General features: G+C 63.3%; 53 protein-coding genes (2 of these 53 only partly in view). 18 read left to right on the forward strand and 35 right to left on the reverse strand.

Translation table 11 applies throughout. The annotated features are described in order from the left end of the window. On the reverse strand, window positions 1–305 hold the beginning of the coding sequence (locus LCM24_RS08695; protein ID WP_224803671.1) for a CPBP family intramembrane glutamic endopeptidase. Its footprint begins 478 nt before the window's first position; the window shows 305 of its 783 coding nt (coding positions 1–305); the start codon lies at window positions 303–305; the stop codon falls past the left edge of the window. A 113-nt stretch (window positions 306–418) separates the two neighbouring features. Then, window positions 419–1,075 carry a PspA/IM30 family protein gene (locus tag LCM24_RS08700; RefSeq protein WP_224803672.1) on the reverse strand — a complete coding sequence of 219 codons (657 nt, stop codon included), beginning with the start codon at window positions 1,073–1,075 and terminating at the stop codon, window positions 419–421. Window positions 1,076–1,518: 443 nt separating this feature from the next. Here LCM24_RS08700 and rplK point away from each other — a divergent pair, with 443 nt between their 5' ends. Both rplK and rplA read left to right on the forward strand, forming a co-directional pair. Further along, complete coding sequence (gene rplK, locus LCM24_RS08705; RefSeq protein ID WP_090477950.1) at window positions 1,519–1,950, forward strand: 50S ribosomal protein L11; 432 nt, start codon at window positions 1,519–1,521, stop codon at window positions 1,948–1,950. A gap of 4 nt (window positions 1,951–1,954) precedes the next feature. Beyond that, a complete protein-coding gene (gene rplA, locus LCM24_RS08710) occupies window positions 1,955–2,647 on the forward strand; it encodes a 50S ribosomal protein L1 (RefSeq protein ID WP_224803673.1) in 693 nt (230 codons plus the stop codon). A gap of 116 nt (window positions 2,648–2,763) precedes the next feature. Here the strand turns inward: rplA and LCM24_RS08715 are convergent, their stop codons facing one another. The 6 genes from LCM24_RS08715 to LCM24_RS08740 form a co-directional block, all read right to left on the reverse strand. Further along, a complete protein-coding gene (locus LCM24_RS08715) occupies window positions 2,764–5,691 on the reverse strand; it encodes a DUF2339 domain-containing protein (RefSeq protein ID WP_224803674.1) in 2,928 nt (975 codons plus the stop codon). 56 nt (window positions 5,692–5,747) lie between these two features. Further along, entirely contained in the window at window positions 5,748–6,503 is a 756-nt protein-coding gene (locus LCM24_RS08720; RefSeq protein ID WP_160594256.1) for a competence/damage-inducible protein A, read from the reverse strand. 33 nt (window positions 6,504–6,536) lie between these two features. Continuing rightward, window positions 6,537–8,039 (reverse strand): flavin-containing monooxygenase, encoded by a 1,503-nt coding sequence (locus LCM24_RS08725; protein WP_224803675.1) that lies wholly within the window; start codon window positions 8,037–8,039, stop codon window positions 6,537–6,539. A gap of 86 nt (window positions 8,040–8,125) precedes the next feature. Continuing rightward, window positions 8,126–9,544 (reverse strand): hypothetical protein, encoded by a 1,419-nt coding sequence (locus LCM24_RS08730; protein WP_224803676.1) that lies wholly within the window; start codon window positions 9,542–9,544, stop codon window positions 8,126–8,128. A 44-nt stretch (window positions 9,545–9,588) separates the two neighbouring features. Then, window positions 9,589–10,938: a hypothetical protein gene (locus LCM24_RS08735; protein ID WP_224803677.1), complete on the reverse strand. Its 1,350-nt coding sequence runs from the start codon at window positions 10,936–10,938 to the stop codon at window positions 9,589–9,591. A gap of 96 nt (window positions 10,939–11,034) precedes the next feature. After that, a complete protein-coding gene (locus LCM24_RS08740; RefSeq protein WP_224803678.1) occupies window positions 11,035–11,334 on the reverse strand; it encodes a PilZ domain-containing protein in 300 nt (99 codons plus the stop codon). Window positions 11,335–11,459: 125 nt separating this feature from the next. Here LCM24_RS08740 and LCM24_RS08745 point away from each other — a divergent pair, with 125 nt between their 5' ends. Continuing rightward, a complete protein-coding gene (locus LCM24_RS08745) occupies window positions 11,460–12,479 on the forward strand; it encodes a LacI family DNA-binding transcriptional regulator (protein ID WP_224803679.1) in 1,020 nt (339 codons plus the stop codon). An 85-nt stretch (window positions 12,480–12,564) separates the two neighbouring features. Beyond that, the gene (locus LCM24_RS08750) at window positions 12,565–15,894 is read left to right on the forward strand and encodes an amidohydrolase family protein (protein ID WP_224803680.1); all 3,330 of its coding nucleotides are present in this window, start codon (window positions 12,565–12,567) and stop codon (window positions 15,892–15,894) included. Between the two features lie 33 nt (window positions 15,895–15,927). On the opposite strand, the gene LCM24_RS08755 is transcribed toward LCM24_RS08750, so the two are convergent. The 8 genes from LCM24_RS08755 to LCM24_RS08790 form a co-directional block, all read right to left on the reverse strand. Next, window positions 15,928–17,274 carry a methyl-accepting chemotaxis protein gene (locus LCM24_RS08755; RefSeq protein ID WP_224803681.1) on the reverse strand — a complete coding sequence of 449 codons (1,347 nt, stop codon included), beginning with the start codon at window positions 17,272–17,274 and terminating at the stop codon, window positions 15,928–15,930. Window positions 17,275–17,381: 107 nt separating this feature from the next. After that, the gene (locus LCM24_RS08760) at window positions 17,382–18,947 is read right to left on the reverse strand and encodes a putative bifunctional diguanylate cyclase/phosphodiesterase (RefSeq protein WP_224803682.1); all 1,566 of its coding nucleotides are present in this window, start codon (window positions 18,945–18,947) and stop codon (window positions 17,382–17,384) included. A 96-nt stretch (window positions 18,948–19,043) separates the two neighbouring features. Beyond that, complete coding sequence (locus tag LCM24_RS08765; protein ID WP_224803683.1) at window positions 19,044–19,922, reverse strand: CheR family methyltransferase; 879 nt, start codon at window positions 19,920–19,922, stop codon at window positions 19,044–19,046. Further along, window positions 19,913–21,004, reverse strand: a complete 1,092-nt coding sequence (gene cheB / locus LCM24_RS08770) for a chemotaxis-specific protein-glutamate methyltransferase CheB (RefSeq protein WP_224803684.1) — start codon at window positions 21,002–21,004, stop codon at window positions 19,913–19,915. Before cheB ends, LCM24_RS08765 begins: the two co-directional genes overlap by 10 nt. Before the next feature lie 15 nt (window positions 21,005–21,019). Continuing rightward, window positions 21,020–21,385, reverse strand: coding sequence for a response regulator (locus tag LCM24_RS08775; protein ID WP_090477983.1), 366 nt, complete (start codon window positions 21,383–21,385; stop codon window positions 21,020–21,022). Window positions 21,386–21,440: 55 nt separating this feature from the next. Beyond that, window positions 21,441–21,875, reverse strand: a complete 435-nt coding sequence (locus tag LCM24_RS08780) for a chemotaxis protein CheW (protein ID WP_090477987.1) — start codon at window positions 21,873–21,875, stop codon at window positions 21,441–21,443. Beyond that, window positions 21,872–24,244, reverse strand: a complete 2,373-nt coding sequence (locus LCM24_RS08785) for a chemotaxis protein CheA (RefSeq protein WP_224803685.1) — start codon at window positions 24,242–24,244, stop codon at window positions 21,872–21,874. The genes LCM24_RS08780 and LCM24_RS08785 overlap by 4 nt, the downstream gene beginning before the upstream one ends. Window positions 24,245–24,316: 72 nt before the next feature. Further along, window positions 24,317–25,660 carry an MATE family efflux transporter gene (locus LCM24_RS08790; RefSeq protein WP_224803686.1) on the reverse strand — a complete coding sequence of 448 codons (1,344 nt, stop codon included), beginning with the start codon at window positions 25,658–25,660 and terminating at the stop codon, window positions 24,317–24,319. 122 nt (window positions 25,661–25,782) lie between these two features. Here LCM24_RS08790 and LCM24_RS08795 point away from each other — a divergent pair, with 122 nt between their 5' ends. From LCM24_RS08795 to LCM24_RS08805, 3 genes are read left to right on the forward strand one after another with little or no spacing between them, the layout of a single operon-like run. Continuing rightward, window positions 25,783–26,547 carry a class II aldolase/adducin family protein gene (locus tag LCM24_RS08795; protein ID WP_160594268.1) on the forward strand — a complete coding sequence of 255 codons (765 nt, stop codon included), beginning with the start codon at window positions 25,783–25,785 and terminating at the stop codon, window positions 26,545–26,547. After that, the gene (locus LCM24_RS08800) at window positions 26,547–26,759 is read left to right on the forward strand and encodes a hypothetical protein (protein WP_224803687.1); all 213 of its coding nucleotides are present in this window, start codon (window positions 26,547–26,549) and stop codon (window positions 26,757–26,759) included. The genes LCM24_RS08795 and LCM24_RS08800 overlap by 1 nt, the downstream gene beginning before the upstream one ends. Before the next feature lie 12 nt (window positions 26,760–26,771). Further along, the gene (locus tag LCM24_RS08805) at window positions 26,772–27,344 is read left to right on the forward strand and encodes a (2Fe-2S)-binding protein (protein ID WP_224803688.1); all 573 of its coding nucleotides are present in this window, start codon (window positions 26,772–26,774) and stop codon (window positions 27,342–27,344) included. A 194-nt stretch (window positions 27,345–27,538) separates the two neighbouring features. Here LCM24_RS08805 and LCM24_RS08810 read toward each other — a convergent pair whose 3' ends face one another. Next, the gene (locus tag LCM24_RS08810) at window positions 27,539–29,653 is read right to left on the reverse strand and encodes a TonB-dependent receptor (RefSeq protein WP_224803689.1); all 2,115 of its coding nucleotides are present in this window, start codon (window positions 29,651–29,653) and stop codon (window positions 27,539–27,541) included. Between the two features lie 173 nt (window positions 29,654–29,826). Between LCM24_RS08810 and arsC the strand changes: the two genes are divergently transcribed. Continuing rightward, window positions 29,827–30,171 carry an arsenate reductase (glutaredoxin) gene (gene arsC, locus LCM24_RS08815; protein WP_090478008.1) on the forward strand — a complete coding sequence of 115 codons (345 nt, stop codon included), beginning with the start codon at window positions 29,827–29,829 and terminating at the stop codon, window positions 30,169–30,171. Here arsC and LCM24_RS08820 read toward each other — a convergent pair. After that, complete coding sequence (locus tag LCM24_RS08820) at window positions 30,168–31,517, reverse strand: MFS transporter (protein WP_224803690.1); 1,350 nt, start codon at window positions 31,515–31,517, stop codon at window positions 30,168–30,170. The genes arsC and LCM24_RS08820 overlap by 4 nt on opposite strands. Before the next feature lie 97 nt (window positions 31,518–31,614). On the opposite strand from LCM24_RS08820, the gene LCM24_RS08825 reads away from it, so the two are divergent. Then, the gene (locus LCM24_RS08825; RefSeq protein WP_224803691.1) at window positions 31,615–32,250 is read left to right on the forward strand and encodes a class I SAM-dependent methyltransferase; all 636 of its coding nucleotides are present in this window, start codon (window positions 31,615–31,617) and stop codon (window positions 32,248–32,250) included. Here LCM24_RS08825 and LCM24_RS08830 read toward each other — a convergent pair. Next, complete coding sequence (locus LCM24_RS08830) at window positions 32,247–33,074, reverse strand: glycerophosphoryl diester phosphodiesterase membrane domain-containing protein (protein WP_224803692.1); 828 nt, start codon at window positions 33,072–33,074, stop codon at window positions 32,247–32,249. The genes LCM24_RS08825 and LCM24_RS08830 overlap by 4 nt on opposite strands. Before the next feature lie 57 nt (window positions 33,075–33,131). Between LCM24_RS08830 and lipB the strand changes: the two genes are divergently transcribed. Both lipB and LCM24_RS08840 read left to right on the forward strand, forming a co-directional pair. After that, window positions 33,132–33,803, forward strand: a complete 672-nt coding sequence (gene lipB / locus LCM24_RS08835) for a lipoyl(octanoyl) transferase LipB (protein WP_224803693.1) — start codon at window positions 33,132–33,134, stop codon at window positions 33,801–33,803. Beyond that, the gene (locus LCM24_RS08840; RefSeq protein ID WP_224803694.1) at window positions 33,800–34,126 is read left to right on the forward strand and encodes a hypothetical protein; all 327 of its coding nucleotides are present in this window, start codon (window positions 33,800–33,802) and stop codon (window positions 34,124–34,126) included. Before lipB ends, LCM24_RS08840 begins: the two co-directional genes overlap by 4 nt. On the opposite strand, the gene LCM24_RS08845 is transcribed toward LCM24_RS08840, so the two are convergent. Next, window positions 34,123–34,998 carry an HpcH/HpaI aldolase/citrate lyase family protein gene (locus LCM24_RS08845; protein WP_224803695.1) on the reverse strand — a complete coding sequence of 292 codons (876 nt, stop codon included), beginning with the start codon at window positions 34,996–34,998 and terminating at the stop codon, window positions 34,123–34,125. The genes LCM24_RS08840 and LCM24_RS08845 overlap by 4 nt on opposite strands. A gap of 44 nt (window positions 34,999–35,042) precedes the next feature. Next, on the reverse strand, window positions 35,043–36,155 hold the full coding sequence (locus LCM24_RS08850) for an alkene reductase (RefSeq protein WP_224803696.1): 1,113 nt from the start codon (window positions 36,153–36,155) through the stop codon (window positions 35,043–35,045). A gap of 56 nt (window positions 36,156–36,211) precedes the next feature. Between LCM24_RS08850 and LCM24_RS08855 the strand changes: the two genes are divergently transcribed. Next, entirely contained in the window at window positions 36,212–37,129 is a 918-nt protein-coding gene (locus LCM24_RS08855; protein ID WP_224803697.1) for a DMT family transporter, read from the forward strand. Window positions 37,130–37,132: 3 nt separating this feature from the next. Here LCM24_RS08855 and LCM24_RS08860 read toward each other — a convergent pair whose 3' ends face one another. The 5 genes from LCM24_RS08860 to LCM24_RS08880 form a co-directional block, all read right to left on the reverse strand. Continuing rightward, entirely contained in the window at window positions 37,133–38,449 is a 1,317-nt protein-coding gene (locus tag LCM24_RS08860; RefSeq protein WP_224803698.1) for a DUF2254 domain-containing protein, read from the reverse strand. Between the two features lie 34 nt (window positions 38,450–38,483). Next, window positions 38,484–39,470, reverse strand: a complete 987-nt coding sequence (gene nadA / locus LCM24_RS08865) for a quinolinate synthase NadA (protein WP_224803699.1) — start codon at window positions 39,468–39,470, stop codon at window positions 38,484–38,486. Between the two features lie 74 nt (window positions 39,471–39,544). Then, window positions 39,545–40,324: a hypothetical protein gene (locus tag LCM24_RS08870; RefSeq protein ID WP_224803700.1), complete on the reverse strand. Its 780-nt coding sequence runs from the start codon at window positions 40,322–40,324 to the stop codon at window positions 39,545–39,547. A gap of 85 nt (window positions 40,325–40,409) precedes the next feature. Beyond that, entirely contained in the window at window positions 40,410–41,105 is a 696-nt protein-coding gene (locus LCM24_RS08875) for a DUF4230 domain-containing protein (RefSeq protein WP_224803701.1), read from the reverse strand. Then, a complete protein-coding gene (locus LCM24_RS08880) occupies window positions 41,072–41,962 on the reverse strand; it encodes an MBL fold metallo-hydrolase (RefSeq protein ID WP_224803702.1) in 891 nt (296 codons plus the stop codon). The genes LCM24_RS08875 and LCM24_RS08880 overlap by 34 nt, the downstream gene beginning before the upstream one ends. A 62-nt stretch (window positions 41,963–42,024) precedes the next feature. Between LCM24_RS08880 and LCM24_RS08885 the strand changes: the two genes are divergently transcribed. Further along, on the forward strand, window positions 42,025–43,488 hold the full coding sequence (locus LCM24_RS08885) for a glycerol kinase (protein WP_224804925.1): 1,464 nt from the start codon (window positions 42,025–42,027) through the stop codon (window positions 43,486–43,488). Here the strand turns inward: LCM24_RS08885 and LCM24_RS08890 are convergent, their stop codons facing one another. Together LCM24_RS08890 and LCM24_RS08895 are read right to left on the reverse strand one after the other, a co-directional pair. After that, the gene (locus tag LCM24_RS08890) at window positions 43,489–43,950 is read right to left on the reverse strand and encodes a DUF1465 family protein (RefSeq protein ID WP_224803703.1); all 462 of its coding nucleotides are present in this window, start codon (window positions 43,948–43,950) and stop codon (window positions 43,489–43,491) included. A 77-nt stretch (window positions 43,951–44,027) separates the two neighbouring features. Then, a complete protein-coding gene (locus tag LCM24_RS08895) occupies window positions 44,028–44,237 on the reverse strand; it encodes a YdcH family protein (RefSeq protein ID WP_090478056.1) in 210 nt (69 codons plus the stop codon). A gap of 152 nt (window positions 44,238–44,389) precedes the next feature. On the opposite strand from LCM24_RS08895, the gene LCM24_RS08900 reads away from it, so the two are divergent. From LCM24_RS08900 to tilS, 5 genes are all read left to right on the forward strand, one after another. Next, window positions 44,390–44,545 carry a YdcH family protein gene (locus tag LCM24_RS08900; RefSeq protein WP_160594286.1) on the forward strand — a complete coding sequence of 52 codons (156 nt, stop codon included), beginning with the start codon at window positions 44,390–44,392 and terminating at the stop codon, window positions 44,543–44,545. An 82-nt stretch (window positions 44,546–44,627) separates the two neighbouring features. Next, window positions 44,628–46,898: a phosphoenolpyruvate--protein phosphotransferase gene (gene ptsP / locus LCM24_RS08905; protein WP_224803704.1), complete on the forward strand. Its 2,271-nt coding sequence runs from the start codon at window positions 44,628–44,630 to the stop codon at window positions 46,896–46,898. Window positions 46,899–47,036: 138 nt separating this feature from the next. Then, window positions 47,037–47,885, forward strand: a complete 849-nt coding sequence (locus LCM24_RS08910) for a helix-turn-helix domain-containing protein (protein ID WP_224803705.1) — start codon at window positions 47,037–47,039, stop codon at window positions 47,883–47,885. A gap of 156 nt (window positions 47,886–48,041) precedes the next feature. Beyond that, window positions 48,042–48,908 carry a tetratricopeptide repeat protein gene (locus LCM24_RS08915; RefSeq protein ID WP_224804926.1) on the forward strand — a complete coding sequence of 289 codons (867 nt, stop codon included), beginning with the start codon at window positions 48,042–48,044 and terminating at the stop codon, window positions 48,906–48,908. Between the two features lies 1 nt (window position 48,909). Further along, window positions 48,910–49,854 (forward strand): tRNA lysidine(34) synthetase TilS, encoded by a 945-nt coding sequence (gene tilS, locus LCM24_RS08920; protein WP_224803706.1) that lies wholly within the window; start codon window positions 48,910–48,912, stop codon window positions 49,852–49,854. Here the strand turns inward: tilS and LCM24_RS08925 are convergent. The 7 genes from LCM24_RS08925 to LCM24_RS08955 all read right to left on the reverse strand — a co-directional run. Then, on the reverse strand, window positions 49,851–50,498 hold the full coding sequence (locus LCM24_RS08925) for a L,D-transpeptidase family protein (RefSeq protein WP_224803707.1): 648 nt from the start codon (window positions 50,496–50,498) through the stop codon (window positions 49,851–49,853). The two genes, tilS and LCM24_RS08925, sit on opposite strands and share 4 nt — an antisense overlap. 85 nt (window positions 50,499–50,583) lie before the next feature. After that, window positions 50,584–51,195, reverse strand: coding sequence for a bifunctional 4-hydroxy-2-oxoglutarate aldolase/2-dehydro-3-deoxy-phosphogluconate aldolase (gene eda / locus LCM24_RS08930; protein ID WP_224803708.1), 612 nt, complete (start codon window positions 51,193–51,195; stop codon window positions 50,584–50,586). Next, a complete protein-coding gene (glk, locus tag LCM24_RS08935) occupies window positions 51,192–52,163 on the reverse strand; it encodes a glucokinase (protein WP_224803709.1) in 972 nt (323 codons plus the stop codon). Before glk ends, eda begins: the two co-directional genes overlap by 4 nt. Window positions 52,164–52,166: 3 nt before the next feature. Beyond that, window positions 52,167–53,981, reverse strand: coding sequence for a phosphogluconate dehydratase (gene edd, locus LCM24_RS08940; RefSeq protein WP_224803710.1), 1,815 nt, complete (start codon window positions 53,979–53,981; stop codon window positions 52,167–52,169). After that, window positions 53,974–55,422, reverse strand: a complete 1,449-nt coding sequence (gene zwf / locus LCM24_RS08945) for a glucose-6-phosphate dehydrogenase (protein ID WP_224803711.1) — start codon at window positions 55,420–55,422, stop codon at window positions 53,974–53,976. Before zwf ends, edd begins: the two co-directional genes overlap by 8 nt. An 83-nt stretch (window positions 55,423–55,505) precedes the next feature. Further along, a complete protein-coding gene (locus LCM24_RS08950) occupies window positions 55,506–56,312 on the reverse strand; it encodes a transglutaminase-like domain-containing protein (RefSeq protein ID WP_224803712.1) in 807 nt (268 codons plus the stop codon). Window positions 56,313–56,546: 234 nt separating this feature from the next. After that, window positions 56,547–56,743: the final stretch of an EAL domain-containing protein gene (locus tag LCM24_RS08955; RefSeq protein WP_224803713.1), read on the reverse strand. The gene runs 2,149 nt beyond the window's last position; only the last 197 of its 2,346 coding nucleotides appear in the window; the start codon falls outside the window, past its right edge — the gene reads right to left on this strand; the stop codon is at window positions 56,547–56,549.

Raw genomic sequence — 56,743 nt, forward strand, 5'->3', positions numbered from 1 at the left:
TTGCCCCAGCTCTTGGGCGCGCGCAGGTTCCACGCAGCAGCCAAGTGGCCATCGCGGCTTAGCCAGAACCAGCACAGCAGGAGCGCGGCGGCCATGCTGCCCGCGACCGATCCGATCAGTCCTTCGGACGTCATGCCCAGCATGAGCACCGCTGGCACGGATGCCAGGAAAAAGACCACCGTTACCGTCACGAACTGGAGGATGAAGCGCCCCCAGCCGAGCGTGCCGGGCACAGCCGCAGCTTGCGAAACGGGCGAATTCTCGACCCCGGTCAGGCTGTTCTCATTGGTCGCGGTGCCCGTCATTCCTACCCATCCCCTGCTGGTGTCCCGGATGCATCCCGCACCGGGCGCGCTGCATCAAGTCGGGGCGGGGGTAAATCCCCAGCCTAGCACCGGTTCGGGCCGCGCCGGGATTGTCAGGCGGATGTGCCGGAACCGGCGCGCAGCGCGGCCAGCTCGTCTTCGACCGCGTTTTCGCGGCGCATATCTTCCAGTTCGCGGTCGACGGCGGCCTTGCGGGCGGCAGCGTGCGATCCGTCGAGAGCATAGCCGGTGCGCTTTTCCAGCGCCTCGATATGGCCGAGCCGGCGATCTACGGAGCTTTCGGCGGCAGCGGTCCGGCTGGCGACGGGCGCAAGGCGGTCTGCCGCCAGCTGGTCGGCCAGGCGCGTGCGCACGTCGTCACGCTTGGCTTCGAGTTGCAGTTCGAGTTCCTGCATCTCGATAAGGCCTGCCTCGATGGCGGCGATCTCTTCCTCGATCTTGCTGACGGAAAGCCGGGTATCCTCGCGGGCGATCAGCGCTTGCCGGGCAAGATCCTCGCGGCCCTTGTTCATCGCCGACTTCGCCTTGTCCTGCCATTCGTCGATCTGGGCGCGGGTATCTTCGAGGCGGGCGTCCAGCCGGGTCTTGTAACGGCGGGCCTTGCTCATATCGCCGGTCAGGCCGACCAGCGCTTCCTCGATCTCGCGCTGCAGGCGCAGCAATAGCTTGGCCGGATCGGACGCCTTGTCCAGCGCGCTCGACACATTGCTCGAGATGAGATCCCTCACTTCGATTGCAATACGAAACATTTCCACCACCCCTCAGTAAAAGTCCCGTCGTATTCTATATTCGAGTCCTTAACAGAACCTCTTGTTCGGGAAAGGGAAGAATTTACCGTATCTGTAGATGACGGTTTCCTACAATTGGAAGCGGCGGGTAAATCGTCTGGTATGCAAAAGCCCCTCAATTCCGCTGTAGATGCTCTCCCAAGTCCCTGTCATCGCCTCGGCAGATTTATGCTCCTGAACCCTGTTCCACATGTTCCACTCTGTAGGGCAGTGCGCGGGCAAGTCCAAATGGCGTCCAACACGGCGCTTCAGGCTTGCAATCGGGCGCAGAATCGCTATGTGCGCGCCTTCCCAAGCCCATGGCTAGGATACCCACGCGGGAGGTCTGCTTCGCGGACCGCTCGACCGCTTAACATGAGGCCGCCCTCGCAAGAGTGCTGCCGACAGTGTGAAAGGAGGCCGTAATGGCCAAGAAGATCGAAGGCTATATCAAGCTGCAGGTGCCCGCGGGCACTGCAAACCCGTCACCCCCGATCGGCCCGGCACTGGGTCAGCGCGGCGTGAACATCATGGAATTCTGCAAGGCGTTCAACGCAGCCACGCAGGACCTCGAAAAGAACGCTCCTATCCCGACGGTCATCACCGTCTATGCCGACCGTTCGTTCAGCTTCACCACCAAGACGCCGCCGGCTTCCTTCTACCTGAAGAAGGCCGCGAAGCTTAAGTCGGGTTCGAAGGAGCCGGGCAAGGTTTCCGCCGGAACCATCAAGCAGAGCGCGGTGAAGGAAATCGCAGAAGCCAAGATGGCTGACCTCAATGCGAACGACATCGACCAGGCAATGAAGATCATCGAAGGCTCCGCGCGTTCGATGGGCCTCGAAGTGGTGGAGGGCTAAGACCATGGCAAAGCAGACCAAGAACCAGCAGGTTCGTGCCAAGCTCGACAGCGAAAAGCTGTACACCGTCGACGAAGCTCTCGCCACGCTGCGCGAGCACAAGGCGAAGTTCGACGAAACCGTCGAAGTCGCGATGAACCTGGGTGTCGACCCGCGTCACGCCGACCAGATGGTCCGCGGCATGGTTTCGCTCCCGAGCGGCACCGGCAAGGACGTCAAGGTCGCCGTCTTCGCTCGCGGTGACAATGCCGAGAAGGCAACTGCCGCCGGCGCCGACAAGGTCGGTGCGGAAGACCTCATGGAAGACATGCAGAACGGCAACCTCGACTATGACCGCGTGATCGCCACGCCGGACATGATGGGCGTCGTCGGTCGCCTCGGTAAGGTGCTGGGTCCCAAGGGCCTGATGCCGAACCCGAAGCTGGGCACCGTGACCCCGAACGTGGAACAGGCCGTGAAGGACGCCAAGGGCGGCCAGGTCGAATTCCGCGTCGAGAAGCAGGGCATCATCCACTCGGGCATCGGCAAGCTGTCGTTCAAGGACGACGCGCTGAAGGAAAACTTCAAGGCCCTGACCGATGCGATCGTCAAGGCGAAGCCGACGGGTGCCAAGGGCAAGTACGTCAAGAAGGTCACGCTGACCTCCTCGATGGGTCCGGGCCTGAAGGTCGACCTCGGCGAGGTGGAGGGAGCGTAAGGCTCTTTCCTACCCGCTCACTGATAGCGCATCGCCGCGCTCATGCAGCGAAGCGGTAGCGCAAAAGAAACGGGCCGGGGGGAAACCTCCGGCCCTTTCTCTTTGGGGCGTGCGCGTCAGTCTTGCGGGGCGGCACGCAATTGGCGTTTGTAGAACCAGCCGATCCCGATCAGGCTGGCACCCAGTGCGAGGAAGCTCGCCACCTGCAGCAGGCCTTCGAGACCTGCGGCATCGAAGCCGAAGACCTTGATGACGGTGCCGGTCATCAGGACCAGCGAACCGATCCTCCAGCTGCGTTCGCCGCGGCGGCTGCCGATCATGAGGAATGCGATGCCGAGCAGGATACCGAGAAGCGAGCGCAGGAGGTCCTCGGTCTGCGTCATCGGGGTCTCGACCAGGTAGCTGCCCGCGAATACCTGCCGCAGCAGGGCGATCGCGCCGACGCTCACGACCAGCACGATCGCTGCGTCGATGGCACTGCGGAAACGCGGCACCCACAGGCGGAGAGACAGCAGGATTGCGGCGGCGACCACTGTCATGGCGAGGGCGAGATTGGCGATCGGCACTGGGCCTACCGCCTGCATGGCGAACAGCGGATTGTGCCAGAAGCCGGTAAAGAGCGTGAAGTGAGCCAGCGCGGTGACGGCCAGCAGGCTCGCGACAAGCGGGCTGGAACGCAGGCTGGCAATGCCCTTGGCTGCCAGCCACGCAGCGCCGAGCAACAGCGTTTCGAGGAGGATGCGCTCTGCCAGACCCGTACGCTCGAATGCGGGCAGCGTCTCGATCGCAAAGACCTGCTTGAACAGGACATGCGCCGTGATGAACGCAGGAACCAGCGCCGCCCAGAACAGCGGGACCGGCTGCTCGAGAATGCGGCCCTCGGTAATCCGCGCCATGGCGAGGGCGATGGCGAAGGGTAGGATAAAGCCGAGGGTTTGCCGGATACTTGGCAAATCCGTCAGCATGAAGGGATCGCCGAACAATGCGCCGCCTGCACCTTCGAGCCAGATGGTGAGCGGTTCGGCGGCCCAGGCAATCGTGGCGAGGACAAGCCCCAGCACTGCCCATTCGCGCTGCTGCTGTTTCCAGCGCAGGAGGATGGCCATGGCAGCGGCCAGCCAGACGGCGGCGATAGGCGGAAGGACCTGCAGCGCTGCGCAGAACACGACCAGGGCGGCAAGGAATTCCGCAACGCTGCGCGGCAGCTTGTCCTTTGCGAAATAGCCGAGCGCCAGCAGCGGCAAGGCGGCCCCAAGCCACCGCAGCAGGCCGAGCCAGTAGGGAGACTGCGTGCTTCCCGTCAGCGCGTCCATCTCGGCCATTCCGGCAGTGGTGCCCGGCAGGCTCAGGATGGAAGCGAAGGCGAATGCGGACGCGGTAGCCAGGAAAGCGGGATGTTCCGCCAACCGATTACGCAATGTCCAGACGATCGCAGCGCCGATGGCGCCAAGCGCGATAGGCAGGGTCCATTCGGGGAGCAGGCTGTCGGCGGCAAGTCCCGCCAGCAAACCGGCGGACGCAAGATTGAGCGCGACGGAAACACTGTCGGCGCGGCTCCAGAGGGCCTTCGCCCCGGCGACGGGCAGGGCGGCGAGCGCAAGACAAGAGATGCCCGCCAGCAAACTCGAAGAACCATCCAGCGTCAGCGCGCCGGTGAGACCAAGTCCTGCAGAAACCGCGGCGACCATGACGCGGTCGACCAGCTGGTCCTTGTCCTTCAGCACATGGAACAGCGGAACGCCCGCAAACATGGCTGCAAGCGCAATCAGGACTGCGATGAAAGAGCCGGTTGCAGGATCGCTCCAGAAGGCGAGCAACAAGATGCCGATGGCTGCGGCCACGGCATTGGCAGGGCGCATCGGCGGCTTCTGCCAACCGAAAAAGGCCAGCGATGCCCCCAGCAGGAGATACAGGCCCCATGCCAAGGGCGAATAGCCGCCCTCGTCGACGAGCACGGCCAGCTGGAGACTGGCGATAGCCGCTGCGGCCAGCCGGAGGGGCTGCTCGAACTTCTCGCTGGCGAGGAAAGAGGGAAGGATCGCGCCGAGCAGCACGAAGAACAGGCCGAGCGCGACGATATCGGTCGCGGAAAAGCCCGTGCCGGTGAGCAGCAATCCGCCCCACCCAAGGCCGCCGATGAGGGCCGCCATGCCGAGCCACGGGCGACGCTGGCGATTGCCGGTCTGGGTGAGACCACCCGTCACCAAGGCGAGGTACAGGGCGAGGAGCGGGAGGTTCGCCTCTTCGCTGCCTACCAGCGCAGGCGCGGCGAAGCCGCCTACAAGGCCCAAGACTGCGCTTGGCAGGCCGAACCGGTAGGACAGGGCAATCGCGAGGGCCGTGACGGCCGCAAGGCCAAGGAAGGCGAAGGTCTGTCCGATGAGCCCGTACTGCGTGCCGGCAAGATAGAAGCCGGCGTAAAGGGTGGCGAGGCCGGCCCCTGCGAGGGCCTGGCATACGCGTTCGTCGCCCACGCGGTCGGCATTGCGATAAGCCGCCTCCGCCCCGCCGAGGAGGCCGATGCCGAACAGGAAGGACAGTGCGACCCGAACGCTGGAAGTCAGCAGGCCCGCTTCGATCGAATACCGGACCAGCAATACGCCCGCGACTGCAAGCGTGACGCCGCCCATCCAGACGAAGAGGTTGCGTCCGAAGATCTCCTCGAAATCGAAGGAGAACCGCTCAAAAAAGCCCGGCTTGTCGGGGACGGTGGGATCGGGAGTCTCATCTGGCTGGTCCGACGCCTCGCTATGCGCTTGGGCCGGGACATCCTCTGGAGCACCGACGAGCTTGACCGATTTGGGAACGGAAACAGAGCGCGCAGCAGCGGGTTCAGGCGCGTCGCGGACCTCATCTGCAACAGGCTCTGCTGCAGCGGGCGCCTCCTCACGCTCGGGCGCCGTGGCCTGAGCGCCTTCTCTAAGGAGCGCGTGCACATGATCTAGCGACCCCTCGAGCCCTTCGAGGCGCTGCTGGAGGGCGCGCAGATGCGTGCGCTGGTAGAATGCGACCCCGAAGAGGACCAGGATAAGAAACCAGTCCATCAAACCCCCTTGTCTGCAATCAGGCTAGCGCGAGTGCAGCCCAAGGCAAGCGGAGATCAGATTCCGCCGGGGGTAAATTCGAACCCTTCTTCGGTCAGGCGCTCGCACAATTCCGCCATGCAGGCATCGAGTGCGGCGCGATCGGTCGACCGGATGACGAAGTTCGACCCCACCTTTCCTTCGCGGAAGAAGGGATAGCTGCCGATCTGGCATTCGGAATGCGCCTTCTCCACGTCGCGCAGCTGGGTGGAAATCTCGCTTTCGGGAATGAAGCCGCCCACCGTCTCGCTGAGCAAAGGCTCCCCGCCTTCGAGCGTTCCGGTGAGCGCGTCGAGCATGCCTGCGGTGATATGCGGGACACCCGCCATGAGGTGCAGATTGCCGACCTTGATGCCGGGAGCGCCGGACATCCTGTTCGGGATCAGCTCCCCGCCTTCGGGCACTCGCGCCATGCGCAGGCGGCCCTCGTTTAGTCCGCCTTTGTCTTCGTAATAGCGTTCGAGGATCGCGCGCGCTTCGGGGTGGATGACGACATCGACACCCAGCGCCTTGGCTACGGCATCGACAGTGATGTCGTCATGCGTTGGACCGATGCCGCCGGTCGTGAACAGGTAATCGTAGCTTTCGCGCAGGGCATTCACTGCCCCGACGATGGTGTCGATTACATCGGGGACCACGCGCACCTCGGCGAGCCTGATATTCTGGACCTGCAGCCAGCTCGCCACCTGGGCGATGTTCTTGTCGTGCGTGCGTCCGGAAAGGATCTCGTCCCCGATAACGACGAGCCCGGCGGTGTAGATGCGTTTGGTCATGCGGACAGACGTAGTGTCGCTTGCTGCGGAAAGCTACTCCGCAGCTTCGAGAGTTTCATCGGGCGATTTGGAATTTGCACCCTTGCGCCTGAAAGCGAGGATCCCGTCGTCGATCGGCTCTTCGCGCATCCGCTTGCGATCCAGGACGTATTCCTGGTTGAGGCGCCAGGGATAGCCGACCGCGTTCTTCGGCATGATGGCCTTGCCGCGCTGGATGTAACCCGAGGAGAAATCGAAGATATCGTCCTCCTCCAGACCGTGGTTCTCCGGGAGTACCGGCACGGCCACGTCGACGCCGACCGCATCCATCTCGTTCAGGACGCGGCAGATGTAGTCGGAGTTGATATCCGCACGCAGGGTCCAGCTGGCATTGAGGTATCCGAACACGACCGCAAGGTTCGGCACGTTCGAGAACATGCAGCCCTTGTAGTAGAAATGGTCTGCCAGATCGACCTTCTCGCCTTCGAGCGACAAGTCGATCTTGCCTGCCACAGCCAGCTTGAGACCGGTCGCGGTGACCACGATATCGGCGGGCAGGAAGGTGTCGTCCTGCAACCGCACGCCGCCTTTCTCGAAGGCCTTGATATGACCGGTGACCACGTCCGCCTTGCCGCTCTTCAGCGCTTGGAACAGATCGTCGTCGGGGACGAGGCAGAGGCGCTGGTCCCAGGGATCGTAGGGCGGGGTGAACGGGGTCAGGTCGTAATCCTTGCCCATCGACTTGCGGATACGCTTGTGGAGACCGTCTTTCACCTTCTGCGGCTTGTTACGCGCCATCTTGAAGCTGAAATCCTGCATCTTGATATTCTTCCAGCGCGTGATGCGATAAGCCGTCTCTTCGGGCAGGACCTTGCGCAGGAAATTCGCGAGCGCGTCTTTCGCAGGGCGCGAGAACATCCAGGTCGGCGTGCGCTGGAGCATGGTGACCTTGGCCGCCTTGTCGGCCATTGACGGGACGATCGTGACGGCAGTCGCCCCGGATCCGATCACGACGACCTGCTTGCCGGTATAGTCGAGATCTTCGGGCCAGAATTGCGGGTGGATCACCTGGCCTTCGAATTCGCCGAAGTCGAAACCCGGGTCGTAAGGCTCGTCATAATCGTAATAGCCCGAGCCGAGGTACAGCCAGTTTGCCGTCAGGTGCTTGCGCTCCCCGTCCTCGCCCTCGACGGTAACGTGCCAACGCGCGTCCGCACCGCGCCAGTCGGCCGCGATGACCTTGTGCCCGAAGCGGATGTGTTTGCGGATGCCGCGCTCGTCGGCGATCTTCTCGAGATAGTCGAGAATGGCCGGACCGTCGGCGATCGACTTTTCGTGCTTCCACGGCTCGAAATCGAAGCCCAGCGTGTGCATATCGCTGTCGGAGCGGATGCCGGGATAGCGGAACAGGTCCCAGGTGCCGCCGAGATTTTCGCGCCGTTCGAGAATCGCATAGCTGCGATTCGGCGATTTTGCCGTCATGTGCGCTGCCATGCCGATGCCGGAAATACCGGCACCTACGATCAAAACATCGAAATCAGTGGCGCGGTCGCTCATTGGTCTGTCTCCCATGACAGGCAAGCTAACCCATCATCAAAGGAAGCGCCAGTCTCAGTTGCTTAAAGCAACTGGATTGTCGTGCGCTACGGCTTCGGCGTCTGTTTGCCATGGCGGGATTGTGCGGCGAGCATCCTCCGCCTCTCCCCGGGCGATTGCGCGAGAAATTCGGCCACGGGTGCCTGGCTGTCCGCAGTCCGGTCCAGCGCCGGCGATGTGAAGACCCTCTTCAAGGCCAGGACCAGCACGAACGGACCGATGTAGAACGGCATCTGGCGGGCCAGCGTGACCAGCGTCCCGTCGCGAAATACGTGGATCGCCGTCGCGGCAATCAGGGCGTAGAGTATCTGGCGAGCGGGCGTAGCCCTGGGGCCAAGGAGCAGCAGGAATGCGGTGGAGTAGAGCAGGGCGAAAACCAGCGCCTGGATCGCCACACCCGGATAGCCGAGCGCCATCCAGCCCTGGCCAGGCAGCGATCCGGTCATCCCGATCGGAGTGCCGTAATCCCACAGGCTGAAGAACTGGACGGGGGACCCGACCGGCTTGTCCTTCCAGATGACGCGCGGAACGGGTTCCGTGAAAATCTGCAGGTTGCTGGCGAAATAGTCGTAAGTGCCCGTACGCTGCGGAACAGCATAAACAATGTACTCGAAATACTCGAGATTTGCGAAATCCATGCCTTCGAAAGGCCTGAGCTCGATGTTGTTTGCGTAATCCGCCTCTCCGGCCTGCCCGGCAAGGCCGCGCAAGGAGGCGCCCCGGTCCAGAACGATCTGGTTGAAAGCCAGGATTGCCAGCAATGCGAGCGCTGCCGCGCGCCAGTCGACCCAGCGCCTGCGATACTCCAGCAATGCCAGGATCCCGATTGCAATCGCCGTATAGATGATCGGTCCGCGCGTGCCCCCACCGCCTTGAAGGATCACGAAGACAGCAAAAAATGCCCAGCTCCACCAGCGATACCGGGCGAGCCAGACGAGGAGCACGGTTATCGGCGCAAGGATGAGCGCCGCATCGGTGAACCAGCCGACCGCATCGGTGTTGATCGCCGCGCCGGTGGACAGGTCGCGCACCATCGAGCCGTAATTGTCGGCTTGGCGCTGCCAATTGCCGAGCTGTGACCAGATGGCCAGCGGCGCAAGAATGGCGAAGACCATCAGGATAGGGCGCTTCATTGCAGCGCGCGCGCTTTCGAAGCGATCCTGCTCCAGGGCGACCGGCAATCTCGGGGCGACATATAGCGAGGTGGCCACGAATACGATCATCGCGAGGTTGGTCGCCAGGATCACGGTAATCTTGTCGCTCATCGAAGGCTGGAAATCGTAGACCCGGTAAACGAAGCTGAAGTCGTAGATGCGGGCGACGATCGGCCTGAACACGAAGACAAGGCCGTGAAAGGTCAGATAAAAGGTCGCCGGGTGCATGATGCAGGCCGATGGATGGCGCAGGTAGACGACGCTCGTCACCAGGAACGTCAGAAACGATGCGAGGAGCAGCAAGTCGTACACGGCGGGGGCAGGGTAGGCCCCGAGCGCGCTGCCCGGCAAGGCGCTCAGCGACTTCTCCGCAATTCCCTCAAGGCCCAGGCGACATCGCCAATCCTGTCGCGCGAGAACAGACTTGCGATAAATTCGCCCACGCCAAGGTTGGACATCCGCAACGCCCCCCTGAACGCAGGGACGAGGTGAAACAGTTCGGCCAATACGATCGGCGCCAGGACCAGTGGCAGGGAAAAGCCCCGGTCGGCGAGGCTCGCAGCCAGGATCAGGCCTGCCAGCGAGGCGATGAAGTACCACGCAACCGTCGTGCTGTGACGATTGGCTGCTGCTATCATTGCAAAGGGAGCTGCGGCCAGTGCGCGCAGCCCGGCGGCAAGGAGGAGGACCGAGGCAACCTCCGGGTCGAATGGCGCCTGCGCGCGGGTGAAGATGCGCTGCGCCAGATCGCCGAAGACAAGCAGGGCGGCAGAGAAAGCAACCGCAATACACGCCGCCAGAACGGTCATGACCGCCAGCAGGCGTCTCCTCGTTTCCAGGTCTTCCGGATCGAGGTGCGTGCTTTCATAAAACTGCATGGAAAAGCTGAAGCTGGTGAACAGATCGAGCAGCCGGGTCAGTGTGCGGGTGGCGACAAAACCGGCCAGGAGGATCGCGCCGGACGATATGCCGATCACCATCACATAGCCCTGCAGGTTGAGGCCGTGCACGAGGGGCAGCAGCATCAGGGCAAGTGAAGGGAGCATCAGCGATCTCGTCGAACTCCCAAGCGTGCTCGACGGACCATGGAACATTGCGGGCGCCGTCCTGCGCGCCTGTGCCGCGATCCAGATGGCAGCGGTAATACGCGTTGCTGCCAGTGCCGTCGCTAGGGTTGCGATGTCGTCGGACAGGCTGACCGATAGTGCGATGACCACGATCTCGGCCAGGATACTGGCGGAATTCAGTGCGATGTGGTCGGCATAGCGACCGACCGCGCGAAAGGGTATTTCGAGCGCAGCGACCTGGCTGGTGGCCACGATATAGATCGCAAGAGCGAACAGTGTTTGCTTCAGCGTGTCCGGCGGCACTGACCGTAGAGCGGCGACGGCCTCTTCCGCTTGCGCTACCGCAAGGGGGAAGAGCGCTGCCAAAAGGAGGGTGGCCGCCGAGGCCATGATCCATGATGACCGGAAGTGGGCCCTGGCCAGTGCCGCGTCCCCTTTCTCATGCGCTGCCACTGCCGCCGTGCCGCCCGCACCGGAAAAGCCTGCCGAGACGAAACCGAAATAGGCGGGCAGTGCAAACAGCAGCAGCCAGGCGCCCACGCGCTCTGCCTCCCAGCTCGCAAAAAGGATCGGCAGCGTGAGGAACTGTGCTGCGATCCGTGTGGCGAGCGAGCCGAAGTTCGCGGCGGCCCCTCGCAAGATGCGTTGCCGCGCCTTCACGATAGATCGCCAGTCATGATGCGGCCTCTGCGCGCGGCTAGGTCGCGCTGCAAAACCGCAGGGGGAAGGTGTTGCTCAGTCCTCGTCCTGGGACATGAAAGCGACGATATGGCCGAGCACGGCCTCATGAAGCGGCTGGTCGAACTCGGCGCCCACGAGGCTGCCCTCGCGCCACCGGATATGGGCGTGCAGGGGGCCGATATTGCCAAGTTTGAGCGATACCTCCGTGCCAACCTTGAGCACTGAAAACTTGTCGAAGAACCGGCAGCCGGTCTCCGAGACATCCTTGATCCAGACATCGCGAGAGCCCCCCTGACGCTCCCGATAGGCACCGGCAACGCGTACAAAATGTCGATCCTCGCGCCTTTTTTCCATTCGGCTCCTTCCGGATACCGGACTATTCATCCCACGAGGCAGGAAATGGTGCAAGGGCAGGGCGGCTTTACTCGACGCGTCTTTCCACTAGCTATAGAGGGGCGCCGAGGGAGCGAACGAGAGGTATGACGACAAACAAGCCGCACCGTGTGACGTCGATCGATGTCGCGGAGAAAGCCGGTGTAAGCCAGTCGACGGTCAGCCGGGCCCTGTCGGGTTCGGAAACGATTACCGAAGCGACGCGCCGCAGGGTGGAACAGGCAGCCGCGGAACTGGGCTATCACGTCAACATGCGTGCTGCCGGCCTACGCAAGGGCGAAACCGGCAGCATCGCCATCGTGGTGATCGGTCGCGAGGGTCAGGGTCCCGCGGCGATCAATCCGTTTTATTACAGCCTGCTGGGAAGCACCTGTGCTGCGGCTGCCGAGCGCGGGTACGAGGCGCTGGTGTCGTTTCAGGCGCAGCAAGACGAGTTCTTCGGTCACTATGTCGCCCGGCGCCAGGCCGATGGCGTGGTCGTGATCGGCACGGCCACCAACGGTCCGGCATGGGACTATTTCCGCAGCGTGGCGGACGAAAGCTCTTCCATCGCGTTCTGGGGCTCTCCCTTCGATGATGCAGTGTGGGTCCGGTCGGACAATATGGCCGGCGGGTGCCTCGCCGTCGAACGGCTGGTCAAGGGAGGTGCGAAGGACATAGTCTTCGTCGGCGATCCTAATTCTTCGCAAAAGCAATTCCGCGAACGCTTCGAAGGATACCAGGCCGGTATGAAAGCGGCGGGGCTCGAGGCGCGACCGGCATTCGTCTCGGTCGGGTCGGACCGCGTTTCCCAAGGACGCAATGCGATTATCCGCCTGACCGAGAGCGGTACGAATTTCGACGGCCTGTTTTTCGCGTGTGACGCCATGGCACTTGGCGCGCTGGAGGAGCTGGCCTTGCGCGATCTCAACGTGCCCGTCGATGTCGGTGTGGTCGGCTTCGACGGTCTCGGATCCGGTGAATTCAGCAATCCGCCACTGACCACGGTCGAGCCGGATTTTGCAGAGGCGGGCAGATTGCTCGTCGAAACCGCGCTGGCAGGCGAGGGAGAGCAAGGCGTTAGGCGCGTGCCGGTCAAGCTCGTCGAACGATCGAGCGTTTCCTGATTTCAGGTCGTTCGTCGAACGTCCGTTTGCAAAGCGCCTCGCCCCCGGTCTAAGCCGCTCCCGTATTTCCGGGAGAGAGACCGTCATGAAATCGAGTATTGCCTCCACCCTCGCGCTGGTCCTTTGTGCGACTGCCGCCCATGCGCAGGACCCCGAGCCGAGCCCCAATCCGGTCGAGGAGCAGGAGGTTGATGCCTCGCAGGACGCATTGCCGCCGGACGGTAGCGGAGAGGTTGTGGATGCAGCGCCGGCGACGGTGCCGATTGCGGGTCAGGAAGCCAGCACCGAAAAGTGGGATGTCATGGCGCCTGCAGGCACCGTGCTGAAGGAAGTGCCCATTCGCACCGACGAGGGTACGTGGATCGATGTCGACGTTTCGCCCGATGGGCGGACACTCGCATTCGCGCTGCTTGGCGATATCTATACGATGCCGATCACCGGCGGTACTCCGACCCGCATCGCGGAAGGCCTCGCATGGGAAGTCCAACCTCGCTTCTCTCCCGACGGCGCCCGCATTGCCTTCACGTCCGACCGCGGAGGCGGCGACAACATCTGGATCATGAACCGCGACGGTTCGGACAAACGGCAGGTCACGAAAGAAGACTTCCGCCTGATCAACCAGCCAAGCTGGTCACCCGACGGGCGTTACATCGTGGCGAAGAAGCATTTCACCACGCAGCGCAGCTTGGGCACAGGCGAAATCTGGCTCTACCACGTCTCGGGCGGTGGCGGCGTCCAGCTGGTGAAGCGGGCCAGCGAGGCGCTTCAAAAAGAGCTGGGCGAACCGATCTACGCGCCTGACGGTAATGCGATCTACTACACCCGCAATGTCACGCGCGGACCGATCTTCGAATACGCACAGGACAGCACGCAGGGCATCTTCAATGTCGAACGGTACGACATCGATACGGGCGAAGTGACGACCGCAGTCGGCGGGTTCGGCGGATCGGTGCGTCCGACGCCTTCACCCGATGGCAAGAGCATCGCTTTCGTGCGCCGCGACAAGGACCAGTCCCAGCTGTGGGTCAAGGACATCGCCAGCGGCCGCGAGCGGATGGTGTACGGCAAGCTCGATCTCGACATGCAGGAAACCTGGGCGGTCTACGGCGTCTATCCGATGATGGACTGGACGCCCGACAGCGCGTCCATCGTGACCTGGGCGGGCGGCAAGCTTTGGCGCGTCGCTGCCGACGGTTCGGGGGCGAGCGATATTCCGTTCCGCATCGACGATACGCGCGCCGTGGCCGACGCGCCGCACCCCGTCATCGAGGTTGCACCCGACACCTTCACCGCCAAGATCCCGCGTTTCGCCACCGTCTCGCCCGACGGGCGGACGATCGTCTTCGAAAGCCTTGGCAAGCTCTACACCAAACCGGTGGGTGGCAACGCCGCCCCGCAGCGCCTGACGTCCGGCAATGAAGATACGCTGGAACTATGGCCGACGTGGTCGCGCGACGGTTCGCGCATCGCTTTCGTGCGCTGGAGCGATGAAGGCCTTGGCCAGATCGTCACCGTGGATTCCCGTGGTCGCGGCGAGCGCACCGTGACCCGCCAGCGCGGACATTACGCGGTGCCGCAATTCTCTCCGGACGGACGAACGATCGCCTTCGAGAAACGCGGCGGCGGGTATCTTACCTCGCCCGACTTCTCCGAGAACGAGGGGGTCTATGTGGTCGCTGCCACTGGCGGCGATGCGCGACTGGTTACCCGCAATGGTTCGACGCCGCAGTTCGGTGACGACGACGACCGTCTCTTCATGCTCGCCAGCGCGGACGGCAAATTGCAGCTGATCTCCAGCGATATCGATGGCGAAGCCCGGCGCGTTCACGCGCAGGGCGAGCTGGCCAATGATTTCCGCGTAAGTCCGCGCGGCGATTACGTGGCTTTCAGGCAGAACTATGAAGTCTTCGCCATGCCGCTACTTCCCGGCGGGCAGGCTGTGACAGTTGGCGAAAAGGCCAGTTCGCTTCCCGTCACCAAGGTTAGCACGGGCGGGGCGGATTACATCGGCTGGACCGAGAACGGCTCGACCCTGCACTGGTCGATGGGGCCGACGCTCTATAGGGCCAGCACATCGGCGCTGACACCGGGCGCGCCGCAAGCCGAAGACGCGCCCAAGTTCTCGCCGCCGGACACCGGTACGTCGATGGCGCGCACAATCGCGGCCGACAAGTCGAGCGGCCTGGTGGCCATCACCGGAGCGCGCGTGCACACCATGGCCGGCGATGGAGCCGGAACTATCGAGAACGCGACAATCCTCATCGACGGCGACCGTATTGCCGCGATTGGTCCTGCATCGCAGGTCAGCGTGCCGAATGGAGCCGTGCGTGTAGACGCTAGCGGCAAGACCATCATTCCCGGGCTTGTCGATGCCCATGCGCACGGGCCGCAGGGGACGGGCGATCTCATTCCCCAGCAGAACTGGTCGCTCGTCCAGAACCTGGCCCTGGGGACGACTACGATCCACGATCCCTCGTCGTCGGCCAGCATGATCTTTGCTGCGGCAGAACGCCAGCAGGCCGGAACGCTGCTTGCCCCGCGCATCTTTTCGACCGGCGAGATCATCTACGGAGCCAAGGCGCCCAGCGTTTATGCGCGCGTCGACAGCTATGAGGATGCACTGGCCCATGTCCGCCGGATCAAGGCGCAGGGCGGGATGTCGGTAAAGAACTACAACCAGCCCCGCCGCGAACAGCGCCAGCAGGTTGCCGCCGCTGCACGCGCGGAGAACATGCTGGTCGTGGCTGAAGGCGGTTCGCTGTTCGGCATGGACATGAACCTGATCGCAGACGGCAACTCCACGCTGGAGCATAATATCCCGCTCGACGTGATGTACGAGGACGTGTTGCAGATGTTCGCGCAGTCGGACACGAACTACACGCCCACGCTCACGGTCACTTACGGCGGTCTCGCCGGGGATCCCTATTGGCGCCAGGCTACCGACGTCTACGACAATCCCCTTCTGGTCCACACGCCGCCCAAGCTGCTGCTTGCCAGCACCGCGCGGCGGACGAAGGCTCCGGAATGGGCTTTCGTCGATGACAATTCGGCGCGCGAAGCCCGGAAGCTGGCGCAGCGGGGCGTGAAGGTCAGCATCGGTGCCCATGGCCAGCAGCCAGGCATTGCCGCGCACTGGGAATTGTGGAGCTTCGCACGCGGCGGCATGAGCCCCGTGGAGGCCCTGCGTGCCGGCACGATCGAGCCCGCTCGGTCCCTCGGCATGGAGCGCGACGTCGGCAGCCTCGAGGTCGGCAAGCTCGCCGATCTGGTGGTCCTGACCGACGATCCCGCCACCGACATCCGCAATTCGGACAATATCGACCAGGTCATGCTGGGCGGCCGCCTCTTCGACGCGCGCACCATGAACGAGGTCGAAACCGGCAGCGCCAAGCGCATGCCTTATTGGTGGGAGTGATGACAGTCGCGGGAGTAGCCCCGCGACATATCCTCAGCCCGCGCGTACGTTGACGAGGAAACTGTCGACGCGGCTGCGCAGGGTCGAGGCCTGACCTTCCAGATCGTTGGCCGAGGCGAGCACCTGGCTTGCCGAAGCACCGGTCGCCAGATTCGTGTCGCGCATCGTGCCGATGTGGGTCGCGACATCGTCCGTACCGCGAGCGGCGAGGTCGATGCTGCGCGCAAGGTCCTGACCGGCCACCGATTGCTGGTCGACCGCACTCGCGATCGAGATGGCTGTCGTCTCCAGCTGCTTGATCTGGTCGCCGATCGAACGCAGCGCATTCACGCTGGCTCCGGTGGAATTCTGCATGGTGCGGATCTGCTCGGCGACTTCTTCGGTCGCGCGGCTGGTCTGGGTGGCCAGTTCCTTGACCTCGCTTGCAACCACGGCGAAGCCGCGGCCCGCTTCACCGCCACGCGCGGCCTCGATCGAAGCATTGAGCGCGAGCAGGTTTGTGCGTTTGGCGATGGACTGGATCAGTTCCACGATCTGGCCGACCTGTTCGGCCGACGAGGCGAGGGCGGAGATCGTCTGGTCGGCGTCGCCTGCATCATCGGCAGCCTTGCGCGCCAATTCGGCAGAATGCGCCGCCTGGCGGCTGATTTCACCGATCGACATGGCAAATTCGTCCGAAGCGGCAGCGGCAGCAGTGACACCGCTGGATGCCTGCTCCATGGCGCCGCTGACTTCCGACGCCTTGATCGCGGCCAGTTCGGCGGTAGCGGCCATTTCTTCGGCGGTACGATGAAGCTGGCTGGACGCAGCCGCAACTCCCGAGACGACTTCGCCGATTTCGTGCTCGAACGATCCCGCCAGCTTCGCGATGTCGCGCTTGCGGCGTTCGGCGGCCTCCTTGCGGCCTGCAAACAGTTCGTCGAGCTTGTGACCCGACTTCAGGAAGATTTCGAGGGCACGGGCAAGATCGCCGATTTCGTCCTGGCGTATTGTGCCGGTGATGGAGATATCGCGATCGCCCTTGGCGAGGGCCTTCATTCCGGTGGCGACTGCCTTCAGAGGACGGATCGTGTCGAGGATCATGCGACGGGTCGCAAGATAACCCAGCACGAGGCAGATAACCGCGGCGAGGATGATCAAACCGCTCATGAAGGGCTGTGCGGCATCGCTGCTAAAGCCGACATAGGCGAACACCGAGATCAGGAAAGTGCCGATCATGGGTGCAAGCACGGCGAGTTTCATCTTGTTGGCGAGAGTTTGGGAATTGAACCACCGCGCCAGCCAGTAGCGGTATTCTTCCACTTCCGGCGCCTCGTTCGAAAGGCTGACACTCGCGATCTCGTCGGACAGATCTTTGTCGAAATTGCTGATGGCGTTCATGGTTACCCCTCTGCGGAACATCTCGTGGTAACCAGACAGGCTTTAGATATGGTAAACGCGGATTTGGTCCCGCCGGTCTTTCTTTAACAACCGCGCGTTAAGCCTGGTCAGGCTGCGTTGGCCTTGCCGCCCTCGATTGCGGGAGCGGGCGCGATCGCAATCGGCCGATCGAGGTGCTGCTCGATTTCTTCGGCAGGCATGGCCTTAAAATAGAGCCAGCCCTGAATCTGGTCGCAACCTGCAGCGCGCACCATGTCGGCCTGTTCTTGGGTCTCCACGCCTTCGGCAGTGACGCCCATCTGCATGGCGCGGGCGACCGTGATGCTCGACAACATCATGGCCCGGCTGGCATCATCTTCGCCTGCCTGGACGACAAGGCTGCGATCCAGCTTGAGCTTTTCGAAGCGGAACTGGCGCAGGAAACCGATCGAGGCATAGCCGGTGCCGAAATCGTCGAGCGCGACGCGCACGCCGAAGCCGCGGATGACGGCCAGGCTGCGTTCCGCCACGATCGGGTCGAGCACGAGGCAAGTCTCGGTAATCTCGAGCTCCAGGCGCTCCGGATCGAAGCCGGTTTCTTCAAGGATATGGCCGAGCTGGATCGGGAATTCGGGGTTGCGCAGCTGCGCAGCCGAAATGTTGACCGACAGGGTGATGTCGTCCCAGGCCAGGGCATCCTGGCAAGCCTTGCGAAGCACCCACAGGCCGATCGGATTGATGAGGCCCGATTCTTCGGCGACCGGAATGAAGATGTTCGGACCGACACGTTTGCCGTCCGGACGCTCCCAGCGCATCAGGCATTCTACCGCAACGACCTTGCGCGTCTGGCTGTCCACCAGCGGCTGGTAGTTGAGCCGGAATTCTTCGTTGGCGAGTGCGAAACGCAGCTCGTCGTCCAGTTCCTTGAGCTGTTCGCGGCTCTGGTCGAATGCTTCGGAGAACCAGGTGCAGCGCATTCTACCGCCGCGTTTGGACGCATACATGGCAACGTCGGCGCGGCGCAGCAGTTCGCTGGAAGTGAGGCTGTCGCGCGGGATGCGGCGGACAAGGCCGATGCTGGCGCCAAGCGTCAGGCGCCGCTCTTCGACAGCTACCGGCTTGGCGAGGCGCTCGATGATACGGCGGCAGATGCCTTCGAGCAGCGTGCCCGCGAGATTGCCCGACATCATGATCGCATACTCATCGCCGCCGAGACGATGAACCTGCGCATTGCCGTCGCAAATCTCTTCGAGGATGCGTCCCACTTCCTTGATCGCGGCATCGCCGACGAAGTGGCCGTAATGATCGTTGAGCAGCTTGAATCCGTCGAGATCGATCATCGCCAGGGCGACTTCCTGCTCGTTACGGATCTCGCGCTGGATGCCGAGGTGCAAGGCGCGTCGATTGGGCAGGAGCGTCAGGCTGTCCGTATTGCTGAGCGTCTCGAGGTTTTTCATGTGGCGCGCGCCCATAAGCCCGAAGACTGCCGTTGCGACCGTATAGGCGGCGGTACCGGCGAGGAAGACCAGGGGGATGACTTCAAGCGAATTGTACATCGCCATCGTCGCTCCGACGGCGGTTGCGCACACGATCCCAGCGAGCACCACCATCGGTGCGAACAGCAAGAATTGCGTGCGGTGACTGGTCTTGTCACTCAGCTTTGCCACGCGGTTCGCCCCCTGAATAAGCGTCATCTTCAAATCAAGTCCACGAGACTTAGAGCGCAATGCCTAAGGAACGGTAAAACAGGTGTTTACCCTGCTAGGCCACCTGATTGCCCGGGCGGGTTTTCAGCCCGTGGCAGCGGCAGGGCGCAAGATGCTTTCGATCGACCTGCGCGTCGTCGCCTGCCCCATTTTCGGCGTGTAAAGGGCAGAGCCATGGCCCGAAGGTTCGAACCGATCCGTTTGGCCGACTACGGTCTCTCCCGCGCCCAACATCAGGAACCCGTCCGAGGTCAGCCCGCTGGCCAGCTTGTCAAAGGCCGACCTGCGCGTTTCCGGAGCGAAATACAGCAGGACGTTGCGACACAGAACCAAGTCGAATTTCCCCGGCTTGGGCGGGAAATCGAGAATGTTCTGGCGCTCGAAGCGGGTCATCGCCTTGATCTTGTCGCAGACCTTCCAGCCGCCCTGCGCTTCGCTGAAAAAGTTGAGCATCTGGGCGACGGAAATGCCGCGCTGGATTTCGAACTGCGAGTAGACGCCGCTTTGCGCCTGCTCGATGGCTTTGCCCGAAATGTCCGTGCCGACGATTTCGATCGTCCAGTCCTGCCACCGGCCTGCCTGCTCGGCGAAGAGCATGGCGAGGCTCAGGACTTCCTGGCCGGTCGAACAGCCTGCCGACCAGATCGTCAGCTTGCGGCTCGAAGCGCGCTTTTCCGCCAGTTCAGGCAGTACCGTGTTCGCCAGGGTGTTGAAGTAGACGTGATCGCGAAAGAAGTAGGTTTCGTTGTTCAACAGCGCTTCGACGACCCGCGTCGCGAGCCGGTACTCTCCCGGTCGCTCGAGCATGCAGGCGAGCTGGTCGACATTCTCGATTCCGATCTCGCGGAACAGGCCGGAAAGGGCAGTGGATACGCGCCAGCGGCGGTTCTCGGTCAGTTGCTGCCCGGTCCGGGAGGCAAGAAGGTCGGCGATGATGCGATGGGAGGCATCGTCTATCGCCATGCTTGCGCTCCTGCCCTGTCGAGGATCGATTGTGCGAGTTCCTCGGGCGGGAGGCAGGCAGTAGCGAGGCCCATTTCCGTGACGGCGCGCGGCATGCCCCATACGGCACAGCTCTGCGCATCCTGCGCATAGATCGAGCCGCCAGCTTTCACGATGATCTCCGCCCCTTCGGTTCCGTCGCGGCCCATGCCGGACAGCAGCACACCCGTCACTTCGCCGTCGTATGCTTCGGCAAGACTTTCGAACATCGGATCGACCGACGGGGTGCAACCGCTCTTGACCGGATGATAGGCGAGGCCGGTTTCATACCGTGTGCCCTTGCGGCGCACGACCATGTGTCCGTGGCCAGGCGCGATGATCAGCTTGTTCCGTTCGATCTGCACACCTTCGTCGGCAAGGATCGCTTCGCGTCCGGATGCGACCTCCATTTGCCGGGCGAATACCGGGATGAAGCTGCTCGGCAGGTGCTGCGTGATCAGCACCGGCAATGCGAAATCCTTGGGAAGCTTGCGCAGGAACAGGTTGAGGGCGTGGATCCCTCCGGTCGAAGCGCCGATGGCGATGACCTGCGGCTGCTTGCCTGCGCGGCGGGATACCGGCTTCTGGCGTGCGCGTTTCGCAGCGTCCGGGGACAAGCCCTTGAGGGCCCGGATCTTGTCCATCAACTGGTCGCGGTAATCGTCGTCAAAGCCGCCGGGGCGCGGTTTCAGCATGGTATCCGCAGCGCCCATGCGAAGCGCCTCGACCGTGTGTTCGGCACCCTCGGCCGTGAGGGAGGAGATTACCAGCACCTTGGTGGAAGGCGAAATCTCGAGCATCTTGGGCAACGCTTCGAGGCCGCCCATACCCGGCATCTCCAGGTCGAGCATGACGACGTCGACCGCTTGGGAGCGGAGTTCGTCCAGCCCCCGCTCGGCAGTGCTCGCGGTAGCGACGACGTTGAAGTCCGCTTCCTTGGCAAGCATGCGCGAGAATACGGTTCGCACGGTCAGCGAATCGTCGACGAGCATGATTTTCACGCGCTTGTCATCGACCTCGACGGCAGGTTTTTCGACGGTACTCTGGCGCAAAGCGGCGACCATTGGTGCTGCTCCCGATCAGGCCATGCCGACAAGCTGAAGCTTGATCTGCAGTGTTTCGTGATCGAACGGCTTCATGACGTATTCGTCGGCGCCGGCGCTGATCGCTTCGCGAATGTGAGCGACATCGTTTTCCGTGGTGCAGAAGACGACTTTCGGCTTGTCACCACCCTCGCGCTGACGCAGCTGGGTGATGAATTCGATGCCGGTCATCACGGGCATGTTCCAGTCGAGCAGGATGACATCGGGCATGCTTTCGGCACATTTGTCGAGGCCTTCCTTGCCGTTCTCGGCTTCTTCCACGGAGAATTCCAGCGACTCCAGAATATGGCGCGAAACCTTCCGGATCACCCGTGAATCGTCGACGATAAGGCAGCTTTTCATGTTTACGTCCCTTGAGTTTCGAGCTGCATCATAAACACAGTCGGTAACCAATCGCTTAAGCGGCGAGCGCGGGAGGTCCCGCGATGATCTTTTCGATATCGACCAGCACGACCGGACCGTTCTCGGTCTCCACCATGCCGAGGCCGGCACGCTGCCAGCCGTCGCCGAGCCCACCCGGAATTGCGACCAGATCGCTTTCGGCCTGGGATACGTCTTGCGCGGAATCGACCAGCAGCGCGTAAAGATGCCCGTCGATCTCGACCACGGCAGCGCGGCGGTCGGGAGAGGAGCATGGCTCGTCGAAACCCAGCGCCAGCGCGCAGTCGACCACTGTCAGTGCCTGGCTGCGCAAGGGGGTCAGCCCGCAAATGAAATCGGGCGTGCCGGGGATCGGGGTGATGGAATCTATTTCCAGCACGGTCTGCACGCGCAATGCCGGGATCGCCGCGTTGCGCCCCGCGATGGTGCACATCAATAACAGGTCGTTCATGCTGCCCTCCCGGTGCGCACACGCTTGAGTTCCGCCAGCAGGCCTTCGCGGTCGTAGCGATAGATCGACCCGTCGCCTGCATCTTCGGGATCGGGGCGCAGGCGGATGGTTTCGCGTGCCTGCCCGGCGTCGACGCTATCCCCGGCCATGTGGATGGCGAGGTCCGCTTCATCATCGCCCTCGGCGGCAATCCGGTATCCCGCCGCTTCGACCAGGGGTTCGAGAATGGTGCGAGCCCAGTCGTTGTCACGCGGGATCCGGCAGGTGAGCGGATGGGTCATGGGCCTGGGTGTCGCGTGATGGAAAAACAGCGTGTGACCATCGATGAGCGGGACAGGCTTGCCCTCGATCAAGGTGACGCCCTCGATCGTCGGATCGTCGCCCGAGACGACCAGGTCTCCGGTCATCTCCGCCGCATCGAGCACTTCTGAGACGGCATAGACGACTTCGCTTTCGCCATCGCTCAGGCGAAGCAGGCGGCAGCGCCCTTCGGGCAGCGATCCATGCTCAAGACCGGCGAGCGGCAGGATCCGTCCATTGATGACCGCTTGTGCGCGGGTGCCGTCGATGTCGAAGGCCTCGCTCGATACGGTATCGATCCGGCGTACCAGCTCGAGCCTGACCGCGCGGCGGCGGCCATCGAGTCCGGCAAACAGCATGAGTGGAACGGCCGTCTTGACTTGCTTGTCGGAGGTTTCTTCCACCAAGGCAGGCTTGGAGCGCATTTCGCCGACCAGTCCGCGCATTTGCGCAATGCTAGGCAAGTCGATCAGCATCATGGGTGTGCCGTCGTCGAGAAGCGTCGTGCCGGCATAGAGCTTGGTCTGCATGATCGCCGGAGCGATCGGCTTTACCACCACGTCCTCGTGGTCGTGTACGCGGTCGACGGCGAGAGCGAAGACGTCGTCGCTGGCAAGGCGAACGAGCACGAGGGTCTTGGTCTCCCATTCGCAGCGCTCATTGTCTTCCGTGCCGAGCACATCGGCGAGCGAGAGGCAGGGCACGCGGCGGCCGCGGAAGGTAATCAGCCGGCGGGCACCGGCCTGCGCGAATTCAACGCTGTTTGCGCTGCCGAAAACGATCTCTTCGATGTAGTTGCGCGGGATCGCGTAATTCTGACCGCCGCTGGAAACCGTCAGCGTCGCGATGATCGAAAGTGTCAGGGGCAGGTGGAGGTGGAAGCTCGTGCCTTCGCCAGGCTTGCTCGAAACCGTGATGGACCCACCCACGCGCTCCAGGTTCGCGCGGACGACATCCATGCCGACGCCGCGTCCCGATACGGCGCTGACCTCATCGGCAGTGGAAAGGCCCGGCTCGAAGATGAGCTGGTGCTTCTGTGCCTCCGACATGCTGTCGATCTCGGCCTGGGAAAATATCCCTGCTGCCACGGCTTTCTGGCTCAGGCGCCCGGTGTCGATCCCGCCGCCATCATCGGTGATGATCAGGCTTATCTGGTTGCCCGATTGGCAAGCTGCGAAACGAAGCAGGCCGATTTCGCGCTTGCCCTTTTTCAGTCGCTCCACCGGTGTTTCCACGCCGTGGTCGATAGCGTTACGGATGATGTGGGTGAGCGGATCGCGGATCATCTCGATCATCTCGCGGTCGAGCTCGACCTCGCCGCCCTCGAAATCCACCATGACTTGCTTGCCGAGCTCGCTGGACAGGTCGCGGACGAGGCGGGGGAGGGAGGTAAACAGGTGTTCGAGGCGCTGCATGCGCATCCGGGTAATCGACGTGCGCACATCGGCGAGGATGGCGGAGAGGCGCTCGAAAGGGCCATCGATCGTCGGCTGTTCACCGGCTTCGCGCAGGCGGCGGGCAAGGTCGTTGCGCGCCAGCACCATGTCGGAAACGCCCTTCATGACTTCGTCCAGCAAATCTACCGGCAGGCGGATCGAACGCTGTACCGCATTGCGCTTGGCAGCGACTGGGGCCGCGCCGTCATCTTCATCCGGAACCTGCGCCACGGGGGCGACATCGCTCTGCACCTCGATAGCGGCGTCCGCCTCGAGAGCCGCAATAAGCGCCGCATCGTTCTGGTCCTCGATCAGCTCTTCGCCAGCCTCGATCAAGTCTGCAAGGTTGCCGATCCGGTCGATGATGGCGAGCACGGCGGTGACCAGCGCCGGGTCGGCTTCACGGCGGCCGGCCCTGCATTCGGCAAGGGCATCCTCGGCGGCGTGACTCAGTTTTTCCAGCAGGGGAAAATCGAAAAAGCCGCAATTACCCTTAACGGTATGCACGAAACGGAAGATCGTATCGATGCGCGCCCTGTCGGACGGATCGGCTTCCCACGCGACGAGTTCCGTCCCGCTCTGCTCGAGCATTTCGCGTGTTTCAGCGATGAATTCGGCCAGCAACTCATCCATGACGTCAACGGATCCCCTGATATTCCGCAGACGCTATGGACGATGATGGTTAACGTTTGGTTGGGATTGCCCTCAAGTCTCGGGGCCGTTCCTCAGGACACGCCAGACGATCAGCGATGCGAGGATGCCTCCAGCGATGTTGGCGACCAGTTCCGCGCCGTAGATGGCTTCGGCGCCAAGCGCGGAACGCAGCAGCCAGCCGAAGGGCAGCATGACGAGGAAGACGCGTGCTGCGCTCTGCGTCAGGGCGAGCCCGGCACGGTCCACTGCATTGAGCGCGCCGTTGGCGACGATCAGCAGGCCGAAGCCGGCATAGCCCCAGACCGCGATTTCCAGATAGCTTTCAAACTCGGCGACCACGGCAGGATCGTCGGTAAAGAATTGCGCAAACCAGCCGCCCGTGAAGTAGAGCAGGATCGCCGTCGCCAATCCGTACACTACACAGAAACCTGCGGAATAGAGCATAGCGGCGCGGGAGCGGTCCGGTTGCCGCGCACCCCAGTTCTGCCCGACGATCGCGCCGATCGATCCCGAAAGGGCGAGCAGGGGTACGGTGGCAAAGCTCTGTAGCCTGCCTGCGGCACCGAAGCCTGCAACCGCGGCCTCGCCCTGGCTGGCGAGCAGGGCTGTTAAGACCGAAAGGCCGATCGGGTTGATGGCATTGGAAAAGGCAGCGGGGCCAGCCACGCTGATGATCGCGCGGCTGCTCTCCCCGACATTGCAGCGCCGGATCGAAGCCGGATTGATATGCAGTTGCGCGCTTTTGATCAGGTAGAGCGCAACCAGGATCGCGATCGCGAACCCGGCGATCGAGGCGTAGGCGGCCCCCGCTATGCCGAAGCCTGCAAATCCGAAGGCGCCGGTGATCAGGATCGGGTCGAGGATCCAGTTCGCGACCGAATAGGTGATCGAAACGTAACTCGTCTTGCGCGCTTCACCCTGTCCGCGCAGCACCCCGTTGAGGCCCATCTGGAGCAGCAACACCGGCAGCCCCAGCGAATAGGGCTGCATGTAGGCGCGGATCAGCGGCAGGAGCGCATCGCTCGCCTGCATCAGCCGGAAAAGCGGGTCCAGCAGCAGGAACAGCGCCAACCCCATCACCACGCCCACGACAAGCGCGAAGACCGCGCCGAAATTGGCGCGCCGTTCCGCACGTTCGACATCGCCTTCGCCCAGCGCGCGGGCGATCACGGAATTGATCCCGACCATCACCCCTACGCCGAGGCTGGAGAGCGCAATGGTGATCGGGAAGATAAAGCTGACCGCGGCGAGTTCCTGCGATCCCAGCTTGCCGATGAAATAGGCATCGATCAGGCCGACCGACATGATCGCGGCCACCCCGATGATCATCGGCGCCGTCTGCCCGACGAGGTGGCCCGCAATGCTTCCGCGCGTCAGTTTGGCCGTCTCGCTCATTACCGGGCAGCGCTAGCGGGGCGGGGCGCGCAAGGGAAGCGCTCAATTGCGCAGCATAGCTTGCTCCCGAGGTGCCCTCCATGCGATAGAGGTTGCAATAAGAGACCCAAGGAGAGCACGCCATGGCAACGCAGATGAAGCCCAAGTTCGAATGCAGCGAAGCGGAATGGAAAGTCCGGCAGGATCTGGCGGCCTGCTATCGCATCTTCGACCACCTCGGTTGGGGCGAGAGCATCTACAACCACATCTCCGTCGCCGTGCCGGGCGAGAAGGACACGTTCCTCATCAATCCCTTCGGCCTGCTTTACGATGAAGTGACCGCCTCGAACCTCGTCAAGATCGATGTCGAGGGCAACAATGTCGGCCAGTCGCAATACATGGTGAACAAGGCGGGCTTCACCCAGCACGCCCACTTTCACAAACACCTCGGCGAGAAAGCCACGGCGATCTGCCATGTCCATACGACTGCCACCATGGCGGTGTGCAGCCACAAGGACGGGCTGGTTCCGACCAATTTCTATGCCTGCAATTTCCAGGGCCAGATCGGCTATCACGACTTCGAGGGCGTGACCGTGCGCGCTGAAGAGGGTGACCGCCTGGTCGAGAACCTCGGCAACCACTCGATCCTGATGCTGCGCAACCACGGCCCGGTGGTGATGGACAAGACCATCCCCGGGATGTTCGTGAAGATGTGGGCGCTCCAGCGTGCCTGCGAAATCCAGGTCGCGACCCTTTCGCAGGGTGAGGCCAACGTGATCTCGCAGGAAGTCGTCGACGTTCACCAGCGCGACCTTGCCGTCATGGCCAGCCAGGGCGGTGCGGGCGTCCTCGATTTCGAGGCATGGAAGCGCCGCGTGTCCAAGATCGACGACAGCTGGCAGAGCTGATGGCGGCAGGAAGAACCTGCCCGAAGTGCGACGGGCGGATGGAAGAGGGGTTCACGGTCGATCGCGGCCATGGTGAAAACCACGTGCCCGGTTGGCACAAGGGCGCCCCTGAGAAGAGATGGTGGGGCCTCAAGGTCGACAAGAAGAGCCTGCTCGCTATTGAGAGCTGGCGCTGCAATCGTTGCGGCTATCTCGAACAATACGCCCGATAGGTCCCGCCACCCATGTCACGCATGACTGTGAACGACCGTCCGGTCGAATTCCTGATGGACGACGATACGCCCCTCCTGTGGGCCTTGCGTGATGCCGCCAACCTCACCGGCACCAAATACGGATGCGGCACGGGCGATTGCGGATCGTGCATGGTCCATATCGACGGCGAGCCGCTGCGGTCCTGCCTCGTCACCATCGGCGAAGCGGAGGGACGCTTCGTTACCACGATCGAGGGGCTGAGCGGCGACCGCTCGCACCCCGTGCAACAGGCACTGGTGGCGCAACAGGCAATCCAGTGCGGGTTCTGCACGCCGGGCATCGTCATGGCGGCGGCTGCCCTCATCAACCGTAATCCCGGCGCGTCGGAAGCCGACATCAAGGCTGCCGTGCCCAACCTTTGCCGCTGCGGCGTCTATCCCCGACTGGTGAGTGCCATCCAGCGAGCGGGGCGCGTCGCGCGCAGGCAGGAACGGATCAGCGCGGCACCTGCGCCGGGCATCAGCAGCGAGGACGCTGCGCGCGAAGTGCCTGCGCTGGCCGCACCACCGGAAGAAAGCGGGCGGGCCGAGCCTGAAAACAGGTGACAAAGGCGACACCGTGTCGCCTTTGGGCCGCTAGTCTTAAAATATTGAAATAGAACGAAAAATCCTGCGTATCCCCGTCCCGGGACAGGGTGACACCTCGTTCCGCTAACGCTTGATCGACCAGGAGAAAGAGCGACCTTCCCTCTGCGCGATAGTGCGCGTGTAGGAAAGTCGCTCTCTCTGCGGGCAGTGCCCTAGATCTCGAAGCGGACGCCGATGCGTGCGCTGAAGGGATCAGCCGGCTGGATGTTGTTGTTGCCGTGCGCGCTCGGATAATAATCCTCGTCGAACAGGTTCTCGATGTTGAGCTGCACGCTCAGCCTGTCGCTGACGGTATAGTAAGCAGCGGCATCGACGCGCCAGTAGCTGGGCAGGACCACCGTGTTGGAGAAGCTCGCAAACTGGTCCGACTGGTGGATTACGCCGAAGCCGAAGCCAAGCTGTTCGGTCACGTCGAAGCGGTTCCAAGCGCTGATCGAATGCTTGGGCAATTGCTGCAGGCGCTGGCCGGCATCGCCGAAAGCGTTGTCGTTCAGCAATTCGCCGTCGAGATAGGTGTAGCCGAGATTGGCCTTCCAGAAATCGGCAATCTCGCCGACTGCGCTGAATTCGAAACCTTCGATACGGCTCTCGCCGGCAAGGACGGTGAGCGTCGGATCGGTGGGCGAGGGCGCCTGGATATTGGTCCGCTCGAGACGGAAGATCGCCGCGCTCAGCAGGACCTTGTCGAGCGGCGCCCACTTTGCGCCAAGCTCGTAATTGGTGAACTTCTCCGGCTCGAACTGCGCATCTCCCTGGGACAGGATAAAGAACTGGTCGCCGGCCTGGGGCAGGAAGCTTTCCGAATAGGAGGCATAGAGCGACAGGTCCGGCGTCGGCTTCACGATCAGGCCGAGGCGCGGGCTGAACTTCTCGTCGGCACGGTCGCCCGGCTGCCCATTGAGCACGTTCACGGTTTCAAGGTCGAAGCGGTCCCAGCGAACACCGGCCACCAGTTCGAGATACTGGCCGATCTCGAGCTGTTCCTGGATGTAGAAGGAAAGCGTTTCGAGATTACTGTCGCGCGAGCGGGACACCGGGTTCAGCTGGAACGGCGGAATGAACAGCACTTCGGTCAGCGGCGTCTCGTTCGGCTGCAGCGCGTCGGGATCGCTCGCATCCACCGCACGGGTGAAGGAAACCGTCTGGCGCTGGTTGGCCGAATCCTGGCGGCCCGCTTCCATGCCGAAGAGCAGGGTGGAGGACAGGTTGTCGCCGAAGTCCGCTTCCCAGACGAGGTTCGCCTGGCCGATCCAGTTGGTGCGCTGCTGCGCATCCAGATAGCCGCCGAGCGTTACGGTCTCGCCGTCGGTGCCCGAGGGGACGATATTGGAATAGACCTTGTCGTAATCGGCGAATTGGACCGTGGCATTGGCGGTCAGGCCGCTGTTGAAATCGTGTTCGAGGCGGACGCGGCCGATATGCACGTCCACTTCCGAGCGGTTGAACCCGGCATCGCCGAAGAAGGTGCTGTCGAAACCGGTCAACGGACGATTGTCGAGCGAAGGCACGCCGCGGTCGGTGACGCGCTCGTCATTGTCGTAGGTGTAGCTGGCGATCAGCGTCGTGTCCGCGCCGAGGGCTGCGGTGACCGTCGGCGATACGCCGATAAAGCGACCGTTGTAGAAGTCGCGATCGTTGTCGAATTCCTCGTAAGTAGCGTTGATGCGGAGCGCGACGTCGTTCGACACGGCCTGGTTCACGTCGGCCAGCAGGGCGAACGCACCGAAGGTATCGACGGAGGCTTCGCCGCTGGTGAAGGCCTCGCCCAGTTCCGCGCGCTTGGCCACGCGGTTGATCGCACCGCCGCCCGCGCCGCGCCCGAAGATCAGCGCGTTGGCGCCCTTAAGCACCTCGACGCGGTCGATATTGTAGAGCGAGCGGTAATATTGCGCGTCGTCGCGCAGCCCGTCGATGTAGAAGTCCGCAGTGGTTTCCTGGCCGCGGATGAACACTTCGTCGCGGTGGCCTTCGCCGGTTTCCATGCTGATGCCCGGGACATAGCGCAGCGCATCGTTGAGCTGGCGGATCGACTGGTCTTCCAGCTGGTCTTCGGTGATGAAGGAAACCGCCTGCGGGACGTCGATCAGCGGCGTGGGCGTCTTGGTTGCCGTTGAGCCGTCGTCATTGTCATAGCCATCATCGCGATCGCCCGTGACGACGATGTCGGTGGGCAGGTAATCGCGTTCGGGCTGCGCCTCTTCCGCTGCAAATGCCGGGGTGGCGAGTGCTGAGGTCGCGGCAAGCAGGGCCAGGGTGGTCGGTTTCATGCAAAGCTTTCTGTTCTTGCGAGTGATTCTCAATTTCTGGAGGCACTGCTATTGCGACCTATTCGCATTAGCAACCGCTAATCGCGGAATTGGTGATGAAAAAATCGCAAGCGTGCCTTTCACTGATCGCAACAGACGATTAGATGCACCGCCAACAGATCAGGAGACCCCCCATGAAAGCGACCATCTGGCACAACCCGAAATGCGGAACTTCGCGCAAGACGCTGGCGATCCTGGAGAACCTGTCCGGGGTCGATGTGGAGGTGATCGAATATCTCAAGACACCGCCGAGCGCCGACAAGCTTGCACAGCTCTACAAGGACGCCGGCATCTCGCCTGCCGAAGGCCTGCGCAAGCGCGGCACCGATGCCGAAGAGCGCGGCCTGCCGGACGCTTCTGACGAGGCGGTGCTGGAAGCGATGGCGGCGGAGCCGATCCTGATCGAACGGCCGCTGGTGGAAACGGACAAGGGCGTTCGCCTTTGCCGCCCGCAGGACAAGGTCCTCGAAATTCTCTAGATGCGCTCGCGCGTCAGCTTGCTGTCGCGCTGCAGGCTGAACCAGCCGTAGATAAAGACGATCGCGCACAGCGCGACGATCAGGCCGAAGCCGAGCCAGTCGGAATGGCCGTAGAGCCAAACGCCGAGCGCGGGCGCGTAGATGTAGCTGGCACCGGCGACCGATGCGGTCACGCCGCCCGCCTGGCCCTGCTCCGCGCGGGTGACGGCGAGCGATGTGCCCGAGGTCGATCCCGGCCGGAACAGCCCGAAGCCGAGCGAGGCGATCGCAAAGCTGAGCGCGATCGAGTGGATGTCGTCGGCAACGCCCAGCATGGCCACGCCGAACCCTGCGACCGCAATGCCCGACAGCGTTGCGCCGCGCGGGCCGAGGTTGAGGCGCGGGATGAGGCCCCATTGCGCCAGCAGGGTGGCGATAGCGCCGGCCATCAGGACAAGGCCGACCGGCCCGGTGCCTTCCGCCGGCGTATCCCTGAGGCCCAGCCGGTCGAGCACCAGGAAACCCGCAATGCCGAGCACCATCGCTTGGGCGTGTCCGCCAAGCAGGCCCACGGTCACCCACGGGCGCAGGCGCGGTTCGAACCAACGCAATTTGTGCGGCTCGACCTCTTCTTCGTCCTCGTCCTCCTCGAGATCCGCCGAATGCGAAGCGCCTGCATAGGGGGCGTCATAGGCGCTGCCCCTCGCCGGGAACTGGGGCTCGTCGTTGGGCAGCCTCAGCCTGAGGGCCATGAGGGTGATCACACCGATCAGCGCGAAGATGATGAAAGGCCCGGTCAGGCCCACGAAGGGCAAGACCATCAGCGGGGCCAGGGCAGGGCCGATGACCGTACCTAGCCCGAAGCTCGACGCAATCAGCGAGAGCGCCTGTGTCCGCTCTGCGCGGGGCGTGCGGCTGGCAACGTAAGCCTGCACAGCCGGAGGCGCGGCGCTGCCGAACCCGCCGTAGAGGCTGCGAGCGGCGGCAAAGGCCATGAGGGCTGCGGTCCCGCTCAACAGGCCGATCAGGCCGAACCACAGGGCAAGCCCGCAAAGCGCCATCGACACGATGAACCCGATCATGCCCAGCGCCATCATGGCCTTGCGACCCCGGCGGTCCGATCGATCCGCCCAGAACGGCGCGCACACGACCCAGAGGAGGGCCGACCAGCTATAGGCAAGGCTGATCCACACGTCGTCGATCTCGAGCGCCGTGCCGATCGAGGGCATGACCGACTGCATTGCAGTGTTGCCCGCAGCCGTCGTCAGCATGACGGCAAACAGAAGCGCCATCCGCTCGCGCGAGATGGGCTTTCTTGCCTTGCCGGCAGGTGACGTCACGGCGTCGGAAAGATCGGCATCAGCCATAAGCCATGCGGGCTACGCCGAGCCGCTCTCCCTTGCAATGGCCAAGCGCGCCTGCCACAGCAAGTGCTTGTCTTTTCGATGTGAGGAGGGGCCGGACTTGACCGGACCAAACAGTGTCGGAGCGCTCGAAAGGCGTTCGTTCAAACAGAAAGCTTCGCGGTTTTTCGGCCAGTGGGGCGTCTTCTTCAGGGGGTTCGTGGAGCATCCGAAGATGGTCGGCTCGATCATCCCGTCCTCGCGTTTCACCATCGATAAGATGCTTGGCCCGGTGAAATGGGACGAGTGCAAGCTCTTCGTCGAATACGGTCCGGGCGTGGGGACGTTCTGCCAGGCCGTGCTCGACCGGTTGCCGCGCGACGGGTCGCTGATCGTGATCGACACCAACCCGCTCTATATCGACTATTTGCGCAAGCACTTCGTCGACAGCCGCTTCACCGCAGTCCACGGATCTGCCGCCGATGTCGAAGTGATCGTCAAGGCGCACGGACACGATCACGCCGACTACGTGCTGTCGGGGTTGCCGTTTTCGACCCTGCCTGCGGGTGTAGGCCCCGCGATTGCAGAGGCGACCTACCGCGTCGTCCGTCCCGGTGGCGCATTTCTGGTCTACCAGTTCTCCGCCAAGGCGCGCGATTACATGGCGCCCCATTTCGAGCGCATCGAGCGCGGGTTCGAGGCGCTCAACGTGCTGCCCTGCCAGCTGTTCTGGGGCTGGAAAGAACCGAAGAACTAAGCTTCGAGGCTGTCGTCCGCTACCGAAAGACGCGACAGCTGGGCGTGGATGGCGGAAAAGATGCTGACCATGAATACCGACGATAGCGCATCGACGACGCCCGCGAAGAGAGCCGTGCCGAAGCTGACCGTTTCCGGCCCACCGAACGAGAAGACCAGGCCGACGACCCAGCCTGCGATCAGGAACAGGATGAAGGCTGCAACCGCCAGCAGCAGGTAGAAGCCCAGCAGGCGAAACGAATTGCCCTTCGTCAGTTTCCATGACCGGCGCAGGGCAGCGACGGGATTGCGCTCCCCTTCGAGGCCGATCACCGCCGTCGTGAGCGAGAACTTGATCATCAGGTAGATAACCAGCGGGATGATCACGAGCGCTCCGACCACGGCGATCGGAGCGAGGCCGGCAAATGCCGGCAATGCCACGAGCAATACGTAGGGCCCTGTCAATGCCAGGATCTGCAGGATATAGGCGCCGACAAAACTTGGCAGCAGACCGGCCGCCGTGCCGAGAGCTTCCCCGACCGTTGGCGACGCGCGGCGGCGCATGAAGGCGAACATCGCCAATTGGGCAAGGCTGGTGAGCAGGAAGACGATGAGGAACAGCCACCAGTATTCGGCGATCAGTGTCTGCATGGCCGCTTGTAACTGGTCCATGTCGGGCTGCGCCGAATTGCCGCCGGCGATCTGCAGGCTCGCATCGGGGAACAGGATCGCGGCGAATGCGGACGGCAGGAAGATCAGGACACCCGCGATTGTCGCCAGCAGCCCGAAATTGCTGCGGATCATGGCAAGTGCCTCGCTCCAGCCCTTGTCGAAGTCGAATTTCATCGCGTTACCCTCTCTTTCCCACTTGATAAGCGCAGCGGGCATTGCCACGCAATCACGATGGACGATTTGCTCACCGATAGCGTCGAATGGCGTGCCGAAAAGGCGCGGGTTCCCTATCGCGAAGCGCTCGAGCAGATGGAAAGCCGCAACCGGGCGATTGCCGAGGGTGAAGCGCCAGAGCTGGTCTGGATGCTCGAGCACCCGCCGGTCTACACCGCCGGTACCAGTGCCGACGGTGCGGAATTGCTCGACCCGAGGTTCGAAGTGGTCGAGGCGGGACGCGGCGGACGCTATACCTACCACGGCCCCGGCCAGCGGATCGGTTACATCATGCTCGACCTGAAGGAACGCGGACGCGACGTGCGCTGCTTCGTCCATACGGTGGAAGGCTGGGTCATCGCGACGTTGGGCGATCTGGGTGTCGAATGCTGGCGCTCCGAAGGGCGGATCGGCATCTGGACCCGCGACGTGGACGGTCGTGAAGCCAAGATCGGCGCCATCGGCGTGCGGGTCAGGCGGTGGGTCACGATGCACGGCTTTTCGGTCAATCTCGATCCCGACCTTTCGCATTTCACGGGCATCGTGCCGTGCGGGATCGACGAATTCGGCGTGACAAGCATGGGACGGCTGGGCCATGCCACTACGCCAGAGGCGTTCGACGAAGCGCTCAGGCAGCGGGCCGGCGATTTCCTCGCCGCGCTGTCGGGAAAGGAATGTGCGTTGCCATGAAGCGGATCGGGATCATTGTTGCTGGCGCGGTGCTGCTCGCGGCCTGTCAGGACGAGGCGAGCGAGGTTGCAACTTCAGACGAAGGCCAGACCGCGGAAGGCGAAGTTCTGGGCGGCACCATCAGCGACGATATGCTTCCGCTTGCCACGCGCACCTCGCAGCCTCCGGCATTGCAGCAACAATCATCCAACGAGAGTGCGACGCCTTCTTCCGGTTCCGCACCGGCTCAGCCCGAAGAGCAAAGCGATGAGGAAGCGCCCGCTGCAGAACCGGCAGAGCCTGCAGGGGAGGCACCCGCCGCCGAGGCGGACGACGAGGCCTAAGCTTCTCCGAGCAGGGCCTTGGCACGGGCGAGTTCGGCCTGCCCGACATAGCGTCCGCGAAACGGCATGACCTCCGCTCCGGGATTGAGGGAGAAAAGCCCGATTAGTTCGCGCGCTTCTGCGGTTTCATCGGCCGAGGGTGCGAAATTCCTGTTGATCGCGTCGACCTGTGAAGGGTGCACCGCAACCATTCCCGTGAAACCGTCCGCGCGGGCTGCCTTGATCGCACGCTCCGCACCCTCTGCATCGCGATGGTCGCGGAAACCGGCCTCGATCGCCTGCAGGCCTCGCGCGTGTGCGGCGAGCAGGACTTGTGCGCGCACATGGGCGAGCGGATCGATCCACAACCCGCCGGGGCCGCGCATCCTGCGCGCTCCGATTGATCGTGCGAGAGACGCAGCGTCCCAGCCATAGCCCACGATGCGGGCATGGAGCTCGTTCGCGAATGCAGCGAGGTTCAGGGCTGCGAGCGGCGTCCCGCCGAGTTCGGGCACGATGCGGATCGAATTGCTGCGTAGGCCCGCCTTGGCTTCGCCTTCGTAGAGCATGGCAGCGAATTGCTGGATATCCTCGCTGCCGGAACACCCGGCGAGAACGATGCCATCAGGTGCACCCTCCAGCGCTGCATCGAGGTCGTCGCGCCACTGCGGGCTCGAAACAGGACCTACGCGCGCCCAGCGTTCGAAGCGGCGGGCGGCAACCAGTTGCTCGCGGTGCGAGACGAGCCAGTCGCGCGCTGCGAGGCGGCTGTGCTGCTTCGCGTCGGCATTTCCGGCGCGGGCCAGGTCCACGACGACGACGTCTGCGCCGCTGCTTGCAACCTGGCCCAAGGCCTTCTCCTTGTCCGCCGGGACCTGGATCCACGAGCGCATATGCAACCCTCCTTAGCGTGCGACACGCGCCGGGACGGTGCGAATCACTTGGCCGCAGTGTGCTCCTGTTTGGTTAGCATGGGGTAATCAATGTATCCCTCAGGTCCCGGAAGGTACCAGCTTTGCGGAACGTTTACATTGGGTTGCAGGTCTGCGCCCAGGCGGAAACGCTCCGGCAGGTCGGGGTTGGAGATGAAGTCGCGGCCCCAGCTCACGGCATCGCAACGACCCGCTTCGATGTCGGCCACGGCATCTTCGGGCGAATAATCGCTGTTGAGCACCAGCGGTCCCGAATAGATCTGGCGGATCAGCGGGCTTTGCTTGGGCACGTCGGTGCTTCCGAAAGTACCTTCCGGTCCCGGCTCGCGCAGTTCGAGAAAGGCGAGGCCGAGTTCTTCGACCACCTTCGCGGCGGCACCGAAAGTTGCGGGCGGATTGCTGTCGTCACACCCTTGCGTCTCGCCGTTGGGCGACAAGCGCACGCCGACGCGGTCGGCGCCCCACACGTCGATGAGGGCAGTCAGCACTTCGCGCAGGAAACGCGTGCGGTTCTCCGGGCTGCCGCCGTACTCGTCATCGCGCTGGTTGGTGCTGTCGCGCAGGAATTGGTCGACCAGATAGCCGTTTGCACCGTGCAGCTGGACGCCGTCGAACCCGGCCTTTTTCGCATTCTCGGCGGCGTGGCGATAATCTTCTACAACTCGGGCGATCTCGTCCGTGCCGAGCGCGCGGGCAGGCTGGTAATCCTTGCGGCCCTCGAAGGTATGGGCATGGCCGGGAGCGCAGGTGGCGCTGGCCGAGACGGGCGGTTCGCCGCCGAGGAAATCGGGATGGACGAGGCGGCCCATATGCCACAGCTGGAGGACGATCTTTCCGCCTTCCTCGTGCACGGCCTGTGTCACGGGCTTCCAGCCTTCGACCTGTTCATCGCTCCAGATGCAGGGAGCGGCGGGCCACCCCAGTCCTTCCACGCTGATGCCGGTGGCTTCGGAAATGATCAGGCCTGCCCCTGCGCGCTGGCGGTAATAGGTCGCCATCATCTCGTTCGGGATCGAGCCGGGCTGCGTCGAACGGCCGCGGGTGAGCGGGGCCATGTAGACGCGGTTCTTCGTTTCGATCGCGCCGAGAGCGAGCGGTTCGAACAGCTTTGCATGCATGTGGGACAAGTCCTTTTTTGCTGACTTCCTTGTGACAGGAGAGCTAGGGGGCCGGGATGAGCGAAACAAGCGCCCCGGCCGACAAGAATGGCTTTCAGCCCGGCGCGTGGCACTTCGTCGCCTTACTCGCGGGCAACTTCGCTCTGGCACTCGGTCCATGGCTGGTGAGGCTGGCAGATACGGGACCCGTTTCGTCCGCCTTCTGGCGATTGCTGCTGCCGATCCCGCTGCTTGCGCTGCTCGCCTGGCGAACCCGGTCACCCGAACCGCTCGACAAGCGGCTTGCGCTGCTTGCCGTTGCGGCCGGTGTGTTCTTCGCCCTCGACCTTGCCAGCTGGCACGTCGGGATCGAGCGCACGCGGCTTGGCAATGCGGTCCTGTTCGGCAATTCGGGCAGTGTGATCCTGATGATCTGGGGACTGATTGCCCTTCGCCGCGCGCCTTCCGGGCGCGAGTTTTCGGGGGTGGCCATGGCTTTGCTGGGCGCGGCCATCCTCTTGGGGCGCAGCCTGGAAATCTCGCAAGAGAGCTTCGTCGGCGACCTGTTCTGCCTGGCTGCGGGCCTTTTCTACGCCTTCTACCTCTTGCCCGCACAGCGCGCGAGAACGGCGCTCGGGCAATGGAGCGTACTCTTGCTGGTGTCGCTGGCCGCATCGCCGATCCTGCTCTCCATCGCTTTGGCCAGCGGAGAGCCGATCTGGCCGGGCGAGGCAGGCTGGCAGCCTGTCGTCCTGCTGGCGCTGTCGAGCCAGGTCATCGGGCAGGGCCTCCTCGTCTTCTCGCTTCGCCATTTCCCGCCGCTGATCATCGGCATGGCGCTGCTGCTGCAGCCGGCCATCGGTGCGACGATCGGCTGGGCGGTCTTCGGAGAAATGCTCACCCTGCTGGATATCGCAGGCATGGCGCTGGTCGGGACCGCGCTGGTCATCGCCCGCAGTGCGGCGGGCAAGGTCAAGGTCCCCCGGACGCGCTGAGCGTCACCAGAAGGTGCGGTTGAATTCGCTGTGGTGCTGTTGAAAGCGCTCCAGGTCCGGGCCGGCAAGGCTCAGCTTCACCTGTTCCGCCAGCTTGTCCGCCTCGGCCTTGAGGCTGGCCTGGCGCTCTTCATGCTTGAGCGGAGTGGCCGCATTGGCGAGCGTGTCCAGCATGACCTCGGCTGCAATCGGCGAGGTCGCCACGGCACTGCGGATCGCGCCGAACCCGCGCTTTACGTAGTGATCGAACCCGTCGGGGGCAGGGATCACGGGGCAGTCCTCGGCTTTTTCGCCGCACACGTCCTTGCGCAGGTCCCGGCGTCCTACTTCCGCCGTCGCCGCGCCAAGCCAGTGTAGCGCCGTAATCGCGGTAAAAGGATCGTTGATCCCGGGCGAGAGCGCGCGCAGGCCGATCTCCACCAGCTCGTCGATGAGGAATTGGGGGTCCTGTTCGGGCGTGCGTGTGGCGCCGAGAGTGAAACACTCGCGAACGCGCTCTTCGATCTTTTCCGGCTTGCATCCCATGATGCACATGAGTTCCATTTCGCGGTGGACGAAGTCGCCCGTCCGCACGACCAGCGAGAAAGTGCAGCCGCACTCCCGCGCGATTTTTTCGAGATCCTCGAAATCGATGAGCTGAAGATAGCCGGTGTCCCAGGCGGTAATCGGATCGCCTCCTTCGGGTTCGCGCGCATCGGCGAACTCATCCTCGACCGGATAAGTTTCGCGGATGGCGTCGAGCAGGCGGCTGCCGATCCCTTCGAGCACCTTGTTGATGCGAATGCTGGACGGGATGTGGTTGAGGAAGAAAACCAGCACCGCAACGCACAGGCCGAGCAGGACATAGGCGACGAGCAGAGATAATTGCGGCGTGAAACCGGGCAGCGCGGTGGTCGTCGCATCGCTGATCGTGGCGGGCGTCTCGTCTTCGGCGCGAACGGCGCGAAGGACCAGGAGGGAATAGACGAAGCTGCCGATAAAGGTCGCAAGGCTCAGCTGGTTGCCGCGATCTTCCATGAAGTTCGTCAGCAGCCGCGGACCGTAATTGCCGCTGGCATAGGCGACCGCCGCGATCGTGATCGAGAAAACCGTCGAGGCGACACCGATCATGCTGCCAGCCATGACCGTCAGCATGTCCGCCGCGCCCTTGGGCCGGGCGGGGACGAGCCAGTTCACGTCATTGAGGAACTCGGCGAAACCGGAGCGATCCAGCCACACCATCGCGAAGGCCAGAAGCGCGGCCAGGATCGAGAAAAGCGCCGGATAGAACCAGTAGTTGGCGTTGAGGCGCGCCCAGAAAAAGCGGATTTCAGCGGTCATGCAGGGCTAAACGCGCATGACCGCTCTCGGTGCCTCAGACTTTGCCCAGATCGCCCTTGCCGATAGTGCCGCTGGCCATTTCGAGCATCTTGTCGAGGCTTTGCCTGGCCTTGAGGCGCAGCCCTTCCTCGATTTCGATCCGCGGTTCGAGATCGCGCAGGCAGGCGTACATCTTCTCCATGGTGTTGAGCGCCATGTAGGGGCAGATGTTGCAGCTGCAGTTGCCGTCCGCACCTGGTGCGCCGATGAAATTCTTCTCGGGCAGGGCCTTTTCCATCTGGTGGATGATGTGCGGTTCGGTCGCGACGATCAGCGTGTCGCCTTCGAACGTCTTGGCGAATTGCAGGATGCCGCTGGTCGAGCCGACGTAATCGGCATGATCGATGATCGTCGGCGGGCATTCGGGGTGCGCAGCGACAGGCGCATCGGGGTGCTGGGCCTTCAATTTGAGCAGTTCGGTCTCGCTGAAAGCCTCGTGCACGATGCACACGCCCGGCCACAGCAGCATTTCGCGGTTGAACTTGCGGCTCATGTAACCGCCAAGGTGACGGTCAGGGCCGAAGATGATCTTCTGGTCTTCGGGGATCTGGCTGATGATCGTTTCCGCGCTGGAGCTGGTGACGATCACGTCCGACAGGGCCTTCACCTCGGTCGAGCAGTTGATGTAGGTCAGCGCGATATGGTCCGGGTGGGCTTCGCGGAAAGCCTTGAACTTTTCGGGCGGGCAGCTGTCCTCGAGGCTGCACCCGGCGTCCATGTCGGGGAGGACCACGATCTTTTCCGGGCTGAGGATCTTGGCCGTGTCGGCCATGAACTTCACGCCGCAGAACACGATCACATCGGCATCGGTTTCCGCTGCCTTGCGCGACAGTTCCAGGCTGTCGCCCACGAAATCGGCGATGTCCTGGATATCCGCGGTCTGGTAATAATGTGCCAGGATGATCGCGTTCTTCTCCTTACGGAGGCGATCGATTTCGCTGAGCAGGTCTTCCCCGGTCGGCAGGCTGGTTTCGGCAGTCATAATCTGTCCCGTCTGATGCGTTTGATGCGCTTATAGACAGAATGGCTGGCGAGGCGAGGGGGTTCCGCGAACCGCTACATTGTGAAGCCGGGCGGGAGGAACGCTTCCATCGGGCGTTCGGCCCCGGGCGTTCCGGCGATGACCCAATCCGTAATCGCATATCCGACAGGCGAATAGGCGATCAGCATCGAAACCACGAAAACGCCGGCGTAAATGCCCAGGCCCCACCAATAGGCCGGGTGGACATGCCCGAGTTTGCGCTTGTCGGCGATCATGCCGATCACGGGAAAGATCATCGTGACGATGGTGGTGATGGTCCACGCATTGGGGATCATCAACGGCAGGGGGAGCAGGCGTCCGACGCCGGGCCCCAGCAGGATGGCCATGGAACACAGCATCAACCGCCGGTGCCAGCCGGTGTAGCGCTGGCGTCGCAAGGCCCAGAAGGCGAGGAAGCCAAAGCACCAGACCAGCGCGAAATTGCTGATGAGGAATTCGTTCACGTCGAAGAAGAACGGGCCGCCGGTCCGCTGCGCAACGACGATCATGATCAGGGATCCGGTCGCGACCATGAGCGGGACGAGGAAGTAGGCGAGTTTGCCCAGCTTGCGGTGCAGCGCCCAATTGCCCGAAGAGGCGGTGAAATGCTGAGCGAGGTAGAGCCCGATCCACGACATGAAGATGATGCCGTGGACGTGATAGGCCCAGGGCACGTTGAAGCTGGACCGGCCCATCGCGAGGTTGAGCGAAAAGCCTGCGACGATGATCGTCGACATGACGACAGCCATGATGGTGAAAAAGCGGGTATTGCCCCGGTCCGCAGTCGTATTCGGTTGAGCGGCAGTGGATGCCATCGTCGTTCCCTCCCCCAAGTTCACGCGACCAGTCTTGTTTTTCGTTATGGCCTGGAAAGCTATCGGGGGAGCGAAGAACCGTCAATCAGTCCGGCGGCGTTTCCCCATCGAAACGGACATTGACTGTTATGCCCTCATAGCCCGCGACTTGCAGCGGGATGGCGAGGTTCTGACGCACCGCTTCTTTGGCAGCGCTGCGGGCCATGGCGATGACCTGGGGGTTCTTGGCAAACTCCGCCGCCTTGCGTTCGGCCTGGCGCGAATTGTTGCGGGCAAGATCGCTGCTCGCGTCGCGGCTGACGTATGTGCCCTCGGTGAAGGTGGTCTGCGATCCTTCGTCGAGATTGGGACGCGAAATCTTGAGCGCGGGCAGGATCACGTCGAGCGTATCGCTGGCCTCGTCCCATTCGAAGCGATCGCGATCCATGCGCGAAAGGTCGAGGCGATATTCGACCGTTGCCGGGATCACGGCGGCCTGCCTGCTTTCGAGGAGGTCGACGCCCAGGACACCGCGCTTGTCGACGCTTTCCGCCACGACCTCGAAGCGCGACGAGAACACGGTCAGCGAATTCTGCTTCTCGAATGCGAGCATGGCGCTGGCGACCGGGTCGCCTTCTTCCTGGTGGAAGAACGCGCGCCAGCCGAGCCACGCGCAGGCGGCAATGAGGAGGATGACGATGAGCCACGGAACCGCCTGCACCCGCGCGAGCGATTGCTCCTTGTGCGGCGTCGCTACGGTGCCGGTTCCTAGGGTGTCTGCGTGCTTGGTGTCGTTTGCCATACCTCTCCAGAACGCTGGACCAGTCCACGGCGTTCCAGATCGATGAGGTGGGCGGTCACCGACATCTTCGCCGCACCATGCAGGCGTGCATCGAGTCCCTTGTACATCCTGGGCACGAAGTCTTTCGCTTCCAGCGGACCTTTCTGCAAATGGCGCAGGATCTGGTTCTCGCGCTGGCGGCGGTGGCCGATCATCCCGCGGACCATCTGGCGCGGCTTTTCGATCGCCTCGCCATGGGCGGGATAATAGACCCGATCCTCGCGGGCGTAGAGTTTCTCGAGGCTGGCCATGTAATCGGCCATGTCCCCGTCGGGCGGAACGACGACGCTGGTGGACCAGCCCATCACATGGTCGCCGGTGAACAGCGCGCCGCTTTCCTCCAGCGCGAAGCACAGGTGGTTCGACACGTGGCCAGGCGTCGCCACTGCGCGCAAGGTCCAGCCGGGGCCGGTCATCGCCTCTCCATCGGCCAGCACGCGGTCGGGCTCGTAAGTCCGGTCGAACGACGCGTCGGCACGCGGACCGCTGTCGTCGAGCACGAGCGGTGCGCATCCGACAATGGGTGCGCCCGTACGCGCGGCAAGGGGGCGGGCGGCAGGCGAATGGTCGCGGTGGGTATGCGTACACATGATGGCGCAGACGTGCTCGTCACCGATAGCCGCATCGAGCGCAAGGAGGTGTTCGGGATCGTCCGGACCCGGGTCGATGACCGCACAGCCGCCGCCGATGCCCACGACATAGGACTGCGTGCCCGTATAGGTATAGGGCGAGGGGTTGGGGGCCAGCACGCGCCGCACAAGCGGTTCGAGTTGCTGCGCTTCGCCCGTGGGCCATGGTTTGGGAGGAGGACCTGCCATGGGGTTGCATATGGGGGAGGTGGCGGTTCATGTCACCACCTGCCGGTGAAGAGGGAGAAATCATGGCCGAGTGTATTCTTGTTCTCGACGCGGGAACGACGTCCACCAGGGCGATGGTCTTCGACAGGCAGGGCGGGCTGGAGGCGGTATGCCAGGCCGAACTGACGCAGCACTATCCGCGTCCCGGCTGGGTCGAACACGATGCGGCGGAAATCTGGGAAAAGACGCTTGGCTGCATGCGCGAAGCGGTGGGCGAGGATGCGGGCCGGATTGCTGCCATCGGCATCACCAACCAGCGCGAAACGGTTGTCGCCTGGGACCGGAACAGCGGCGAACCCCTGGCGCGCGCCATCGTGTGGCAGGATCGCCGGACCTCCGGGTTCTGCGCGAAGCTCAAGGATGAAGGGCACGAACCGTCCGTCCAGCAGCGCACCGGCCTGCTGCTCGACCCCTATTTTTCGGGCACGAAGATGCGCTGGATGCTCGACAATGACGAGGCGGTGAAAGCCGCGCATGACAACGGCACGCTCGCCTTCGGCACGGTGGAAAGCTGGCTCGTCTTCAAGCTTTCGGGCGGGACGCATATTTCCGATGCCAGCAACGCCAGCCGGACGCTGCTGCTCGCACTCGATGGCGAGCAGTTCGACGAGGATTTGTGCAAGCTGTTCGGCGTTCCGCGCGAAAGCCTGCCGCAGGTCGTCGACACGCATGGCGAACTGGCCGTCGCGACTGACGAGTGGCTGGGGCAAGCGATCCCAATCACCGGTCTCGTGGGCGACCAGCAATCGGCTACCATCGGGCAGGGCTGTCTCTCGTTCGGCGAAACCAAGGCGACTTACGGGACGGGAGCCTTCGTCCTCACCAACAAGGGCAGCGACATTCCCCGCTCGGACCACCGCCTTCTCGGCACAGTCCTGCACCAGTTGGGCGGCCAGCGGACCTATGCGATCGAGGGCGCCTGTTTCGTGGCGGGTAGCCTGATCAAATATCTGCGCGACGAACTGGGGCTCATCGAAAGCGCCGCGCAGACGGAAGAACTGGCTCTGTCCATCGAGGACAGCGGCGAAGTGGTGATCGTGCCTGCGCTCGCCGGACTTGGCGCGCCGCACTGGATGCCCGAGGCGCGCGGCGTCATTTCGGGTCTCAGTTTCGCCAGCGGCAAGGCGCAGATCGCGCGCGCTGCGCTGGAGGCCATGGCGCACCAGACGCATGACCTTGCGCAGGCATTCGCCGCCGATGGCGCGCCTTGGGCAAGCCTCAGGATCGACGGGGGGATGAGCGCCAATGACTGGATGGCGCAGGATCTCGCCGACATTCTCGATATCGAGGTCGAGCGGCCCGAGTTTGTGGAGACAACCGCGCTCGGGGCTGCGGTCTGTGCGGCCGTCGGGGCAGGGCTTTATTCCTCGCTCGACGCGGCCGCGGCGCAGATGCGCGGCAAGGCCGATACCTTCAAGCCGTCGATGGATGCGGATGTGCGCGAAGCCCGGCTCGCACGCTACGCCAAGGCGCTGTCGGCTGCCTGATCAGGCGGCGCCGAACGCGTCGGCAATACGGCCCTGGAGACTGCCGACCGGATCGTCATTCGCCGCGTCGCGCGAACGTTGTTCACGGTCGAGCCGTGCCACACGGTCATGCAGGCGCTCGGTGTCTCGGATCAGGGAACGCACCTTGAGCGGAAGCCGCGCCATGTTGCGCGGATCGGAGGGGCGCTCTTCGCCAAGCGTGCCGTGCTTCTTCAATTGCTCGCGGCTCAGTTCACCGGAAAAATAGGCGCGCTGGTTGAGCAGCCATGCCAGGGAATTCATCACCCGCGTCGTCGTGCGCAGGCCTTCGATCGACATCGCGATCCGGACTTCATTGGCTTCCATGGCCGGGTCCTGCGCATCGCTCAGGTCGAAGGCGGTGCGTGCCTCGTCCGCCAGAAGCAGCGCTTCGGCGTAGAGTTCTTCCACGATTTGCTGGGTTATGGCTGTGGATGCGATCATGTGTCCGGCCCGATAAAGCAATACGCGCCGATTTGCCAACGCGGTGGCGGGCTTGTCCCGCTAAGAGACGCGCACTTTCAGGCGATGATATCGGGAATGAGATTGTCCTCGATCACCGATATCCGGTCTTTCAGGATCAGCTTGCGCTTCTTCAGGCGCGCGATCTGGAGCTGGTCGGTAAAGCCGCCCTGGTCGCCCGCTTCGGTCAGCGCGGCGATTGCGACATCGAGGTCACGATGCTCGCTACGCAGCATTTCCAGGCGTTTGCGCAGCTCTTGTTCGTTCACGGTCGTCTTCCCAAAATCTCGGCCTGTCGCATGACCCTAAGGCGGGGCTTTGTAAATTCACAATAGTATGATTTGATAATCGGTCTGCGGCTCGTTCCGCAATGGCACGAGTCGCTTCTAATGGGTCGCAAGCTCACGAAGGAGACAACCCGATGCACTCATCCCATGTCGACGCACTGAAGGCCAAGCACGCCGGGCTCGAAGCTCGCCTGCACGATGAACAGACCCGCCCGGCGCCCGACATTGCGATGATCCAGAAGATCAAGAAGCAGAAGCTTCGGATCAAGGAAGAACTGGCCGCCAATTAAGGGGCCCGCATCGAAGGCGGGGCATGGCCTTGTGCCAGCGTCCCGCTTTCGCAACCCACCAATTTTGCTATAGCTGCGAGCCATGTCAGCAGTTGCATCCGCTCGCCAGATTCTCACGCGCCTTCACGAAGTTATGGCCGGGCGCACGCACGCCCAGCACAAGCTGGATCGCGTGGTCGAAATCATCGCCGATGCACTGTCGAGCGAAGTGTGCTCGATCTACCTCCTGCGCGAAGGGGCGCTTGAACTCTACGCCACCCGCGGCCTCAACCCCGAAGCGGTTCACGTCACCCGCATGGGCATCGGCGAAGGGCTGACGGGCACGATCGCCCAGAACATCGAAACGCTGAACCTTGCGGAGGCCAAGGCGCACCCGGACTTCCTCTATCGCCCTGAAACGGGGGAGGAAAAGTTCCATTCCTTCGCCGGCGTGCCCATCGTCTACCGCGAACGTGCGGTCGGCGTGCTGTGCGTCCAGCACATGGATCCGCGCAAGTACGAGGACGTCGAGATCGAGGCGCTGCAGACCACCGCCATGGTCCTGTCGGAGCTTATCGCCCACAAGGAACTGGTCGATGACGAGGCCGACCTGGACTTTGGCGAACCGTCGACCGAAATGGAGATTTTCGACGGCCTCACCCTGGTGAAAGGCCTCGCGGCCGGCGTCGCGGTCTTCCACCAGCCCCGCATCGAGATCGACCAGGTGATGGCGGAGGACGTCGAGGCGGAACGCCAGCGGGTCTACCGCGCCTTCGACAAGATGCGCGACCAGATCGATGCGATGGGCAAGGAACCCGAATTCGGCAAGGGCGGCGAGCATGTGGAGGTTCTCGAGACCTACAAGATGTTCGCCTATGACGAGGGGTGGAGCCGCCGGATCAACGAAGCGATCGACAGCGGACTGACCGCGGAAGCCGCGATCGAACGCGTCCAACAACGTACCCGGATGCGCATGCGCGAGATCGACGATCCGCTGCTGGCGGACCGGATGCACGATCTGGAAGACCTGTCGAACCGTTTGCTGCGCATCGTGTCCGGCCAGCTCGGGACAGCTGCATCCCAAGGCCTCAGGCGCGATACCATCCTGATCGCGCGCAATCTCGGTCCTGCCGAACTGCTCGAATACGATCGGCGCCGGCTGAAAGGCGTGGTGCTGGAGGAAGGCTCGCTCACCGCCCATGTCGTGATCGTCGCGCGGGCAATGGGTATCCCGGTCATCGGGCGCGTGCCCGGATTCCGCTCGCGCGTGAGCGAAGGCGACGAAATCCTGGTCGATGCGGACAAGGGCACGGTTACCCTGCGCCCTTCGCAGACCATGCTCGATGCGTTCGAAGCGCGCTTTGCGCGCAACCGCGAAAAGCAGGCGACCTATGCCGAATTGCGCGATGTCGAACCCTTCACGCGCGACGGCACCCGCGTGACGGTGATGATCAATGCAGGCTTGCGCGATGATGTGAGCGCGCTGCAACTGACCGGGGCCGACGGCATCGGCCTGTTCCGGACCGAGTTCCAGTTCCTCGTGTCGTCGACGCTTCCCCAGCGCGAGCGGCAAATGCGGCTCTATCGCGACGTCCTCGATGCGGCGGACGGCAAGAAGGTCATCTTCCGCACCGTCGATATCGGCGGCGACAAGGCGGTGCCCTATCTCGACAACAATACTGCCGAGCGGGACGAGAACCCGGCCATGGGCTGGCGCGCCCTGCGCCTGTCGCTGGAACGCGAAGGGCTGCTTAAAGCGCAGGCCCGCGCCCTGCTGGAAGCGGCTGCGGGACGGCAGCTTTCGGTCATGTTCCCGATGGTCAGCGAACCGTGGGAATTCGATGCGGCGAAGGCGATCTTCGAAGAGCAGGCCGATTTCCTTCGCCAGCGCCGCCGCCACATGCCCGAAAGCATCGAATATGGCTGCATGCTCGAAGTGCCCTCGCTGGCCGAAGTGCTCGACCTGCTCCTGCCGAAGGTTTCGTTCATTTCTGTCGGCACCAACGACCTCACCCAGTTCCTGTTTGCAGCGGACCGGGCCAACCCCAAGCTGGCCGAACGTTATGACTGGCTCAGCCCTGCGATCCTGCGTTTCATGGACCGGATTGCGAAGAACATGGTCGGCTCCAAGGTACGCCTTGCCGTGTGCGGGGAAATGGGCGGCAGGCGGTTGGAGGCATTGGCCCTGATGGGTCTGGGCTTTACGCGTTTCTCGATCACGCCCGCAGCGGTCGGCCCGATCAAGGAACTGGTGCGCAAGGTCTATCTGCCCGACCTGTCGGCGCAAATGCAGCGTTGGCTGCTCAACCCTCCGGCGGATCTGCGGGCCGAGCTTACCCAGTGGGCGGCGGACAACGACATCGACCTCGACTGATTTCGTCGCGCAGCGCGCGCGGCTCGTCCCCAAGGCGTGATCGCGGCCCGATCAATGCTTGACAGGAAGGCCTCCGATCCCATTCTGGCGTCAACGGGAGCGGGAACACCCGCCGGGCACTAATCATTCGGGAATCGCATGGAAGAAGACGGCATCGTCGAAGAGGAGAGCGCGCGCATGGACCGTGTGGGTGACAGACTGCGCGCTGCGCGCGAGGCAAAAGGCCTCGAGCTTGAGCAGGTCGCGGCGGAAACCCGCATTCCTCAACGCCACCTTGAATCGATCGAGGCTGGCGACTTCGCATCCCTGCCATCGCGCACCTATGCCATCGGTTTCAGCCGCACCTACGCGCGCACGCTGGATCTCGACGAACGCGAAGTGCTGGACCAGGTGCGTGCCGAGCTTGCCGAGCACCGGGGCAATGTCGATGCCACCCCTGCGAAATTCGAACCGGGCGATCCGGCACGCGTCCCGGGACGCGGGCTTGCCTGGTTCGCCGTCTTTGCGGCAATCCTCCTCATGGGCGGCATCTACGCTTTCTATCGCAGTTATTTCGCGCCCGGTCTCGGGCCCGCTCCGCTGCAGGACCCCGAAGAGCAGTTTGCCGCTGCCGACAATCCGCAGGCGAGCGAGCCTGCTCCGGCTGCGCAGCCAACCGGTGGTCCGGTCGTCTTCACCAGCGAAATGGACGAGACATGGGTCAAGTTCTACGACGCCAGCGGTGAACGACTCTACGAAGCGCAGATGAATACTGGCGACACCTATACCGTTCCTGCCGATGCCGAGGGTCCGCAGATATGGACCGGTCGCCCCTACGCGCTGGCGATCACTATCGGCGGACGTGCGGTGCCGAAATTGTCCGAAGAGGACGAGGTGGTGCGCGATGTCCCGGTCACAGCCGAGGCATTGCTGGCCCGCCCGGTGCCCGAAGAAGCTGCCGATGCCGCTCCCGAACCGCCTGCCGCAGCGGCAACGCCTGCAACCTGATCGCGGCGGAAAACCCGCTTCATCCCCTCGACAGTTTCGCGGGGGTAGGGCTAGATTCACACGAATTTCGAATTGAGGAGAACGGGCGTGACATCGACCCGCATTGCACGTGGTTTCGGACTTGGCGCTATTGCCGTTGCACTGGTGGCGACTTCCATGCCGGCTGCGGCACAGGACGATTCCCAAGCGCGCATTCGCAAGCTCGAAGCCGAAGTCCGGGCCTTGCAGCGCAAGGTCTTCCCGGGCGGCGACGGACGCTATTTCGAGCCAGAGATTTCCGGACAGCCTGCGGCCCGCCCGAGCGTGAGCACGACGACTTCGACGACTGCCGTTACCGATATCCTCGCCCGCCTCGATGCACTCGAAACCCAGCTCCAGCGCCTGACTGCCCAGTACGAGGTCGGCGGCAATGCCATGCGCCTGCTTGAAGAGCGTATCGAAGCGCTTGAGGCGGCCAACGCTCCGGCCCCTTCGCCTGCGGCTACGACCTCCACACCGGCTGGCACCGCATCGACCGCGACTACGCGGCCTGCGGCAACGTCGACGCCGACGCCCACTCCGACACCTGCTGCCGCGCAGCCGAGCGCCGAGCGTGTCGCGGCAGTCCAAGCGATCGCCAAGCCGCAGACCGACGATGCGGCGGACGACGAATATTCCTACGGTTTCCGCCTGTGGGACGCGGGTTTCTTCCCCGAAGCGCAGCAGCAGCTGACCCTGTTCGTGGAACGCTATCCCAGCCACTGGCGCGCGACCTATGGCCGCAACCTGCTGGGCCGCGCCTATCTCGACGATGGCAAGCCGAACGACGCGGCTCCCTGGTTCCTGCGGAACTATCAGGCTGACAAGAACGCGCCGCGTGCAGGTGACAGCCTGCTCTATCTCGCCGAGGCGATGATTGCCCTCGACGATACGAAGCGCGCCTGCATCGCGCTGGCCGAATTTGGCGAGACATATCCTGCGCTGGCCGCAGGACGTCTGCAGAGCCAGTACGAGCGCAATCTCGGCCGAGTGACCTGCAGCTGACGTGCCGATCGCCGATGAATTGATCGATCGATTCCTCGGCGACCTCAATCGGTTGCGTCTCGACCATGGCGTCCTTGGCCTCGCCGTGTCTGGCGGGGCCGACAGCATGGCGATGCTGCAGCTTGCAGCCGAGGCTCTGGATACCGAAAAACTGGCCGTCGCCACGGTCGACCATGGCCTGCGGCCCGAGGCGGCGCAGGAATGTGCCCTGGTGGCCGACGCGTGCCGGAAGCTCGGCATCGGCTGCGATATCCTCAGGGCGACAATCGCGGAAGGCAACACGCAGGAACAGGCGCGGATTGCGCGTTATTCCGTACTGGGCGAGTGGGCACGCGAACGCGGCATAGGGGCCATTGCGACCGCGCATCATGCCGACGACCAAGCGGAAACGCTTCTCATGCGGCTCAATCGCGGCAGCGGGCTGGGCGGGCTTGCAGGCATTCGCTCGCGCACACGGATCGAAGGGTGCGATGCCGATATTGTGCGGCCGCTGCTGGGTTTTCGCCGAGATGAACTGCGCGCCATCGTCGAAGCGAGCGATTTCGATTTCGTCGACGATCCGAGCAATCTCGACGATCGCTATGACAGGGTCAGGATGCGCAACGCGCTGGCGCAAGCGGACTGGCTGGACGCCGCCGCACTGGCGCGCTCGGCGGCGCATCTGGAGGAGGCGGAGCGTACGCTCCAGTCACTGGCGGACAAGAGCTGGGAGGGCTCGGCGGAAGTGAGCGGCAGTCGGATCCGCGTTCCCTATACGAACCTGCTGGACACCAATGCACGCATTGTGCGCAGGGCAATGACGACGCTGGGTGCGACGATCACTCTAGGCGAGGTTATCGACTTCCTGAAAACCGGCCGCGAACGCGCGAATATTGCGGGCATTCTCGTCGAACGCCGCGACGAAAGCTACTACTGCAGCAAGGAGCCGCCCCGCCGCAGCGATTAGATAATGGGGTCGCCCACACCGATGCGTTTGCCGTCGGTGATGATGACCTTGTCACCCTTCTTCGCGATGTCGAACAGCCGCGCGGCGAGCGGATCGGGAATGGCGACACAGCCGTGGCTGGCATAGCCGTTTTCCACCTCGGAGCCGCCGTGGATGGCGATCCCGTCCCACGTCAGGCGCAGCGTCCAGGGCATGGGCGCATTGCCGTATTTTTCGGAGACATTGTGCCGTTCCTTGGTGAGGATCGGGAATGTGCCGGTGGGCGTGGGGTGTTCGTCCGTGCCCAGCATGACGGCAGCGGCACCGATTTCATACCCGTCGCGGAAGATGGAGATGGTGCGCGCCTGAAGGTCGACCGTGATGAGCAGCGGGCCTTCCGGCACGCCCTCGTCGTCCCAGTGCCATTCTCCGTATTTGATTGGCCCTTCGATCGGCAGGACACGGCGGATGGTGAAGGGACGCCTGGCATCCGCTTCGAGCTTGGCGAGGATTGCCGCTTCGGGCTGGAGTCTTACGGGCGTTGCTGCCTCGCGCGCTTCCTCGACTTCGGGCTGCGCGCTGCTGGTCACGCCGAACGCCAGCGCGGCGAGGCCGAGAGCCACCACCAGCGTCGTTCCACCAATCCATCTCAGAATCGCGTTCATGGGCTTGTATATAGGGGATTCACCTGCGCTTTTCCATGAACGGGGCGAGCGCAGTCCCGTTGCGGAACGGTCGTGCAAGCGGGGGTTATCGCCGCAGTTCGCAGGCCTTGCGCGCCATGTCCTCGACTGCTGCCTCGTCAACCGGCCCGCGCGGCGCGACCCAGCTTCCCCCGACGCAGAGCACCGGGTCGAAGGCCAGCCATTCGCTTGCATTGGCTTCCGAGATACCGCCGGTCGGGCAGAAGCGGCATTGGCCGAAGGGCGCAGCGAGCGCCTTGAGCGCAGGCAGACCGCCCGCCGCCATCGCAGGGAAGAATTTGAAATGCGTGAGGCCGAGGTCCAGCCCGCGCATGATGTCGCCGGCATTGGCGATGCCGGGCAGGAAGGGAATGCCTTCGCGAATAGCCGCCTTGCCCAGGGTTTCGGTCAGACCGGGCGAGACGATGAATTCGCTGCCCGCCTGGATCGCGTTGGCGAGATCCTGCTGGTTCGTCACCGTACCTGCCCCGACAACGGCGCCATCAACCTGCTTCATGGCGGCGATAGCATCGAGCGCGGCAGGTGTGCGCAGGGTCACCTCCAGAACGCGCAGTCCGCCTGCGACCAGCGCACGGGCGAGGGGGACGGCATGCTCCACCTCGTCGACGACGATCACCGGAATGACCGGCGCGGTTTTCATGATGTCGGCAATGTTCATGCGTGTTCTCTCGCGAAAGCGGCTGCCGCCCCGAACAGGCCGGGTTGCGGATGGGTGATCAGTTTGACCGGGATCGAGGCCATCAATTCCTGGAAGCGTCCCTTGGCCTTGAAACGCTCGGCGAAGCCCGACTTCAGCAGGGTTTCGCGGATACGGTAACCGAGGCCGCCGGCAATCACGACGCCGCCGAAGCCGCCCTGGGCCAAGGCGATGTCACCGGCGACGCTGCCCAGCGACATGCAGAAACGGTCGACTGCTGCGGCAGCGAGGCTGTCGCTGCCGTCCTGGCCGCGCGTCCAGATGGCGATGTCGTCTTCTTCGGCGACGGGCCGTCCCTCCATCGCCGCAAGCGTCTGGTAGATATCGGAGATGGCGGGGCCAGCGACCACGCGTTCGACCGAGACGCGCGTGTGGCGCTTGCGCAGGCGGGCGAGGATGGCATCGTCGATCTGGTCGAGCGGGGCGAAATCGATATGGCCGCCTTCCGTCGCCGACACGCGATACGTCCCGTCGGGCTCGCGATAGAGATGCGCCACGCCAAGTCCCGTCCCCGGACCAAGCACGCTCAGGCGGCCAGTCGGCGCAAGTGGCTTGTCCGGACCGGTCAGGTGGATGAACTGATCTTCGCCTACGCGTGCCACGGCGTGGGCCACGGCCTCGAAGTCATTGACGATGCAGTAGTTTTCGACGCCCAGCTTCTCTTTCACGAGCGCTGGGCGGATGATCCACGGATTATTCGTGAAACGGATAACGTCTCCGCCAACCGGCCCCGCAATTGCCATGGATACGCGCGGTGGCAGGCTGCCACCCATGCGGCCGCGAAAATCCTCCCACGCGGTCTGGAAACTGGCGTGGTCTTCGGTGTGGAGCGTTTCCGGTTCGCTCAGCGCAATCGAACCATCGTCATGAATGGTGGCGATGGCGAAGCGGGCGTGCGTGCCGCCGATATCTACGCTGACGAGTTCCATACCTTACAATCCTGCCATTGCGAGCATCGATGAAGCGCCCTGTTCCGCACCATCGGCATTGGCGCGGAACATGGCATAGAATTCGCGGCCCATGCCCATATCGGGCGCGGGTTCTTGCGCGGCCTCCCGGCTGTCGAGATCGGCGGTGGTCGAGAGCGTGCCGGTTTCGGCGCAGACCTTTACCATGTCGCCATCACGCAGCTTGGCGAGGGGGCCACCGCCCAGTGCCTCGGGCGTGCAATGGATCGCCGCGGGCACCTTCCCGCTGGCGCCGCTCATCCGGCCATCGGTGACGAGGGCCACGCGGTATCCGCGATCCTGCAGGACGCCGAGCGCCGGAGTAAGCTTATGCAATTCGGGCATGCCGTTTGCGCGTGGCCCCTGGAAGCGGACCACGACCACCACGTCCTTGTCGAGTTCCCCCTTCTTGAAGGCCTCGTTGACCGAATGCTGGTCTTCGAAAACGCGGCAGGGTGCCTCGATTGTCCAGCGTTCGCGTTCTACGGCGGAAGACTTGAAGCATGCGCGGCCGAGATTGCCCTCGACGAGACGCATGCCGCCGTCGGACTGGAAAGGATCGGATGCGGGGCGCAGCATTTCCGTGTCGCCGCTCGGGCCCGGATTGCGCCATGTCAGCGCGTCGCCATCCATTCCCGGTTCGCGCGAATAAGCTTCGAACCCGTCGTCCCACACGGTCAGGATATCTGCGTGGGCGAGGCCTTCGTCGAGCAGCGTGCCGATCACATAGCCCATGCCGCCTGCGTCGTGGAAATGGTTCACATCGCCCGAACCGTTGGGATAGACGCGAGCGACCAGCGGAACCGCGCTCGACAGTTCGGCAAGGTCGCTCCAGTCGAAGCGGATGCCCGCTGCGCGCGCCATGGCAGGGATGTGGATCGCATGGTTGGTCGAGCCGCCTGTCGCCAGCAGGCCGATGGCAGCGTTGATGATCGCCTTTTCGTCGACCACGCGTGACAGCGGACGGAAGTCGTCCCCTTCCTTGCGGATCGCGGCGAGCCGGTGTGTTGCAGAGCGCGTCAGCTCCTGGCGCAGCTTCGCGCCTGGCGGAACGAAGGCCGCCCCCGGAACGTGCAGGCCCATCATCTCCATCATCATCTGATTGGAGTTGGCCGTACCGTAGAATGTACATGTGCCAGGCGAATGGTAACTGCCCATCTCGCTCGCCAGAAGCTCGTCGCGCCCGACCTTCCCTTCCGCGTAGAGTTGGCGGGTGCGCTGCTTTTCCTTGTTGGAAATGCCGGTGCCCATGGGGCCTGACGGGACGAAGATCGTAGGCAGGTGGCCGAAGCGCAGCGCGCCCATCAACAGACCGGGGACGATCTTGTCGCAGATACCGAGTAGCGCGACGCCGTCATACATTGCGTGGCTGAGCGCGACGATGGTGCTGAGTGCAATGGTGTCGCGGCTGAAGAGCGACAACTCCATCCCGTCCTGCCCTTGCGTCACGCCGTCGCACATTGCCGGGGTGCCGCCTGCGACCTGCACTGTCGCGCCGACCTCGCGCGCCCAGATCTTCATGCGTTCGGGATAGCGGTGATAGGGCTGGTGGGCCGACAGCATGTCGTTATAGGCGGTGACGATGCCGAGGTTCGGGCCTTGCGCCGCCTTGATCGCATTCTGGTCGTCCTCCGCGCCCGCAAAGGCGTGGGCTAGGTTCGAGCAGGACAGCGAATGGCGATCGACCTGGCGGTCACCTTCGCGGTCCATCAGGTCTAGATAGGCGGCGCGGCTGTCGCGCGAATTGGCGATCACGCGCTCGGTCACCCGGGCAATCGTATCGTTGAGCGGCTTAGTCATCGTGCCAGGTTACCCCGTCGCGTTCGGCAAGCGCGATGGCCGCGCTGGGCCCCCATGAACCTGATGAATAGGTCTTGGGTTTCATATCGTTCTCTGCCCACAGCGCGCGGATCTGGTCGATCCACTCCCATTGGGCCTCCACCTCGTCGCGGCGCACGAACAGCGTCTGGTCGCCTTCGATCAGGTCGAGCAGCAGGCGTTCGTAAGCGATGCGCCGCACGGTGTCGGAAAAGGCATCCGGCATCGCGATGTCCAGCGGTACAGGGCGCAGGCGCAGGCCTTCGCGGCCCAGGCCCGGGACCTTCGCCATCATCGACAGCTGGATGTTTTCCTTCGGCTGGATTTCGATGACCAGCCGGTTCGGCTGCGTCACGGCGCCGCGTCCCTCGAAGATGGAGTGAGGGATACAGCGGAACTGGATGACGATTTCGGTTACGCGTTCGGGCAGGCGTTTGCCGTGCCTCAGGTAGAAGGGAACGCCGCGCCAGCGCCAGTTGTCGACATGCGCCTTGACCGCAACGAAGGTTTCCGTGTCGCTTTCCTTGCCCAGTTCCTCGTCGTAACCGGGCACGCTCTTCCCGTCGACGGCCCCGGCGCGGTACTGGCCGGTGACCACTTCTGACTGAGACACTTCGCGTAGCGCCCGCAGGACCTTGACCTTCTCATCGCGCACGGCAGTGGCATCGAAGCTCGTCGGCGGCTCCATCGCGACCAGCGCAAGCAGTTGCAACATATGGTTCTGGACCATGTCGCGAAGCGCGCCGCTGTCGTCATAATAGGCGACGCGCGATTCCAGACCCACCGTCTCCGCGACGGTGATCTGGACATGCTCAATATAGTTGGAATTCCAGACCGGCTCGAACAGGATGTTGGCAAAGCGCAGCGCCAGAAGGTTCTGCACGGTCTCCTTGCCGAGATAATGGTCGATGCGGAAAATGCGGTCTTCGGGAAAGGCCTTGGCGACCGCGTCGTTGATCTCGCAGCTACTGTCGAAATCGGTGCCGAGCGGCTTTTCCAGTGCGATGCGCGCATTGCCGCGGGTCAGGCCGACACGTTCGAGCCCGCCGATGGTCGGTTCGAACAGGCTGGGCGCGGTCGACAGGAAGATCGCCAACCCGTTATATTCGCCCACTTCCTCTGCGAGCTTGTCATAGCCTTCGGGCGTGGTCGCATCGACAGGAACGTACCTCAGCCGGTTGAGGAAATCGGCCATGCCGCCGCGGCGGTGCTTGGGGAGGTATTTTTCCAGCGCTTCCCGCGCGAAGTTGCGGAATTCATGGGTGCTCATCTCCGACCGGGCGGTGCAGACGATGCACAGGTCCTGGTCGAGCAGGCCGTCGGAATTGAGCGCGCAAAGCGAAGGTAGCAGCATCCGCTGCGACAGGTCGCCGGTGGCTCCGAACAGGAGCAGGCGATCGGCGGTGAAGGCTAGCTCTGGCATGTACCGTCCATTGGCGGCTGTTCTCCCCTTTGTCATTCAGTCGCCTATCAGGGCGCGCGATTGGGCGCCAGACAGGTGCATTCCTATTCTTGGTCGACGCGCGTCACGCTGACCGAACTGCGCTTGAAGTCGCTCATGCCGAAGGTGGTAAGAAAGCTGACATCTGCCGCATCGCGCCCGATACCGATCTTCACCGTTTCGGCTGGGTCGGCCATCCCGGTTGGGTCCACCAGTTGCCAGCTGCCTCCACCGTCAAGTTCGGGATCTTCCAGAAATACTTCGGCGACGGCATGGAAATCCTGCGGATCGACACCGGGCGCATAGCAAGCGACGTAACGCGCCGGGATGGTACTCGCCCGTGCCATCACGATCATCGTATGGGCATAGTCGCGGCAAATCCCGCGCCTCTCGACGAAGCTGTCGAGCGCAGTGGTATGGGAGCCTGACGCTCCGGGCGAATAGGTGAAATTCGACGCGATCCAGTCGCGAATTGCAGCGATCCGGGCACCTCCGGCGGTGTCGCCGAACTCGTCTTCGACGAAGGTCTGGAACCGGTCGCTCGGGCAATAGCGGCTGTCGAAGAGGTATTCGACCGCTTCACCAGGAAGCTGGTGCGGGGGGAGGGCGGTGCGGTTCTCTACCTCGGAGACTTGCCGCATGATCTCCACATCGGCGTGGTACGCGACCTCGAACAAGCCGTCCGCGCGTATCCAAATGCGCTCACCGATGTCGTCCTGCGCAGCGACATGGGCCTCGTGGATGGCCGGGCTCAGCTTGGTGCGGTGGGAGAGGATCCGCTGCTCCGGTATCGCGGCGGCTTCGAACTGCAGCAAGACATCGGTCTCGCATTCCAGGGAAAAGGCGAAGCTGCTTTCGATCCTGATGGGCATGAGGTGGCAACGCAGCGGGGCCGACAATGTTTCAGGCCTAGCACGTGATCGGATACCCCAAAAAAGAAAGGGCCCCGTGAGGGGCCCTCTCAATTTCTTTACTGGCTTGTGACGGTTTCCCGTTACTTCCTACGGCCGCCCATAAGCCAGCCCCAAAAATCCCACATGGTTTGCCTCCTGTTGTGGTTTCAACAGGAAGTAATCCATTAACTATGTCTGTTTGTAAAGCGTTAACTACGTTCCGGTCTGCGACCTCTCATAGGAATCCTTGAATTCCAATAGGTTAGTCAGTGACAGCGGCCGGGCCAATGCATAGCCCTGGACGTAGCGACAGCCAATTTCGTTAAGGATTTGAAGGGTTTTGTCGTCCTCGGCCCCTTCTGCCACGACAGTGATTCGCGCAGCCCTGCCCATCTCGATAATACTGGAAG

The organism is Qipengyuania aquimaris (genome assembly GCF_020171965.1).
In the GTDB taxonomy this organism is placed as follows: Bacteria; Pseudomonadota; Alphaproteobacteria; order Sphingomonadales; family Sphingomonadaceae; genus Qipengyuania; species Qipengyuania aquimaris_A.

Coding starts and splice junctions, on each gene's coding strand:
- LCM24_RS08700 (WP_224803672.1), bottom strand. CDS start 1,075: ATGTTTCGTATTGCAATCGAAGTGAGGGATCTCATCTCGAGCAATGTG.
- rplK (WP_090477950.1), top strand. CDS start 1,519: ATGGCCAAGAAGATCGAAGGCTATATCAAGCTGCAGGTGCCCGCGGGC.
- rplA (WP_224803673.1), top strand. CDS start 1,955: ATGGCAAAGCAGACCAAGAACCAGCAGGTTCGTGCCAAGCTCGACAGC.
- LCM24_RS08715 (WP_224803674.1), bottom strand. CDS start 5,691: ATGGACTGGTTTCTTATCCTGGTCCTCTTCGGGGTCGCATTCTACCAG.
- LCM24_RS08720 (WP_160594256.1), bottom strand. CDS start 6,503: ATGACCAAACGCATCTACACCGCCGGGCTCGTCGTTATCGGGGACGAG.
- LCM24_RS08725 (WP_224803675.1), bottom strand. CDS start 8,039: ATGAGCGACCGCGCCACTGATTTCGATGTTTTGATCGTAGGTGCCGGT.
- LCM24_RS08740 (WP_224803678.1), bottom strand. CDS start 11,334: ATGGAAAAAAGGCGCGAGGATCGACATTTTGTACGCGTTGCCGGTGCC.
- LCM24_RS08745 (WP_224803679.1), top strand. CDS start 11,460: ATGACGACAAACAAGCCGCACCGTGTGACGTCGATCGATGTCGCGGAG.
- LCM24_RS08750 (WP_224803680.1), top strand. CDS start 12,565: ATGAAATCGAGTATTGCCTCCACCCTCGCGCTGGTCCTTTGTGCGACT.
- LCM24_RS08755 (WP_224803681.1), bottom strand. CDS start 17,274: ATGAACGCCATCAGCAATTTCGACAAAGATCTGTCCGACGAGATCGCG.
- LCM24_RS08760 (WP_224803682.1), bottom strand. CDS start 18,947: ATGACGCTTATTCAGGGGGCGAACCGCGTGGCAAAGCTGAGTGACAAG.
- LCM24_RS08765 (WP_224803683.1), bottom strand. CDS start 19,922: ATGGCGATAGACGATGCCTCCCATCGCATCATCGCCGACCTTCTTGCC.
- cheB (WP_224803684.1), bottom strand. CDS start 21,004: ATGGTCGCCGCTTTGCGCCAGAGTACCGTCGAAAAACCTGCCGTCGAG.
- LCM24_RS08775 (WP_090477983.1), bottom strand. CDS start 21,385: ATGAAAAGCTGCCTTATCGTCGACGATTCACGGGTGATCCGGAAGGTT.
- LCM24_RS08780 (WP_090477987.1), bottom strand. CDS start 21,875: ATGAACGACCTGTTATTGATGTGCACCATCGCGGGGCGCAACGCGGCG.
- LCM24_RS08785 (WP_224803685.1), bottom strand. CDS start 24,244: ATGGATGAGTTGCTGGCCGAATTCATCGCTGAAACACGCGAAATGCTC.
- LCM24_RS08790 (WP_224803686.1), bottom strand. CDS start 25,660: ATGAGCGAGACGGCCAAACTGACGCGCGGAAGCATTGCGGGCCACCTC.
- LCM24_RS08795 (WP_160594268.1), top strand. CDS start 25,783: ATGGCAACGCAGATGAAGCCCAAGTTCGAATGCAGCGAAGCGGAATGG.
- LCM24_RS08800 (WP_224803687.1), top strand. CDS start 26,547: ATGGCGGCAGGAAGAACCTGCCCGAAGTGCGACGGGCGGATGGAAGAG.
- LCM24_RS08805 (WP_224803688.1), top strand. CDS start 26,772: ATGTCACGCATGACTGTGAACGACCGTCCGGTCGAATTCCTGATGGAC.
- LCM24_RS08810 (WP_224803689.1), bottom strand. CDS start 29,653: ATGAAACCGACCACCCTGGCCCTGCTTGCCGCGACCTCAGCACTCGCC.
- arsC (WP_090478008.1), top strand. CDS start 29,827: ATGAAAGCGACCATCTGGCACAACCCGAAATGCGGAACTTCGCGCAAG.
- LCM24_RS08820 (WP_224803690.1), bottom strand. CDS start 31,517: ATGGCTGATGCCGATCTTTCCGACGCCGTGACGTCACCTGCCGGCAAG.
- LCM24_RS08830 (WP_224803692.1), bottom strand. CDS start 33,074: ATGAAATTCGACTTCGACAAGGGCTGGAGCGAGGCACTTGCCATGATC.
- lipB (WP_224803693.1), top strand. CDS start 33,132: ATGGACGATTTGCTCACCGATAGCGTCGAATGGCGTGCCGAAAAGGCG.
- LCM24_RS08840 (WP_224803694.1), top strand. CDS start 33,800: ATGAAGCGGATCGGGATCATTGTTGCTGGCGCGGTGCTGCTCGCGGCC.
- LCM24_RS08845 (WP_224803695.1), bottom strand. CDS start 34,998: ATGCGCTCGTGGATCCAGGTCCCGGCGGACAAGGAGAAGGCCTTGGGC.
- LCM24_RS08850 (WP_224803696.1), bottom strand. CDS start 36,155: ATGCATGCAAAGCTGTTCGAACCGCTCGCTCTCGGCGCGATCGAAACG.
- LCM24_RS08855 (WP_224803697.1), top strand. CDS start 36,212: ATGAGCGAAACAAGCGCCCCGGCCGACAAGAATGGCTTTCAGCCCGGC.
- LCM24_RS08860 (WP_224803698.1), bottom strand. CDS start 38,449: ATGACCGCTGAAATCCGCTTTTTCTGGGCGCGCCTCAACGCCAACTAC.
- nadA (WP_224803699.1), bottom strand. CDS start 39,470: ATGACTGCCGAAACCAGCCTGCCGACCGGGGAAGACCTGCTCAGCGAA.
- LCM24_RS08870 (WP_224803700.1), bottom strand. CDS start 40,324: ATGGCATCCACTGCCGCTCAACCGAATACGACTGCGGACCGGGGCAAT.
- LCM24_RS08875 (WP_224803701.1), bottom strand. CDS start 41,105: ATGGCAAACGACACCAAGCACGCAGACACCCTAGGAACCGGCACCGTA.
- LCM24_RS08880 (WP_224803702.1), bottom strand. CDS start 41,962: ATGGCAGGTCCTCCTCCCAAACCATGGCCCACGGGCGAAGCGCAGCAA.
- LCM24_RS08885 (WP_224804925.1), top strand. CDS start 42,025: ATGGCCGAGTGTATTCTTGTTCTCGACGCGGGAACGACGTCCACCAGG.
- LCM24_RS08890 (WP_224803703.1), bottom strand. CDS start 43,950: ATGATCGCATCCACAGCCATAACCCAGCAAATCGTGGAAGAACTCTAC.
- LCM24_RS08900 (WP_160594286.1), top strand. CDS start 44,390: ATGCACTCATCCCATGTCGACGCACTGAAGGCCAAGCACGCCGGGCTC.
- ptsP (WP_224803704.1), top strand. CDS start 44,628: ATGTCAGCAGTTGCATCCGCTCGCCAGATTCTCACGCGCCTTCACGAA.
- LCM24_RS08910 (WP_224803705.1), top strand. CDS start 47,037: ATGGAAGAAGACGGCATCGTCGAAGAGGAGAGCGCGCGCATGGACCGT.
- LCM24_RS08915 (WP_224804926.1), top strand. CDS start 48,042: ATGCCGGCTGCGGCACAGGACGATTCCCAAGCGCGCATTCGCAAGCTC.
- LCM24_RS08925 (WP_224803707.1), bottom strand. CDS start 50,498: ATGAACGCGATTCTGAGATGGATTGGTGGAACGACGCTGGTGGTGGCT.
- eda (WP_224803708.1), bottom strand. CDS start 51,195: ATGAACATTGCCGACATCATGAAAACCGCGCCGGTCATTCCGGTGATC.
- glk (WP_224803709.1), bottom strand. CDS start 52,163: ATGGAACTCGTCAGCGTAGATATCGGCGGCACGCACGCCCGCTTCGCC.
- edd (WP_224803710.1), bottom strand. CDS start 53,981: ATGACTAAGCCGCTCAACGATACGATTGCCCGGGTGACCGAGCGCGTG.
- zwf (WP_224803711.1), bottom strand. CDS start 55,422: ATGCCAGAGCTAGCCTTCACCGCCGATCGCCTGCTCCTGTTCGGAGCC.
- LCM24_RS08950 (WP_224803712.1), bottom strand. CDS start 56,312: ATGCCCATCAGGATCGAAAGCAGCTTCGCCTTTTCCCTGGAATGCGAG.